Here is a 57,671-nt window from a genome sequence, read left to right as displayed (position 1 = left end):
CGAGGATCTCGGCAGCTATTTCGACGCCCATCCCGATTTCCTCAAGATCTGCATGGAGGCACTCTCATTTCAGGAGGCCAACGAGCGGGCGATCCAGATGTTCGGCGGCGATTACGCCGGACGCTCCATGGCCGACACCTGGCGGGAGCGGCCGGATACGTTCCGGCGGGCCATGGAATCCCGCTTTCGCGGCGAGACGAACTTCGAGGAGGAGACCAGGATGGTCACCTGGGACGACCGCGTCCTCGATGTCCTCTTCACGACGGCGCGCGTCGGTCCCGTCAATGATCTCGAACTGAGCCTGGTCGGCACGATCGACATTTCCCAGCGCGTTCGCGCCCAGGAGAGACTCCGGCAGGTACAGGCGGAGTTCGCGCATGCTGCGCGGATCTCGATGCTCGGCGAGCTCACCGCCTCGATCGCCCACGAGGTCAACCAGCCGCTGGCTGCCATCACGACCAATGCCGCGGCCGGCCTGCGCTGGCTGAACAGGCCCAATCCCGATCTGGCCGAGTTGCGCAAGGTGATCGAGAACACGGCCACGGATGCCAGACGCGCCGCGAGCATCGTGGCGCGCGTTCACGGGATGGCGACGCGAAAGGCGCCGGAGCGGATCCCGCTCTCGCTCGACGGCGTCGTTCGGGAGGCCATGCTGTTCCTCCGGCATGAGCTGGAGTCTCACGACGTCGCAATCCAGCACCGCCCCGGTCCGGCAACGCCGCTTGTGCTGGGCGACCGCACGCAGCTTCAGCAGGTGATCGTCAATTTGGCGATCAACGCCATGCAGGCCATGATCCAGGCCGGCACGGAGAGCTGCCGGATCGTCATCACCACCACTTCTCCCGATTCGGGCACAATATGCTGCTCCGTGGAGGACAACGGCCCGGGCATCGACACCGAGCATGTAGGCCGTCTCTTCGACAGCTTCTTCACGACCAAGGAGAGTGGCATGGGCATGGGCCTGCCGATCTGCCGCTCCATCGTCGAAGCACATGGCGGCCGGATCAATGCCGAGGGCAAAGGTGCCGAGGGCGGCGCACGGTTCTGGTTCACGCTGCCGATCTCCGGCTCGACGCATCCGGGCTGATCGGAAGCAAAGGCGGATCGACGCCGTCCGGCCTATTGCTCGGGCACAGCGCCGCTCGAGCGCACTAGGCGGATCGGGACACCCTTGAACGACGGTGTGAAGCTCATGGGATCGTGGGCATAGAGCGGCACCAGCGGATTGGTCTCGGGATAATAGGCCGCACAACAGCCGGCCGGAAACGAATGGCCGACGACCCGGAAGTTGCGCACGATGCGCTCGACGCCATCGGTCGATTCCGTGATGAGGTCCACGCGGTCGCCCTCGGCAAAGCCGCGCTTCTTCATCTCATATTCGTTGAGGAACACCACGTCGCGCTGCCCGAAGACGCCGCGATAGCGATCGGACATCGAATAGAGCGTCGTGTTGTACTGGTCGTGGCTGCGGATCGTGCTGAGCCACAGGAAATCGGGATCGCATTGCTCTGGATCCTCGCCGCAGCCCTCGAACACCAGGAAATTGGCCTTGCCCGATGGCGTCATCCAGATCCGCTCCCTCGCCGTCGAGGTGAGATGGAAGCCGCCGGGAACGCGGATCCGCGCGTTGTAGCCCTGGAAGATGGGGAACACCGCCTCGATGGCATCGCGAATGCGGTCGTAATCGGCAACGAACCCATCCCAGTCCACCACGGTGCGGTCGCCGAGCGTCGCCTTGGCGACCCCGGCAACGATCGCGACCTCGCTGAGCAGATGCTCCGACGCCGGCGTGTTGCGGCCGCCCGAAGCGTGAACCATGGACATGGAATCTTCCACCGAGATGGACTGCGGTCCCGTCGCCTGGACATCGATCTCGGTGCGGCCGAGACAGGGCAGGATCAGCGCGGCCCGGCCGTGAATCAGATGGCTGCGGTTCAGCTTGGTGGAGACATGGACAGTCAGGTCGAGCTTGCGCAGTGCGGCCTGCGTCGCCTGCCAGTCCGGAATGGCGGCGGCAAAATTGCCGCCCATGGCGAAAAAGACCTTCACCTCGCCGCGGATCATGGCCTCCAGGGCCGTCACGACGTTGTGTCCCGGCTCTGACGGCGGCTTGAAGCCGAAGTGGCGTTCGAGCCGCTCGAGAAAATCCGCCTTGGGGACTTCCGTGATCCCCACGGTGCGATCGCCCTGCACGTTGGAATGACCGCGAACCGGACAGACGCCGGCGCCCTCACGCCCGAGATTGCCGCGCAGAAGTGCGAGATTGGCGATCTGCTGCACGTTGTGCGCGCCGCGCTGATGCTGGGTGATGCCCATGCCATAGACGAGAATGGCGCGCTCCGACTTCATATAGGCGTTGGCGGCGTAGTCCATGTCTTCGCGCGTCAGGCCGGACTGGCGTTCGATGTCGGGCCATTGCGTCCGCTTGAGGTCATCGATCAGCGCTTCGATGCCTGTGGTGTGCCCACGAATGAAGTCCCAGTCCAGGGTCTCCGGCTGGTCGGCGCCGCGAGCCGCTTCGTCGGCCTCGACCAGGATCTTCATGATGCCCTTGAGGACGGCGACGTCACCGCCGACACGCACCTGGAATAACTTCGAGCTGATCTTCGTCGACGTCAGCGTGATCATCTCGACGGGGCTCTGCGGCGCCTGGAAACGCTCGAGCGCCCGTTCGCGGAACGGATTGAAGGAGATGATCGAGGCGCCGCGGCGCGAGGCATTGCGCAGGCTCGTCATCATCCGCGGGCTGTTGGTGCCCGGGTTCTGGCCGAAGATGAAGATGCAATCGGCCTTGTCGAAATCCTCCAGCAAAACCGTGCCCTTGCCGACGCCGAGCGATTGCGGCAGGCCGACGCTGGTCGCCTCGTGGCACATGTTGGAGCAGTCGGGAAAGTTGTTGGTGCCGTATTCACGAACGAACAGCTGGTAGAGGAAGGCGGCCTCGTTCGAGGTCCGTCCGGACGTATAGAAATCCGCCATGTTCGGATCCGGCAGCGCCTTCAGCTCGCGGCCGATCATGTCGAACGCATCGCTCCACGTGACCGGAACGTAGCGGTCGGATGCGGCATCATAGGCCATGGGATGGGTGAGCCGTCCGACCATTTCGAGATCGTAGTCGCTCCAGGTCGACAGCTCGGTGACGGTATGCTCGGCGAAGAACTCGGGCGTGCATCGCTTGGATGTCGTCTCCCAGGCGATCGCCTTGCCGCCGTTCTCGCAGAACTCGAATGACGAGGTATGCTTCGGATCGGGCCAGGCGCAGCCTGGACAATCAAAACCCTGCGGCTGGTTCATGCGGCTCAGTGTCGCCGCGCCCTTCACCGGCACCCGCTGCACCAGCAGAGCTTCGCTGAGCGCCTTAAGCGCCCCCCAGCCTCCGGCAGGCTCATGATAGGGACGAACCGATTTCCTGGTCATCGACGATATCTCTGAATGTGACGTTCCCCTCGCAGTTAAGGATCGTAGCCTCCCTGGCGTCTTTTCAAATCGGACTTCGAATTTCGCGATTGCACAGCTTTGGTCCCGCCGAGGCCGATAGTGCATTCCGGAAAAAACATCGTCGTTCGCGGAAGCTGGGCGGGCAGGGTGAAACTAGGCTGCGACGCTGGAGTCTCGCTGGAGGCTCAACATGCATTGAGGAGCGACCAACATGTTTTCACGACGAGAATTGCTGGCCATGTCGGCCGCGGGTGCTGCAATGGTCAGCTCGGGTGCGCAAGGCGCGACCTTCGGCAATCCGGACGAGCCGCCGCAAGGTGCGATCAATACCAAGAACGCCAGCAGCCTGAGCGATCCCGGACCGCAAAATCCGGCTCTTGCGAAGCAATTCCCCTCGGCGCAGACGCCGCCGGCGACCGATGTCGGCGGCCTGCCGATGAACTGGGCCTCGTTCAACAACGCACCCAGGCGCATCCAGAACGGCGGCTGGGCCCGCCAGGTCACGGTCGTCGACTTCGCGATCTCGAAGGAGATCTCCGGCGTCAACATGCGGCTGTCCGCCGGAGGCATCCGCGAGCTGCATTGGCATCAGGCAGCCGAATGGGCAATCATGACCTACGGCGGCTGCCGCATCACCGTGCTCGACGTCCAGGGGCGGCCGTATGTGGCCGATCTCAAGGCCGGCGACCTCTGGTACTTCCCGCCCGGCGCGCCCCACTCCCTGCAAGGGCTTGGTCCCGACGGCTGCGAGTTCGTGATCTGCTTCGACGATGGCCACGCCAACGAGTTCAATACGCTGCTGGTGACGGACTGGCTCGCCCACACGCCGCCGGAGGTGCTGAGCAAGAACTTCGGCGTGCCGGCCGAAACCTTCGGCAAGATTCCGCTGCACAATCTCTGGATCTTCCAGGGCACGGTCCCCGGCGATCTCGCAGCAGATCGTGCCGCCGTCGCAGACACGCCGAAGCACCGCCCTACCCCTTCGTCTACTCGCTGGGCAGCTCGGCTCCGCTCAAGGAGAGCGCAGCGGGAAGCATCCGGATCGCCGACAGCAGCAACTTCAAGGTGGCAACCACGGTTGCGGCGGCGCTGGTGACGATGCCTCCGGGCGCGGTCCGGGAGATGCACTGGCATCCGAACGCGGACGAATGGCAATACTACATCTCGGGCCAGGCGCGGATGACGGTGTTCGATACCGGACCCAACGCACGCACGACGGATTTCTCCGCGGGCGATATCGGCTACGTCCCGCGCAACCTCGGTCACTACGTCGAGAACGTCGGCGATACCGACGTGCAGTTCGTCGGTGTCTTCCGCGCCCCGCGCTACGAGGAAGTCTCGCTCTCCAACTGGCTGGCGCATACGCCGCCGAGGCTGGTCGCCCAGCACCTCAACATCGACGAGAAGCTGATCGCGCAATGGCCGGACACCAGTCCGGGCGTCATGCCAAAGACCTGAATGAAAAGGCGCCGGAACCGGCGCCTTTTTCTTTGCCTGTTGGAAGATGCCTGTCGCTCGGATCAAGCCGCCGCAATGGCGGCTTTGCACGTTGTCCTGCTTCTGACGGTCAATAGCGGACCGATTCCGAATCGAACTTGCCCTTGAAGACGCGGAAGCCGATCGCGACGTAGATCAGCATCAGCGGGAAGACGACGAGGCCCGCTCCCCAGAACATGAAGGCGAGGCTGGCATGAGGTGCAGCGGCTTCGTCGACGGTGATGGCGAAGGGAACCATGTAGGGCCAGAACGAGAGCGCCAGCGTCCCGAACGCCGACAAGAAGATCAGCGAGACCATGTGGAATGGCCAATAATCATCGTGCCGCAGAATGCTGGAGGCGAGCATGCAGGCAGCCCCCGCACCGATCGCCGGAAAGACGAACAGATAAGGCCGCTCGATCCAGCGGTGCAGGATCGGCAGGTGCTGCAACAGCGCGTGAGCGAAGACGAGGATCAGGAACAGCAGAACGCCGGTCGCCAAGACCGGAATCTGGCTCCGCGCCAGGTCGCGAACCGCGCCGTCGCGCTTGCGCACCAGCCAGCAGGCCCCAAGCAGCGCATAGCCGAGGCACAGGCCGATGCCGCATAGCACCGAGAACCCGCTCAACCAGCCGAATACGCCGCCGGCGTACTGGCCGTCGATGATCGGCAGCCCCTGCACGAGCGCGCCGACCATCACGCCTTGCATGAAGGTCGCGACCAGCGAGCCGCCGCCGAAGCCGAGATCCCAGATCCAGCGTGAGCGCTGCGACTTGGCGCGGAATTCGAACGCAACCCCGCGCAGGATCAGCCCCAGCAGCATGAAGATGACGGGGATGTAGAAAGCCGAGAGCACCGTCGCATACACGACCGGAAACGCACCCCACAGAACTACACCCGTCACTACGAGCCAGGTCTCGTTGCCATCCCAGAACGGCGCGATCGCGCCCAGCATGGCCTGCCGGCGTGCTTCGCTGTTCGGCAGCAGAAACAATATTCCGACGCCGAGATCGAAGCCGTCGAGCAGAAGGTAGATCAGGATGCTGATAGCCAGCAGAGCAACCCAGAACGTCACCATGGTCATTCTCCAGCCTGAGCGCAGTTGCCGCCCGGAAGCAGCGGCCGGTCAGCAAGCGACATCGGCCGGTTGGGCATGGCGGGCGCATGCACGACCTTATCGTCGAGCCCCGCCGGACCGGCGCGCAACAGCCGGTAGATGTAGTAGGTCCCGAACGAGAAGATGAAGGCGTAGACCGCGACGAACATGATCAGCGACGTCGTCGCCGCGGCCGCCGTCAGGAACGGCGTCACCGCGTCTGCGGTGCGCAGCACTCCGTAGACCGTCCACGGCTGGCGCCCCACTTCCGCGGTGTACCAGCCGGTGAGGATCGCGATCCAGGGCAGCGGAAAGCTCAGGAAAATGCCCCAGAGCAGCAGGCGGTTTCGCTCGAGGCGATGCTTGAAGCTGAGCCAGGTGCCAAGCCAAGCAACACCTAACATCAGGAGGCCGCAACCGACCATAATACGGAAGGCGAAGAACGGGATTGCCACCGGCGGCCGGTCCTGCGGCGGAAAGCTGGTCAGGCCGACCTCCTTCGAGCTCAGGCTCATGCTGCCGATGATGCTCCCGAGCACTGGAATCGAGATCGCATATTTGTTCGACTCGGTGCTGGAGTCGGGGATCGCAATCAGCACCTCCGAAGCAGGCTGCTCGTCGTGCCAGCGGGCCTCGATCGCGGCAAACTTGGCCGGCTGATAATCGTGGACGTAGTCGCCGACGAGATGCCCGATGAAGAGCTGCACGGGAAGCAGCACCGCCGCGAGCGCAAGACCCATGCGCAGCATCACATGCGCCTCGGCGCGATAGGTCCGCCGCAACAAGTACCACGCTCCCGTCGCCGCGACGCAGAACGCACCCGTCAGGTATGATGCGAGCAGCATGTGCGGAAACCTGACCCAGACCACCCTGTTGAAGATGATCTGCATCCAATCGTCGGGCACGAACTGCCCATTTTGCATGACGTAGCCGGTCGGCACCTGCATCCAGCTGTTGTTGACCATGATCCAGAACGCCGACAGCGTGGTGCCAAGCGCTACCATGGCGGTCGAGAACAGGTAGAACCAGGGCGGCACCCTGGTCCGCCCGAAAATGAGGATGCCGAAGAAGCTCGCCTCCAGCATGAAGGCCGTGAACGTCTCGTAGGCCAGAAGCGGTCCCTGGATCGGCCCGGACATCTTCGAGAGCACGCTCCAGTTCGTCCCGAACTGGAAGCCCATCACGACGCCCGACACCACGCCCATGCCGAAGGCGACGCCGAAGATCTTGAGCCAGAACTCGAACAGGGTCCGGTAGACCGGCTTGCCGCTATGGAGGTGCATCGCCTCCAGCACCGTGAGCCATGCGGCAAGCCCGATGGTGAAAGCCGGGAAGATGATGTGAAACGAGATGGTGAAGGCAAATTGCAGCCGCGACAGGAGAAGCGCCGTCGGGTCCATCGGAGTCCCCCTGTCTCAGGCTCGTTTCACGGCCAGCGGCGTGCGCTCGGCCGGATGCTGGATGTCGGCGATCTCGAGCACTGCCGCTGTGGCCGAGCGGATCTGGCGGCAGAACTCCGCATCATCGATCAGCGACGCGCCATAGGACGGGACGATCTTCTTCAGCTTCGGCAACCAGGCGCTTGCGGTCAGCTCTCCGGCGAAGCACTTCTCCAGCACGCTGATGGCGATGAACGCCGCGGTGGAGGCGCCCGGCGATGCCCCAAGCAGGGCCACCAGCGAGTGATCCTCGGCACCGACGAGCTCGGTGCCGAATTCGAGCAGTCCGCCCCGCTTGACGTCGGGCTTTATGATCTGGACGCGCTGGCCTGCGACCTGCAACCGCCAATCCTTCGGATCGGCCTTCGGGAAATATTCATCGAGCGCCGCAAGACGGTGATTCTCGGACTGCAACACCTGCCCGACCAGATATTCGGTGAGATCGAAATTGTCGCGCGCCACCGAGAGCAACGGCTCGACGTTGGCGGGACGGATGGATTCGAACAGGTCCAGCAGCGAGCCGTGCTTGAGGAACTTGCTCGAGAAACCCGCATAGGGCCCGAACAGCAGCGAGCGCCGGCCGCCGATCACGCGCGTGTCCAGATGCGGCACCGACATCGGCGGCGAGCCGACCGCGGCCTTGCCGTAGACCTTGGCGTGGTGGCGCTCGTTGATCGCGGGGTCGTCGCAACGCAGCCAGATCCCGCTGACGGGAAAGCCGCCATAGCCGCGTCCCTCCGGGATGCCTGATTTCTCCAGCAGTGGCAGCGCACCGCCGCCGGCGCCGATGAAGACGAACTTCGCGAGGACCGAGCGCGTCTCTCCGCTTTCGATGTCGCGCACCTCGATCCGCCAGCGGCCACCCTGCTCGCGCACGAGATTGGTGACGCAGCTCTTGTAGTGCACGGCGCAGCCGGGCTGGCTGACGAGGTGACCAACCAGCAGATGAGTCAGCGCGCCGTAGTCGACGTCGGTACCGGAAATGATGCGCGTTGCGGCAACCGGCTCATCGCCGCTGCGGCCGTCCATCACCAGCGGCGCCCATTCGGCGATCTGCCGGGGGTCCTCGGTATGCTCCATGCCCTCATAGCAATGATGGGAGGACATCGCCGCGAACCGCTTCCGCAGGAATGCGACATTCTCTGCGCCATGCACGAAGCTCATATGCGGCACCGGATGGATGAAGGCCCGCGGATCGGCGATCGCGCCCTTCTCGATCAGGTAGGACCAGAACTGCCGGGACAGGTCGAACTCGACATTGACCTCCAGCGCCTTGGAGATGTCGACGGAGCCGTCGGGGCGTTGCGGCGTGTAGTTCATCTCGCAATTTGCGGCGTGCCCGGTGCCCGCATTGTTCCAGGAGTCCGAGCTTTCCAGCGCGCAATCGTCCAGCATCTCGAGCATCTGGATCGTGAGCGACGGCTCCAGCTCCTTGAGCAGGACGCCGAGTGTGGAGCTCATAATGCCTGCACCGATGAGCACGACGTCGGTTTCGTGGTCGGAAGTCACTTGCATGGCGTTTCTCTTCGTTGGATGTTGTTGTTCGGATTGCCGGATCAGGCCCGCGCCGATTGCCGCGCCTTGGCGCGGAACGGCACCTCGGCTCCCGGTCGCAGCACCACATAGGCGCGGCGCCAGGACGAATCGTCCGTCAGTTTCCAGCTGTGCCCCGATCCCGCAGTGTCCTCGGCGAGCAGGATGTTGCCGGGATGGATCAGGAAGTGATGTCCGTCGCGCGTCTGGAAATCGAGCGTTCCGCTCAGCGTGATCACCAATTGGCGGATCGGCGCGGTGTGCCAGGAAAACGCGCCGCCCGATTCGGTCTCCTGGAAGGACACGCTGGTCGCATCGATCTTGCCGGTGAGAAAATCGCCGCGCTGGCCGGGCGCGAGCTCGATGACGCCTTCCTCGAAATGTGAATTGCCGTCCTCTCCGGTCCATAGACGTACACAACGGATCATCGTTTCTCTCCTTTCAGCCGGCCTTTGCGCCGATTGCGTGTGGCGCCTCGATCTCGGCCACATAGGGTGTGACCATCTTGGTGGGATCCACGATGCGGTCGAACTCCGGCTCGGTCACGAAACCGAGCTTGAGCGCCGCCGACTTCAGCGTGAGATCTTGGTCCATGGCGAAATGCGCGATCCTCGACGCCTTGTCGTAGCCGATCACCGGAGCCAGCGCGGTCACGAGCATCAGCGACCGCTCGACATACTCCTTGATCTTCTTGCAATTCGGCTCCGTGCCTTCGACCAGGAACTTGCGGAAATTCGTACAGCCGTCGGTGAGGATGGTGACGGACTGCGCGATGTTGTGGATGATCAGCGGCTTGTAGACGTTCATCTCGAGATAACCGCAGGCACCGCCGAACCCGACGGCAACGTCGTTCGCCATCACCTGCACGGCGATCATCGTCAGCGCTTCGGCCTGCGTTGGATTGACCTTACCCGGCATGATCGACGAGCCGGGCTCGTTCTCCGGTATCAGCAGCTCGGCAAAACCCGCACGCGGACCGCAGGACATCAGGCGGATGTCGTTGGCGATCTTGTAGAGCGATCCGGCGAGTGTACGAAGCGTGCCGGAGAGTTGCACCAGCGCATCATGTGCGCCCTGCACGGCGAACTTGTTGGGCGCGCTGATGAATGGCAGCTCTGTCAGCCGCGCGATCTCGGCAGCAGCGGCTTCGGCGAAGCCCGGTGCCGAATTGATTCCGGTGCCGACCGCCGTACCGCCGAGCGCGAGGCGGAGTACGCCCTTGAGCGCGTCGTCGATGCGCGCCAGATCGTCAGCGAGCATGCCGGCATAACCGGACCATTCCTGTCCCAACGTCAGCGGCGTCGCATCCTGCATGTGGGTCCGGCCGATCTTCACGATATCACCCCACTGGCTCGACTTCACCGCGATCGCGTCATGCAACGCCGCGACGGCGGGCACGAGGCGCTGGGTCACGTTCATCGCGGCCGCGATGTACATCGCCGACGGAAAGCTGTCGTTCGACGATTGCGACATGTTGACGTGATCGTTCGGATGAACGGGACGCTTGCTCCCGAGCGGCGTGCCGGCAAGCTGGCAACAGCGGTTCGAGATCACCTCGTTCACGTTCATGTTGAATTGCGTGCCGCTGCCCGTCATCCAGACGTGAAGCGGAAACATGTCGTGATGCTGGCCGGCGAGAATCTCATCGCAGACGTGGACGATCAGCTTGTGGAGCTTGCCGTCGAGACGGCCGCCGGCGCAATTGGCATTCGCCGCCGCTTTCTTCAGGATCGCATAGGACTGGATCATTTCGCGCGGCATCAGATCCTTGCCGATGCTGAAATGTTCGAGCGAGCGCTGCGTCTGTGCGCCCCAGAGCCTGTCCGCCGGCACCTCGACTTCACCAAGGCTGTCTGTCTCTTTGCGGAGGTCGTTCATCCTTGCCTCTCGTTGCAATTGACGTTGAAATTGCCTTCCAGCTCTGCCCAAGAGCCTACGGACCGTGCCGTTCACCTGCTTCCGCGAACGAACGTCCTTTTGTCGAATGGCATGGTGAACGCTTCCAGCGTTCAGCGCTCGACCCCGCATTGCATGTCGATGTCCTAGACAGGAACGGTTCAGCTTCGGCGTGGCCGGCGGCACAGCCAGAGCACGCTCATCGACGATGTGATCGGCAGCACGAGGCTCCACGCGCCCATCCACTTCGCTGCGCAACAGCCGAGGGCCGCTCCCATCAAAAACATCAGACAGAGCAGAAACATGATCCACGTGCCGCGCGCGGCGTCACGATTGGACGTTGCAACGGACTGGTCGATGGCACGGAGCATGTCGCCCGTGACGGTGACGGTGAGAATTTGCCAGCGCTCGACCTGCCTGAAACTGGCCGACCGCAGCGCGACGCCGAAAGAGATCGCTGGGATGGTGGCCATCTCCGGGATTCGATGGAGCAGCAGCATCGCAACCGTAAGGCAGACGATCTCTCCGACGAGGCAGCGTAGCGGCGCCCGGATGCGAATCGCCAGCGAAGCGCCGAGCAGAAACGCGACGATCGGAAGGAGATGGTGGACCGCCTGCCGCCACTGTCCCGACATGGCGTCGATGCCGAGGAAGGCGACATTGCCGGTCTGCGAACTTGCAAATACGCCGCCGAGCGAGAGCCAGGTAAAGGCGTCGAGAAAGCCCCCCGACAGGGTCAGGAGGAAGGCGACGAGCAACGATCGCTCCGGCGCATCGACGCCAGTCTTCGTCTCGGCGGCGGGCGCTGGAGATACGGCGTGCATCGCCATGTCATCCAGCCGCAGGTTCAGGCGAAGGCGCGCTGTGCGGCCTCTTCGGGCAGCAGAACGCGACGCACATGCGTGAATACGCCGTATCCGTCATCGCGGGCGATCGCGAGCAGCGTGATGCCCGCCTCCTCCGCGGTCCGGATGGCGAGCGCGGTCGGAGCGGACACGGCCACGAGGACCGGCGCGCCGATCATCGCCGCCTTCTGTACCATCTCGACCGATACGCGGCTGGTCAGCAGCACGGCGCCATCGCCCGCCGATCGTCCCTCGCGGGCCATCGCACCGGCGAGCTTGTCGAGCGCATTGTGCCGGCCGACATCCTCCCGCACCAAGCCGATGCCGGAGCGGGGATGCCAGAAGGCGGCCGCATGGACGGAACGCGTCTGCCGGTTCAGGACCTGGAGCGGAGACAACGCCTGCATGGCGCCAAGCAAGTCCCGCGCGTGAAAGGCGACACTCGGGCCCGCGACTTGCGACGGTGCACGGCACGCCTGTTCGAGGCTCTCGATGCCGCACAGCCCGCATCCGACGGGCCCGCTGATGGCGCGGCGCCGCGCCGCCAGGGACGCCGCGCGGTCGCCATCGAGCCACATCCGGACCTCAACACCCAGATCGTTCGGAACCAGCTCGATGCTCCTGATCTCGCTCGCGCGTTCGACGATAGCTTCGGTGAGGCTGAAGCCGATACCGAAATCCTCGAGATCGCCCGGGGTGCCCATCATTACCGCATGGGTCGATCCGTTATAGGTGAGCGCAATCGCGGTCTCTTCCGCGACCAGGCGCGAGCTCGACCGCGTCTCACCGTTGCGCCAGGCGATCTCCCGATACCGCTTAGCAGTCGAACCCGCCATCATGGCTCACACCGTTGCGAAATAGCCTTGGTCGTGACGAACTGAAGCAGCAGACGCTCGAACTTTATGCCGGCATCTGGCCGAGGCTCCGAGACGCTGCTCATCCTCCACCCGTTTCCCGGCCGAACGGCATATCTTGCGCTTACGAACTCGGACCGATACGGCCGGTCTCGTACAGGAACCAGATGCGCCGCTCGGTCTCGTCGATCCAGTTTTCCAGGAGGCTTGCGGTGGCGACATCGCCGTATTCATCGCAGAGCTCGTGAACCCGGCGCATCTCCCGCGTCAGCTGTTGGTTGTCGCTGCGCAGCTCAGCAAGCATGTCCTGCGGATCGACATAGTCGGCGTCATTGTCGAGAATGCGTTGCTCGCGGGCGATGTGCCCGATTGAGCGCAGGGTGGTGCCGCCGATCTTGCGGGCGCGTTCAGCGATCTCGTCGGTCATCGCGAAGATCTGCTCGGCCTGCTCGTCGAGCATCAGGTGGTAGTCGCGGAAGTGGCGGCCGGAGACGTGCCAGTGGAAGTTCTTGGTCTTCAGGTAGAGAGCGAAGACGTCGGCGAGCAGCGCTCTCAACGCGGCTGGAACGTCCCGGTTCGCATTCGTGCCGAGATCGGTCGGTGTCTGAAGGTCGGCTTTGGTCATGGTCGGCATCCTTGCTTGGAGGTTGAAAAATTCTTAGTCGCGGCGAGGCCCGAGGGATCGTTCGCCGGCCGTGGTTCTGTCCCGTACGCGCACAAGCGATATCGTTGCGAACACGCCGTCGCGCCGAACCAACGCGTGAAACAGCCCCGCCGCCAGATGCAGCAGCACGAGAGCGAAGAATGCGAAGCCCAGATAGACATGGGCGTTCCAGAGCAGCGTGTGCCCGCGGTCGCTCTGCGGCAGCAGCGCAGGGATTTCGACGCCGCCATAGAGAACGACCGGGTAGGACGCTGCCCAGAGCATGCCGAGGCCGAGCAACGGCATGATGATCATGAACCCATACAGCAGAAGATGCGACGATCTTGCACCCAACTTCATGGCTCTCGGAAGATCGTCCGGCAATGATGGTGCGCCGTAATACAGCCGCAGCGCCAGCCTGATCAGAACGAGAGCCAGCAAGGTGACGCCGAGCGTCTTGTGGATGAGGATCAGCGGCAGATATTTTGGTGCAACGGTCGAGACCATCCCTGCACCAATGAAAAGCATGGCGAGGATGCAGACCGCCATCAGCCAGTGCAGGAGCCGCTGGGCCAGCGTGAAACGGTGAGGAACGTCAGTCATGGCTTTGCGGCTCCGGTGCGCGGATAGTTCTTGGCCTCGGCAGCACGCAAATCATAGGATTTGCGATAGACCGATGAGCGCGCGGCCGGGAACGGATCGTCGGACACCCGGATTCCCTCGGGCAGGACGGTCGGATCGAAGTTGATGTCGCGGCATGGTCCATCTCGCTCCGGTTCGATCCGTTGCACGATCAGCGTTCCGACCTCCACCTTGCGGCGGGTTTCCGGCCAGGCTTTGCTCGGGTCTGCAGTCGGATCACCGGGATCGGCGACGGTCGTGACCATGGTCCATCGCAGCGGACCGGTTGTCCGAACACGCTCCGCGATCTCCGGCTCGAGATAATCCGGGCCGCGCTTTTCGAGGTCGGCCTGCGAAATCGGAACGGGTCTTGCCGCCGGCAGAAGCGACCAACGCACGGCGTGATCGCCACCCTTCGCGTCCGTGAAAATGAAGCTATTGAGACCATGATAAGGTTCTTCCGCATAGCTGCCGGTCCATGGCGCCGTCTTGGCCCAAGCCGCAAAATGGCCGAACTCCGGATTTGCCTGAATGAACGCCTTCATCGCGTCCGGATCCTTCTTGCCGGACGCGATCAGCAGATCGTGGAAGGCCTGGGGCGTGGAGACAGCAAAGAACGGCGGATTGATCATCGCCATCCGCCAGACTTCGCCATTTGCCGTGATCTGAAGACCGAGGCCGCGCACCCGCACGGTCGCATCCACCGCGTTCGGATTGGGGGTGCCGAGATTGAAGCGGCCCAGAGCCGCGTATTGCCCCCTTGCGAAGACCCTTGCCCGGGAGAGCTCCACGCCGTTTCCATTGGCCTCGAATGTGCCGGTGAAGCAGATTCCCTTGGCGTGGTTTCGCCGGTATCCGAGCGGCGGTCCGCCCGGCGGCGTCAGCGCCTCAATCATCCGTTCCGGCGTTAGGCGACCAGGCGAGAGCCATCCTGCAGTGTACGCGAACGCAGCTGCCCCACCGCCCATGATCGTCGCAATCAATACGAGCGACCCGAGGCTAGACCGCGGTAGTTTGCCTGGTAGATTCATTCAGTCTCCTTGCGAGCCGCAAATCGCCCGGCGATCAGAGCGGCACGGCCGCATTGTCGAGTAACCAGAAGGTGTTCTAGCGGGCCGCTGGGGCTCCGATCTTCTTAAACTCAACGCCAATTTCGCGAAGGCACGCCTCGTTCTACTCGGCTCTTCCTGCTTGCGCGGGTGAACTGGCGGCCTGCGCCCTCGTTCGGGCGTTCTGGAAATATTTCGTGCTTTGTGAAAATTGCCTGTAACGCTCGAAAGACCGGTCGTGCGCCTCGCCCTAAGTCGGATGTTCTTCGCGCAACGGTCGCAACGCTCGTCTGACGACGGTCACGTCGCAGCGGCGCGGCCATCTTCGCGAAGGCTGGAATAGGATTGAGGATGCAATGAACAAAGTGATCGTCGTCACGGGAGCCGCAAACAACATCGGACGAAGCTGCTGCGAGGAACTGGCGCAGGCGGGGCACACAGTCTACGTCTCGATGCGGGAAGCGGGCAACCAAGGCGCACATGGCCTCGGCAAGGCCGGCGCAAGGGCCGCTGAGCTTCGTACCATCGAGTTCGATGTCTCCTCGGAAGCCTCCGTGGACGCGGCCATCGAAGCCATCATCGCCGAACACGATCGCCTCGACGTGATCGTACACAATGCGAGACAGGTGCTCTACGGGCCGACGGAAGCCTTTACGGCGGAGCAACTCGCCGAGCTCTTCGATATCAACGTGCTGAGCGCGCAGCGCCTCAATCGGGCGGCATTGCCGCAGTTGCGCAAACAGGGCCAGGGCCTGCTGATATGGGTCACGTCGAGCTGCGCACGCGGCGGATCAGTGCCCTTCCTCGGCGCCTATGCGTCGTCGAAAGCCGCCATGGATGCGCTCGCAATCGGTTATGCCGGCGAACTCGCGCGATGGGGGATCGAGACGAGCATCGTCGTCCCCAGCGCTCTCGGACCGGGCCACTACGTTCGCTCCGGCCGGCCGACGGACACCGTTCGCGCCGAGGAATACGCCGATGGACCGACCGCCGATGTGACCGAGACAGCGCTCGCAGGACTGGCGCAACCCTCCCCGAGGGACCGTGCTCCACAAGACGTCGCGAAAGCCATCGCCGACGTCGTGAACATGCCGTTCGGGCAGCGGCCGTTGAGGGTTCATATCGGGCCCGATGACGATGGCGCGGCGGCCGTCGACGCCGTCGCCGACCGCGCGCGCGCTGAATTGCTGCGCCGGGTCGGACTGGAGGACGTGCTCTCGCCGGCGATTATCGGCTAGAACCGTACGCCGTTGAGTGACATATCGCCGCATCAATGGCTGAAAGTGCGAAAGCTCCCGAGAAGAACGTGACATCCGCCGTATGGCCATTCTTTACCCCGATATGACCCCGATGTTAATTTCGAGCCTGCCACGACGTCCATAAGTCCTGGTGGGCTCCCAAGTTCTGGAATGCGAGTCGTTTGTCGGGTTGAAATTCCTAGAATGGCCTCCCGCTGGCAAAGCAAAAATGGCACGGCCACTGCCGGCTCCTCTGTCCAAGAGGAGGCTGCTCGGGAGACTTTCGTCTTCGGCCCCTTTCGCCTCGACGCCGAGCAGCGGCGAATCGCAAGGAATGGCGAGCAGGTTCAGCTGTCGGCTCGGGCCTTCGACATCCTGCTCACGCTGATCCGGCATGCAGGAACGGTCGTCAGCAAGAGCGATCTGATGGCCAGAGCGTGGCCCCACTCCAGTGTCGACGAGAACAGCCTGCGTGTTCACATCGCAGCGCTTCGCAAGGCGCTCGGAGACGGTCATGCCGGCGACCGCTATCTGAGCACCGTCTCCGGGCAGGGCTATTGCTTCGTCGGGTCGATCTCTAAGCCCGACGAGACACAGCCGGAGCCGTCCGGTCTTCCTTATGCCCACAACCTGCCGGCGCATCCCCGGCACATGGTGGGACGCGAGCAAACCATCCGAGAGATATCCGAACGATTGAGAGCTCAGCGTTTCGTCACCGTGGTCGGGCCAGGTGGCATCGGCAAGACGACGGCGGCCGTTTCGGTCGGCTACGCCCTGCTCGCCGAGTTTGCAGGTCAGGTCCACTTCGTCAGCCTGGGCGAGAATTGCGATGCTGTCCTCGTGCCTGCCGTCACCGCAGCTTCGTTCGGGTTGCCGGCCCGATCGAACGATCCCTCGGCAGGACTTGCAAGTCTCCTGCGCGGGAGGCACATGCTGCTCATTCTGGATTGCTGCGAGCATGTCATCGACGCGGCGGCTGCGCTGGCTGAGCAACTCTTCCAGGAGGCGCCAGAGTTGCACATCCTCGCCACCAGCCGGGAGCTGTTGCGCGTCGAGGGCGAACATGCCCACCGCCTTCTGCCACTGGCAAGTCCTCCGGAGAAGGCCAGTCTGACCGCTGCAAGCGCGCTCGCCTATCCCGCAATCGAACTCTTCGTCGAGCGTGCGACGTCCGGAGGGAGCGAGTTCGCGCTGACGGATGCGAACGCTTGGGATGTCGGCAACCTCTGTCGCCGGCTCGACGGCATTCCGCTTGCAATCGAGCTCACCGCCGGCCATGTCGGCGCATATGGCGCCGGCGCCATGGTCCGGCTCCTCGACGAGCACTTCAATCTGCTCTGGGAGGGGCGGCGGACCGCCCTGCCTCGTCACCGCACGCTGCGTGCAACCATCGAATGGAGCTACAATCTCCTTTCCGAAGCGGAGCGCGAGGTTCTCGACCGGCTGTCCGTGTTCGTCGGAAGCTTCAGCTTGGACGCCGCGCAGGCGATCGTCGCGACCGCAAAGGACGATGACGCCATCCTGGCCATCATCGACAGCCTCGTCGCCAAGTCGATGCTTGCGTCGAGTGTCGACCCGCAATTGACCCGTTATCGGCTCCTGGACGCCACCCGGGTCTACGGCCAGGAGAGGCTCGCCGCCCAAAACGACGCCGATGAGATGGCGCGGCGCCATGCCGCCTACTTTCTCGCGCTGCTCGAGAACACGGATGGCGCGGCGAGAGACGGCTTCCCGGCCGCAACCGATCAGTTCGGTAACGTACGAAGCGCTCTGGCATGGTGCTTCTCGGATCGGGGCGACCGTGGCATCGGGATAGCGCTCACGGCCGCAGCTATTCCCCTGTTCTTCAAACTGTCGCTCCTGACCGAATGCGAGCATTGGGCCGCGCGCGCCATCGAGGCCCTCGATGAAACCGCCGAAAGCGCGAGGCGCAGCCTTGCACTCTACGCCGCACTCGGAACGGCCCGGACACTCACCGGGCAATTCGACGATCTGGCCATGACCTGCCTCAACCGCGCGCTTGCGCTGGCAGAGAAGATCGGCGACCTCTCCGGGCAGGTCCGGCTGATCGATCGGCTACATCTGCTCCAACTGCTCACCGGGAAATTCCACGACGCCTTGAAGACGGCCAGAAGAGGCGAGAGCATCGCACTGGAGAGCGGCGATCCCGGGGCCCTTTCCCGCATGCACTTGGCGCTTGGCATCTCCTGTCACTATCTCGGCGAACTTGCCGCCTCCCGTGCGTACATCGAGGCCGCGATGTCGCGTTTCGGCGCGACGAAGGACGTCGGTGGCGAGCCGACGCTCGACTATCCCGGCCGCGCACCAATCACTTTGGGCCGTATTCTATGGCTCCAGGGATATCCCGACCGAGCCGTGGAAATCGCGCGAAAGGCTGTTTCCGACGCGCTCACCATGGACCACCCCACCATGCTTTGCCGGGCGCTGGTCTGGGCGTTCGACGTGTTCTATTGGAATGAGGAGCTGGAAAGTTACGAAGATTCCATCGACAGGCTTCTGGCCGAGAGCCGTACGCACAAGCTCGCCACGCTCGAGATCGTCGCGGAAGCCATGAAAGGAATTGCGCTGCTGACGCGCGGGACGACCGGTCCGGGTCTCGCGATGCTGAAGGGCTCGGTCGAGAAGCTACAGAACCGCCGTTTCGGTGCGGTCGCAGGGTTGAGCGTGCCGCTTGCTGCGGCCCTGGTAGCGGCAAATCAAGGCGGGGCCGCGCTGGACACGATCAACCAGGCCATTGCCCAGGCAGGGCGTTGCGGCTTCCTGATGGAGATGCCCGACATGCTGCGGGTGAAGGCGGAGGCGCTGATCCGCAAGGCCACGCCCGACATGTTGCAGGCGGAGCAGAACCTCGCGCAATCGCTCGAATTGGCGCGCCAACAAGGCGCGCTCGGTTACGAACTGCGCACGGCAACCATGCTTGCGCGGCTACGACAGCGCCAAGGCCGCTACCGAGACGCAGAAGAACTTCTTGCACCCGTGTATGGCCGTTTCACCGAGGGATTTGGCACGCGCAGTCTCAAGACAGCCTCGGATCTGCTCACTGAGCTGCGCTTCTCCCGATCGGACAGGCTTGCGGGCTCTTGGTGAGGACGCCCGAGCTACTGGGGCGCCAGCTGCGCCATCATTGTCCTCGCGCGGCGCAGATCGGCGATCTCGAAACCCTCGGTGAACTTGCCGTACACGGGCTCGAGAATATCCCGCGCGTCGGCCGGCCGGCTCTGGCTTATCCGCAATTGTGCCAGACTGATCGCCGTTCGCAGCTCCCAGAATAGCGCTCCCTGACCGCGCGCCATCTCCGACGCCTTGTCAAAGGCCTGCTCGGCAGCTGCCGCGGAAAAATGCGCGCCGGCGTGCAGCAGCAATTCGCCCTTGATGCGCAAGAGCTCCGCCACATACCAGCGTTCGTCACGTGCTTCGCATCGCGCCAGCGCCTCGTCGACGGTCGCAAGTCCTTGCGAAATCTCACCGGCTTCTCCGAGACATGCTGCTAGCTCCCCGACGAGAAGCAGGAAGCGTGGCAGAAATCGGGCCTCGCCCGCCAGGCCGAGCGCCTTGCGTAGCAAGGACAGGCCGGCCTCGAGGTCGCCACCGCGCGCCATCACCATGCCCCTAAAGGCGCGCGCCCAGACGCTCCACAGCCGGATCGGATGACGTTCGGTATGCTCGATCAGCATGGTGCAATAGCGCTCCGCCAGGACGAGATCACCGGCGAGAAAGGCGACCGGGCAAGCGCCCTGTCCGAGCACGCTGCAAAACGTCAGGGCATGACCATTCGTACGACCTTCCTCGACGTTGCGATCGACCACGCTCAGCGCCTGATCCGCGAAGCCGAGCAGCCAGAGGATGCGCGCCTGGAAGTAATGTGCCGAAGCGCGCGGATCGAACCGGAAACGGATGACCTGCGGCTTTGCCGTCAGATCGGAAAGACGGGCCAAGGCCCGGTCGATGTGACGGTGCGCCAGCCGCTGATCACCGAGATAATGCATCGTGGTGGCGAGGAGCCGTTCTGCCATCACCTGATCGACCGAATTGCCCGATCCGGCCACGACATCCGCAAAACGGCGCGCAAGACCGAGTGCCTTGCGAAACTCGCCATTGTTGAACTGATCGATACAAAGGCCCCAGAGCGAGCGCAGCAGATAATCATTGTCGCCGAGCTGCTCGGCGAGCCCAAGAGTTTCGACCCAGGCAGGACCCGCTTCCCGGGCCCTTCCAATGCCATACATCAGCGACCAGGCGCGCGCAGCCGACAATTGCATGCGCAGCTGCCGCGCATTCGCCGCGCTCTCGTCGAGATGAGCCAGCGCCAGCTCGGTTCGCTCGCGGCATTCTGCAAGCAGAGACAACTGCACCCATAGCGGGATCGCCGCCGCGGTCAGCGCCACTCCGATCTGCGCGTCCCCCTCGGACGAGAAGGCCCAATCGAGGCTCGATCGCACGCTGTCGATATGGCGACCATAAAGCTTGAGCCACTCCGCCTGCGGCTTGGCTTCGCTATCGGCTTCAGCTCGCGCAAGGAAGCCGCAATAATATCGAGCGAGACGGCGCGCCGCGCCGTCAAGCTCTCCGCAAGCGCGCAGCTTGTCCAATGCGTAGGCGCGCGTGGTATCCAGCAGCCGATACTGAGGGTGATCACCGCCGATGTCGGCAAGAACGAGCGACTTGGCCACCAGACCGGCCAGCCGACCCGTCAACTCGCCAATGCCCTCGCCGGCCACCACGATCGCCGCTTCGAGCGAAAACTCTCCGGCGAAGACGCCGAGCTGCCGCAGGATGCGCGCCTCCATCTCCGGCAGCAGGTCGTAGCTCCAGTCGAGCGTCGCGCGAAGGGTTTGCTGCCTGGGTAGCGCCGTCCGACGGCCGGTCGTCAGGAACTTGAACCTGTCGTCCAGAAGCACGGCAATCTTCGCTGGACTCAACATCACCGCGCGCGCCGCCGCGAACTCGATCGCGAGCGGAATTCCGTCGAGCCGCCGGCAAATGGAGGCAACGGCTCCGAGATTTTCCTCATCCGGCGCAAAGTTCGAACCGAGCGCCCTCGCCCTCGTCATGAACAATTCCACGGCGGTGTAAGCAGATGCGCCGCCGTATCCCAGTCGGGATTCGGGCGGCACGTCCAGAGGAGGAACGCGATAGACGTGCTCGCCGTCGATGCGCAGCGCTTCGCGACTGGTCGCAACGATAGTGGTCCCGGGAGAGCGGCTGACGATCGCGTCGGCCAGTTGAGCCACCGCATCGACGACATGCTCGCAATTGTCGAGAATGAGCAACAGCTGCCGCACGCCGATCGCACGTGCGACCGCCTCCGGCGAGATGTCCTCGCCTTCGAGCTTGATTCCGAGCACGCTGGCGACGGCCGAGCAAACCAGCTTGGGATCGGGCAGCGAGGCAAGCTCGACCAGCAGCCGATCCGCAGCAAAGCCGGGCGGCGCCGTTCTGGCGGCTTCCAATGCAAGCGCCGTCTTGCCGATGCCGCCAGGCCCGACGAGGGTCACGACCCGATAGGCCGAAAGAAGCTCCCATAGATGTGCGATGGCGGTGGCCCGGCCGATTAGATCGAACGATGCATTCGGAATGTTGGTCGAGCGCAATTGTTGGGATGCTGAAGATTGTAGCGGCGCATCCGTCTGGCGGATCTGCCATGACCCCAGCAGGCGATATCCGCGTCCGACGTCGGTTGCGAGCATGTCGCGGTCCGCGCCAAAGGCTCTTCGGATCGCGGCGATGTGCACCCGAAGTGCGCTCTCCTCGACAAAAACGCCCCGCCAGACACGCTCGGCCAAATCGTTCTTGGTGACCAGATCGCCTTCGGCCCGAACCAATTCCGCAAGAATCTCAAAGGCGCGCCCGCCCAGAGGAACGACCTCACCCTGCGCGCGCAATTCGCGCCTGGCAAGATCGATCTCCCATTCCGAGCAGGTGTAAACGGGACGTTGGCCCGACTCAGCCATCATTGGCACGGCCCCGAATGGTTCATTGGACTTGCGTGCAGTCTATCACCATCCTTCCAGGAGACACAGTTTGCCAGCCGGAAGAGCGCCTGCCCCGGGTTCCTCTCGTACGCCTCACCCTTCAGCAGCCGCGGCAGATCGCTCCTTCCAGCATTTTCTCGAGGCGGGCGTCGTCCTTGTCGATGGTCGCGTCCGTGCCGAGCAGAGGCCGCTTCATCGCATGATCGCTCCCCTCCGACGAGGGAAGTGCAGTGCCGAGCGAGTTCGTCCCAGGCGTCGCGGCACTCGTACCGAGCGCGCCGCCGCGTGCCATCGACATATGCGATCCCATGCCGCCGCGGGCAGATGCTGCTCCCGACAGTCCGAGACAAGCTACGACGCAGAGGAAGGAGAGCAATCTCATGGCTTACACTCCGCATGTTGTATGACCTGCACTCTCAAGTGGGCGTTGCGATTGATTCGACCATGCACGATCGTGCGAACGATCATGACAAAAGTGACAGGATTCGATGTCGAGAACGCACCACCACTTCTCGGTAATCCGCGTGCATTCCTGTTTTCCCTGCTCGCCTTCTCGCAAGAGTGATGCGTTTCGGGCAGGGTTTTCCAGCCGGATTGCCTATATGACTCGGCAAAGACAATTTCGGAAACGTCACCGGCCGAGCAGCCATCATCGCCAAGCGACTCTCCGCATCTCACGAGCAATGGAGAATCGCCATGAACGTATTCAAGACCATGATCGCCGTCGCGCTGATCTCGACGGCAACGATATCCTCGGCCTCCGCGGCCTGGTCATTCGCCGACCAGGAGCCCGCCGCATTTGCATCAATGTATCCGGATCGCGACGTGCTCAACGGCGGCGCGCTGACGCCGGCAGGACGAATGGGCCTGGAGCGGCCCGGCGGCGCCGCGCCGGTGTTCGGAGCAGCGCACCCTTACGTCCGGCACTGGCATCGATGAGCGAGCGAAGAGCGGGCGGCCTGCGCACGCAGGTGATAACGCCCGCCCGAGAACGTGCACGGAGTGCGTCCGCGCCAAGCGGCGCACCCCACCGGTCTCGCACCTTGGCGACCGCGCAGAAACGACTGTTGACCGAGCCACCACCACGACTTCGTGCAAAGGCGAAAATGATCGTTCGATTGATACTGCTGATCCCGCACGCGCACGCACATGTCTGACGAGCGAGCCGAGGCGTTCCCGGCGTCGCTTTATCAAGGAGACATGAAATGACCACTCTGAAGCTCTTGTCGGCCGGACTGGCCGTTGCGGCCCTGATTGCATCCCCCGCGATGGCTCGCGAAGGCAGCGAAAACACACGTCGCGCGAATGTCGATTCCTATGCATCGGTCCAGCGCGTGCCGGTCACGTCAAAGCGCAGCTGCGTTCACGCCCCCGACGTTGGTGCGTACGCGACCGCTCCCTGGCGCCGGCCTCCGTGCGAGCCGACCTCCGGTTACTGAGCCAGTCGACCGGACGAACACTTGGCTGCAAGTCAAGCGACAGCGCTGAGACGAGGGTTCTCCTCTCAGCGCTTCGCGGATTCGATGTCGCCGGAAAGAAGGATGCGCGCCGTCATGCAGTGAGATTCTTCCAGTCGGCCCGAGAGCGCCGCGGCAATCGATCGTCGGCAACTCATCTCGCCAGTGGCTAGCCGAGGACATCTGCGCCGTCGATGGCGGTCCCGAGGACGGCGAAGGTCTTCTTGACAGGTCGACTGCCTGCCCTGTAGGAGACCGAGGCATAGTCATGCTTTCAAAATATTGCCAAGAGACGGTGTTTTTCGGAAAACCATGACTGTCTTGGCATCACGACGGTGAATCTGATCCGCGGATCCCTATGTCGTATTCGGCGGCCAATCGAACCTACGCTTTCGGAAACTGGCTTATCGATTGCCAGCGCAGGGAGCTGAGACACGACACCGTCGTGGTGCCGATCGGCAGCCGCGCGTTCGAGCTTCTCGAAAAGCTGGCGGATTCGGCCGGTCTCTTGGTGACCAAGGATGAATTGATCGGAAGCGTCTGGTCGGGCCAGATCGTCGAGGACAACACGCTCCAGGTCCATATCTTCGCGGTCCGCAAGGCGCTCGGCAGGGATCGCGATCTCCTCAAGACGGTTTCGGGCCGAGGATATACTCTCGCCGGAAGCTGGCGAAGCGGACGCCCGGATCACTCCGCAGCCGCAACGATATCCGCTCCGGCCGCCTCGTCTTTTTCGAGCAACCTGCCGAATGCGCGCGCACCTCTGATCGGTCGCGAGGATTCTCTGAGCGAGTTGATCGATATCCTCTCCGCCTACCGCGCCGTGACTCTCGTCGGCCCTGGAGGCATCGGAAAGACCAAGCTCGCCATCGAACTTGCGCGGCGCGTCGCATCGTCGTTCGACGATTCCGTCGCGCTGGTCGAGCTCGCGACCTTGCAGGATCCCGCGCTCGCGATCTCTGCAACGGCCCGGACCCTGAAGCTCGCTCTGAGCGACAAGTGCGTTTCGCCCGCGAGCATCGCCCAGGCCATCGGCTCGCGACGCCTGCTGCTCGTGCTCGACAATTGCGAGCATGTCATCGACGTGGCCGCGCAGATCGCCAGCGCCGTGCTGCGCTATTGTCCGAATGTTACCGTCCTTGCAACCAGCCGGGAAGGACTGCGTATCGACGGCGAATATGTTGCAGCCATACCGCCGCTGTCGGTTCCCGGACCGGACGTCCTGGATCCCGATTTGGTTCTTCGGGAAAGCGCGGTGCAGCTCTTCGTCACTCGGACGCGGGCATTGCGGGCAAGCTTCGTTCCCGACGCCAGCGATCTGCTGAAAATCGCCGCCGTCTGTCGGCGGCTCGACGGAATTCCGCTCGCGCTTGAGTTCGCCGCGGCCCGGGTCGCGAACCTCGGGGTGGATACCGTGTTGAGCCGCCTGGACCGGCGCTTCGAGCTCCTGAACAGCGGTCGTCGCGACCAGCTGCCGCGGCACCAGACCCTGCGAGCGACGCTGGACTGGAGCTACGATCTGTTGTTGCCCGAGGAGCAGAGGCTGCTTTGCCGGCTCGCTGTGCTTCCGGCCGGCTTCACGCTGGACGCGGCCATTGCCATGATGGACGATGACCTGTCACGGTCGGACGTCATCGAGACGTTGTTCAACCTCGTCGGCAAATCTCTGGTCTCGCTTGATCCATCGTTCGAGGGGCGATGGCGCCTGCTCGAGACCACGCGCGCTTATGCCTTGGAGAAGCTGGCGGAAGCAGGATTCCTAGCGCAAGTTTCGCGACGGCATGCGGGTTTCCTGAGGCAGCTCGTTGCGCCGCTCGGGGGCACCTCCCCAACCGCTGACGATGTGTCCCGCCTGGCCCAGGAGATCGAGAACGTGCATGCCGCGCTCGACTGGGCCTTCGCACCTGATGGCGATACCACGCTCGGAGTCGAGCTGACAGCCGGCTTCGTTCCGGTGTGGATGCATCTGCTGTCCTTCGTCGAGTGCTCGAGCCGGATCGAGCACGCCCTCGTCCATCTCGGCCCTGGGGTGACCTGCAATCCGAGGCTCAAGGCACAGCTCCACGTCGCATTGGGATTCGCGCTTCTCAACACGACCGGCTCTGCCGACCGCATGAAGGCGGCCCTCAATATTGGTCTCGTGCTCGCCGAAGAGCTGTCCGACCTTGAGCTTTCAGCTCAAGGCCGTGTGGACGCTGTGGAGCTACAATCTCAACTCGGGCCAGTATGACTCCGCCAAAGCGGTCGGCGAGCGATACCTCGAGATCGCGCTGCGCACAGGAAATCCCGCCAACGAGACCGTAGGTCGCCGCCTGATCGGCGCCGCCACCCATTTTTGCGGCGCGCAGGAGGATGCAAGGCGGGAGCTCACCCTGTCCCTAGATCACGAGGCCCATGGACTGAAGGACGGCCCGAACCAGATGTGGTTCCTGCTCAACCAGAGCGTTCTGGCCAAGGCCATGTTGGCCCGCGTCCTGCTGCTACAGGGAAAGGTCGCGCAGAGCAGAGCTCTTGCGGCCGAATGTCTAGAGGACGCGGAGCGGGAGAAAGACAAACTCGCGATCGCCTACGCATTGCGAAACGCCGTCTGCCCGATCGCTCTCATGACGCATGATCTCGCCGCTGCCGATCAGGCGATCTCGTCCCTCCTTGAACTCGTGACCCGCGAGGGAATAGCTTTCTGGAACAGCTGGACGTCGTGCCTGAAGGGGCAGCTGCTCGTCCTGCAAGGTCAGTACGACGATGGGATATCGTTGCTGCGAAGCGGACTGAAGGCGCGGGCCGAGAACGGATGGTTGATGCGCAATCCAGAATTTCTCGGATCGCTCGCCGAAGGCCTGCTCGCGAGTGGCGAAGCTGTGCAGGCGCTGGCTGTCGTTGAAGATGCCTTGAACATCGCCCGACAAGGCCGGCAATTGTGGTGCCTTGCGGATCTGCTGCGGATCAAGGGCGAAGTCCTGCTGGCTGATGCTCCGCTCGATCTTTCCCGGTCGGACCTGCTGTTCGCCGAAGGGCTCTCCGTTGCCAGAGAGCAACGGTGCCGCTTTTACGAGTTGAAGATCGCGGCCGCCTGGGCAAGGATCATGGCGGGATCGGATCGTCAGCAGACCGCGCTCGACCTCGTCGGCCCGATCAGCGCGCAATTCGATCGAGATGTCGATCTCCCCGCGCTCGCATTCGCGCGGGGCCTCGTTGCAAGCCCGGCGACGACACGTGGCGGCGACCGGCCTGCCTCCGGCACCTGCCACTAGCCCAAGCCTTCCTCTCCTAATCCAAGGACCATGCTTGATGATCTCTCGACGCTGGGCGGTGCTGGCGCGGCGGTGCTTTCGCCCGCCGTCATCCGCGCGCAGGGCATCAGAACCAATCAGGATCGGCGAGATCAACTCCTATAGCAGCGCGCCCGCGTTCGCCCTGCCCTATCGCCGCGGCTGGCAGCTGGCGGTCGAACAGCTGAATGCGCGCGGCGGCTGCGCCCGGCCATTTGAGGCACAGACCTCTCAGCATCCCGGCGGCAGGATCGGCGATACGCCCGGCGTCGGCGCTGCACCTGTCGCATTGGCCGGCAACACAGTCGCGGGCGAGGCCAGGTTCATCGAGACCCCTTCCATGCAGGCAGAGCTGTTAGGGCTGGGCACGACGGCGCTTGGATCAATGCCGGTGCCGCCGGCACCGCTGACGTCCGCCGTAATCGTTCCCGGTGTCGGGCTGGTCGGCACCTGCGGGATCGAGAGCGGCAGCGACGAAGCAGCGGTCACCAGTCCCCCCGGCGTTGAGCTGCATGCAACTGTCGCCCCCGTTCCTGCCGGCGAGGCTGCGGGAATGGTTCCGATCGGGCTTCCGGCCTGAGCCGTGATCGGCACTATCGGAGCGGCGCCACCCGACGTGGACAAACCTGGATTCGTTACGATCGGGGTCGCCGGCACCGGCATCGGGGACGCCGATGGCGCAGCGCAGATGACCACCGTCCCCGGCGTCGTCGGATCGGAGGCAAGCGGAACGGGCGCGAGGATCGTGTCGGGCGCGTTTACTTCGGTCGCTGCGGAAAACGGACCCGGACTGTTCAACGGCGAGGTCACGATCGCGCCGGGCACCGTCGGCAGGCTCATCGCCGTACTGCCGGTTGTGGCCACCTGCGCCCTGCCCGGAGCCCCGCCGAGCAGCAGAGCGAGCGCCATCGCGAAAGCAATCCGCATCATCGCCATTCCCTAACTCACTTCGACCTTGCGAACGGTGACCCTGCTACCCTCGGTCAGGTTCACCGCCGGATTGAGCACGACCTGATCACCGGGCTGGACTCCTTCACGCACTTCGACTCTTGTGCCGAAGTCCCGCGCGATCGAGACCTGCTGCAAATGCACGGTGCCGTTGCGCACGAGCGCGACGTGGAGGCCATTCTGGTCGAACACCAGCGCATCCGACGGGACGATCATCGACGGTGTCTTGCGCGGGATCGATAATTCGACAGTGCAGTAGATGCCGGGGCTGAGCAGACCATCCGGATTCGGCACGTCGATCTCGGTCAGCAGTGTCCGGCTTCCCGGCTGCAACGCGGTCGCGATCCGCGTGACCTTCCCCGGAAACGTCCGTCCCGGAATCTCGGGGACGCGGATATCGGCATCGACGCCGGGGGCCACCCCAAAGGCCTCGTCCTGCGGCACGAAGACCTGGGTTCGGATCACGGCGGAATGCATCAGTGTGAACATGAAGGTCGATCCGGCCTGCACCAGACTGCCATTGTCGACATTGCGCTGTGTGATCACACCGTCGAACGGCGCCACCACGCGCTGATAGGCCTTCTCTTGCTGAAGGACCCTAATCTGAGCCTCCTGCGCCGCGATGTTGGATTGGGCGACGCCGACGGCGGCCTGCTGCGCTCGCAGGGTGAGACGGTCGTTGTCGCCCTGCTGCGCCGTCAACCAACCCTGCTTGACGAGATTGCTGTCCCGCGCATTGGTGACGTCGGCGAGCTCACGGCTTGCTTGCGCCTGCTGGAGCGCCGCCTGGTTCTGGGCGAGAGTCGCCTGCGCCTGCGCGATCTGCTGGTCCAGCTCCGGAGCGGTGATGTCGGCGAGGAGATCGCCCTTCTTCACATGGGTGCCGATATCCACGTAACGCTTCTCGATATAGCCGCTGGTCCGCGCGAAGATATTTGCCGCCTCGAAAGCCGTCGTCGTCGCCGGCAGGCTGACCTTCATGATGTCGCCGCTAGGCTGGACCGTCGCCACCCGAACATCCGGCACGGCGGTTCTGGCCTGCTCTGCCACTGCGGCGACCTCGCGCGCGGCCTGATAGTGCCGCCAGCCGCCAATGCCGAGACCGCCCACGAGGATCAGAACGATGCCGCCTCCGAGCACCGCACCACCGTAGCGGCGGCCCGATTTCGGCTCCTTGCCGGGGAGCTCCACGATCCGCAGGCTCTCCGCACCCGGACGGCCTCCCGCCTTGTCGTCATTGGTCCGCATGCGAACATCACTCATTGCGGTTGCTCCTCGAATACGCCGTGGTGAGGCTTGCCATCGTTACGCTTGCGCAACATGGCGAACAGATAAGGCACGACGAGCAATGTCGTCGGGGTCGCGAACAGCAGCCCGCCAATGACGGCCCGTGCAAGGGCTGCATTCTGCTCCTCACCGGGGCCTCCGATCGCCATCGGGATCATGCCGACGATCATCGCTGCGGCGGTCATTAGGACGGGACGGATCCTGGTGCGGCCGGCGCTCAACGCTGCCTGGAATGCGGAGTGTCCCTTCAACTGCTCGTCGCGCGCGAACGTCACCAGCAGGATGGAATTTGCGGAGGCCACGCCGACCGCCATGATCGCTCCCATCAGCGAGGGCACGTTCAGCGTCGTTCCCGTGATGAACAGCATCGTCACTATGCCGCAGAACGTTGCCGGCAGCGCGAGGATGACGACGAAGGGATCGCCGAAGTTCTGGTAGTTCACCACCATCAGCAGGTACACCAGGATGGCTGCGAACAGCAGTCCGATCCCGAGATCGCGGAACGACTGATGCATGCTCTGGATCTGCCCCAGAACCTGAATCGAATTGCCCGGCTGGAGCTGCTTCTGCAGCGTGGACGTGACCTTGTTGATGTCGGCCGCGACGCTGCCGAGGTCACGTCCCTGCACGCTCGCATAAACGTCGAACACCGGCTGGACATTGGCCTGGTTCGAATTGGTGGGAACGGTGCCGCGCTTGAAGGTCGCGACATTGCTGAGCAGGCCCGGCACCGTCTGCCCACTTGCCGCAACCGATGCCGACACCGGCGTATTCCCCAGTGCATTCAGCGAATTGGCCCTGTACTCCGGTGTCTGCACGGCGAGGTAATAGGGAATGCCCGACGTCGGATCGGTCCAGAAATTCGGCGAGACCTGCGCGGACGAGCTGAGGCTGACATTGATGTTGGTCGCGACTGCGCTGGCATTTAGGCCCAGTTGTGCCGCCCGGGTCCGGTCGATGTCGGCATAGAAGGCGGGAGCATCGACCTCCTGCTGGAGATGGGCATCGACGATGCCGGGGATCGTGGACAGGCTCTTCTGAAGCTCCTTCGCTACGGCCAGATTGTTGGCACCGTATCCGACCGTGCGGACGTCTATCTGCGCGGGCAGTCCGAAGTTCAGGATCTGCGTGACGATGTCGGCTGCCTGGAAATAGAAGGTGTCTTCTGGGAATGCCGATGGCAGCACCTGGCGCAGCTTCCTGACGTAATCCGCCGTCGGCCTGTGTCCGTCCTTCAATGACACGAGGATGGTGCCGTCATTGCCTCCGATCGTCGAGCCGTCCGTGAAGGCGAGGTTGTAGGCGCGTGCCGGAAGCCCGATATTGTCGACGATCAGCGCCCGGTCCCGCTCCGGAATGACCTCGCGAATCCTGTCCTCGACCGCCTGGAAGATCGCCTCCGTCTTCTCGATGCGGGTGCCCGCGGGCGCGCGAACGTGAAGCTGGATCTGGCCGCCATCGATCAGAGGATAGAAGTCGCGGCCGACATAGGCGAACATGACGGCCCCGAGCGCCAACACCAGCACGGCGACGACGGGCACGATGGCGCGACGTTGCAGCAAGGTCAGCAGGAGCACGGAATAGCCATTGCGCAGCCGTTCGAAACCGCGCTCGAACGCCGCCGAGGCGCGCGCGAAGATGCCCGACGGGCTTTCGCCCTCGCCGTGGCGCCGCTCGCCTTTCAAGAGCAGGCCGATGGTGATCGGCGTGAGCGTCCGCGACAGCCCATAGGAGGCCAGCATTGCGAACACAACGGCGAGGCCGAGCGGCGTGAAGAGGTATTTCGCCGGTCCCTCCAGGAACACGACCGAGGTGAACACGCAGCTGATCGCGAGCGTGGAGACCAGTGTGGGCACCGCGATCTCGGCGGCGCCGTGCAGCGTCGCCTCCGGCAACGGCATGCCCTCTTCGGTCCAAAGCCGATGCGTGTTCTCGATCGTCACCGTGGAATCGTCGACCAGGATGCCGACCGCGAGCGCAAGTCCGCCGAGTGTCATCGTGTTCAGGGTCTCGCCGAGGAAATTGAGGACGACCAGCGAGGACAGCATCGCCAGCGGGATCGAGATCAGGACGACGAGCGTTGAGCGCCACGACCCCAGGAACATCAGGATCATCAGCGCCGTGAGCCCGGCAGCGATCGCGCCCTCCCGCAGCACGCCGTTAACCGAATGGGTGACGAACACCGACTGATCGAACAGCTCGTTGATCTTGAGTCCCGCAGGCGCTGAGGCGCGGATCGATGCCAGGGCGTTCTTCACGCCATTGACGACCGCGAGCGTCGAGGCATTGCCGTTCTTGATCACGCTGAGCAGGACGGAGCGGTGGCCGTCCTCACGCACGATGTTCTGCTGCACCTGGGAGCCGTCACGGACCTGGGCGACGTCCTTCAGGAAGATCGTCGCCCCATTCGCGAACTTGACGGGGATCATGTTGAGATCCTCGATCGAGGCCGGCGTCGCATTGGTCCGAACGGTGTACTGGGTGTCGCCGATCTTCGCCGTGCCGGTCGGCAGCGTCAGATTTTGGGTGTTGACCGCATTGACGATGTCGAGCGGCGTCAGCCCGCGCGACAGCAGTTTGTTCGGATCGATGTCGACCATGATCTGACGGTACTTTCCGCCGGCGGGCGTCGGCAGCGTCACGCCGGGAACGGGCGCCAGTTGCTGGCGTACCCGATAGATGCCGAAATCATAGAGCTGCTGCTCGTTCAGGCTGCTGGATTCGAGACTGAGCTGGAGCACCGGCACGCTCGATGCGTTGAACTGCACGATGATCGGCGGCTGAATGCCGGGCGGCATCAGGGCGCGGATGGCGTTGGTCGCCGACACGATCTGCGAGATCGCGAGATCGAGGTTGACATCGGGCTGGAAGTAAATCTTCTGGACCGACAGACCGTTGAGAGTTTGCGCCTCGATGTTCTTGATGCCGCTGACATTGGCGCTGATCGAATATTGGCTATAGGTGCTGACGCGCTGCTCCATCTCCGGCGTCGACAGGCCGGTATAGCTCCAGATCACCGTGACCACGGGGATGCGGATCTCCGGGAAGACGTCCGTCGGCATCGACCGGATCGCGATGCCGCCGAGAAACAGGATCAGCGCCGCAAGCACGTAGAATGTGTGCGGAAACCGCAGCGCGAAGCGAACAATTCCCATGATGGTCTGCCTGGAACGGGTGGTGCGGGATGGGAGGACAGATGAGGGCGGGCGGATATCCGTTCAAATGAAAACGCGTTCAGGGGATCGTTGCCGGGACATTCGCCCCCCTCGCGCGCCCACGGCGCGCCGCAAGCGGCAATACTTCACCGGCGCGGGCCGCGTCGCGCGCGGCGAGGATGACGGCGCGCCTGACCTTGGCGAAGGCGCGGATCTCGATCTGCCTGACGCGTTCGCTGGAGATCGACAGCTCGACGCCGAGCTGATCGAGCGTGACCGGGTGGTCTGTCAGCCGCCTCGCTTCCAGGACGTGGCGCTCGCGTGCCGTGAGGCCGCCCAGCGCGGCACGCAGGGCGCTGCTGCGGCGCTCGGACTGCTCGCGATCGGCCAGGATCGTCTCCGCGTCGACGGCGTCATCGACCAGCAGCGTTTCCCACTCGGCGCCATCCTCCTCGCCCCCGACGCGTGCGTTCAGCGACATGTCGCCGTTCAGGCGCGCGTCCATCTCCATCACCTCGCAGGCAGTCACCTCGAGCTTCTCGGCGATGACAGCGGCGACATCAGGCGTGAGCCTTGCCATCGCACCACCCATGGCCTTCCGCATCTCACCACGCAGCCGGAAGAACAGCTTCTTCTGCGCCGCCGTCGTGCCGATCTTGACCAGGGACCAGGAGCGCAGGATGTAGGCATGAATGGAGGCCTTGATCCACGGCACCGCGTAGGTGGAGAACCGCGCGCCGCGGTCGGGCTCGAAGCGTGAGGCGGCGATGACGAGACCGAGATTGGCTTCGGCGATCAAATCGACCAGCGGCAAGCCGTATCCCTTGTAGCCGCGCGCCACCTTGGCCGCGATCCGCAGATGACTGGTGACGAGCGCATTCGCCGCGCCCTCGTCCCGCGTCTCCTGCCATCGGCGCGCGAGCTGCTGCTCCTCGCCCGGCTCGAGAAATTCGTAGCGCTTGATGGCCACCGCATACGCACTGAGGAACGGGACCGGCGCAGCGCTGGCATTTCTCGCGATCTCAAGACTGGTCTGCATCTAACACTCCCACATTTCGAAACGGCTGACAGGTTTTAGGAGGCTTGCGGACGCGCAGGCCACTAAACTGGGCGTCACACCTCTGAATTCGGTTTCAGACATCCGGCATGTCCCGGCATCGAGAGCATCGCGCGTGGCCATCACATCCACTTCGCGCTTGCCTGATCCAACATCCGAGATCGGCATGCGGCGAGCTGCGCTTTCCCTTGCAGTGCAGGCCAGAATCTCGACCCGACCCCCGGGCGCCGGACCGATGATCAGCCGAAAACCATGCAGCTTGACGATGGCGGCCACCAGGCTCAGCCCGAGCCCGACGCCCGGCGTGTTCCGTATCTTGTCGGAGCGGTAGAACCGCCGAAGCACCGCTTCGCGCTCCTGCTCGTTGATGCCGGGCCCGGTGTCGCTCACGCCAACGAGCGCCGTCCTGTCGTCCGATTTGAGCTCGAGCTTCACCCGACCGCCTGCCGGCGTGAACTTGACGGCGTTGTCCACGAGATTGGCGATCGCCTCGAACAGCAGGTCCCGGTCGCCCCACACCTGCACGCCCCGATCGATGACGACGCCGAGCGCGATGCCTTTGTCCTCGGCGATGGGCTCGTAGACGTCGCACACTTCGCGCAGGATCTCGTCCAGTGCGACGTTGCCGAAGCCGGCTGTGCGACGGTTGTTCTCGATCTCGGTCAGGCGCAGCAGGGCGGTGACGATCGCGAGCGACTGGTCGATGCCGGCGATCGCCTTGTCCGTGACTTCCTGAAGCTGCGCCAGCGTGGTCGCATGGGTTCGGCCGCGCTCCAGCGCCAGCCTTGCCCGCGTCAGCGGCGTCCTGAGATCGTGGGCGATGTCGTTGCCGACGCCGGCAAGCGCGTTGATCATCGTCTCCATCTCGTCGAGCATGCCATTGACGATCCTGGCGAGCCGCGCGAACGGATCATCCGCATTGCCCTCCGGAAGTCGCTCGCGCAGCTCCCCGGCCACGATTCGCTGGACCCGCTGGTTCACTTCCTCGACTCGTTTCTGGGCGCGGACGCTCAGCCAGGCGCCGGCGAGCACGCAGAGGCAGAAGGCGGGCAGCACGCCGAGCGCAAGCGCCTGCCCCACTACGCTCGATATCTCGCGCGTCTCATCGACGTGCCGTCCCAGCACCAGGACATCGCCATCATCGAGACGCCTGCCGACAGTTCTCACGATGGGGCTGCGGCCCGCCGCTGTCTCCAGCGGATCGAGCCGAACGCCTTGCACTGTTCCGTCGAGATCGAACCCGCTTGGCACGCGGTCGATGTTGCCGGCAAGGCGCGCACCGCGGGCGCTGAACAGCCCGGCATAGTGCACATGCCGAGAATCCTGCTCAAGTTGATCGGCAACCGCGCGGGCGCGGCGATCCCGCGGCAGACCGGCCATGAAGTGGATCTGCGTAGTAATCATGCGATCGGAACGTGCGATCAGATAGTCGTCCAGCTCCCGGTAGACGAACGCGAACAATCCGACGACGAACAGCGCGAGGGTGGCGGCGACCGCCAGAGCCCACAGGAACGTGTTCGAACGGATGAATTGCATCTGACGCATATCGGCCGCTACTGGCGCCCGCGCAGGATGAAGCCGGAGCCGCGAACGTTATGGATCAGCTGTACATCGCCGGGAGCATCGACCTTGTGCCGGAGCCGGCCCATGTGCACGTCGATCAGGTTGGTGGTCGCGGGAACGAATTTGTAGTTCCAGACCTCTTCGAGCAGCATTGCGCGCGTCAGCAATTGATCGCTCCGGCGCATCATGTATTCGAGCAGGCGGAATTCACGCGGCAGCAGGTCGATCTCGCGTTCGCCGCGCCGGGCAGTTCGCTCGATCAGGTCGAGCTCCAGCGGGCCCGCCACGAGGACGGTTTCGCGGTTCTCCGTCGGGCGGCGCAGCAAGGCCTCGATCCGCGCGACCAGCTCGACGATCGCGAACGGCTTGGTGAGATAGTCGTCGCCTCCCATGCGCAGGCCCCGCACGCGGTCGTCGACCGCCCCGAGCGCGCTCAGGACCAGCACGGGCGTCCTGATCTGGTCATTGCGCAGCGCCTCGACGACGGTCAGCCCATCCATGCCCGGCAGCATGCGGTCGACGATCATGGCATCGGGATGCGAGGTCCGTGCGTGGTCGAGACCTTCGATGCCGTTCGGCGCCCACTGCACCTCGAAACTGCGCTCGGCAAGCTCGGCGACGATCGCCTCCGCAGTTTCAATGTCGTCCTCGATCAGGAGAATCCGTGTCATGAGCTTGGTCCCACCTTCTGCGCGGCGGTTCGGCCTGCGGCGGGACGGCGTGGGCCCGGCGGCTTGCGACGTCATGGTCACCGTCCCGTTCCGAGCGCACGGCGGCGCGCCCGCCTGCGATCGGCTACGCGCTGCATGACCAGATGGTGCTGCGGCGACAGCAGCAGCACTGAATTGATTTTCAGGAATCCGGCCGCCTTTGCCACCAAGAGCGTCAGCAGGACGACAACGCGTCGTGCCATCGTCGTGATCATCTTCGCCTCCATTCGGGCTGCGCTATGATGGAGATATGCCCGCAATCCGCGCGCCGTTACTCTCGCAAGGCAACGAAGGTTGCCTATTCGCACGATCGTGGTCGCGCTGGCGCAGCGGCTCACAGGCCGTTGAACACCGGTGAGCAATTCGTGCATTTGGATCGGCGCCGGTCGTGCACATCTCCTGAAGGAGCCGGCTTGATCGGCCTGCTGTCATCAAAGGAGAAGCCGAATGATCACTTCCAAGCTCTTGCCGATGGGGCTGATTGCAGCCGCCTTGATTGGAGGACCCGTCATGGCGCGCGAACACCATGCCCCCATGCGGCAGCCCGTGATGCAATCCGATACGGTCGCATCGAACGTACCGATCTATCAGGACAGCCGCGGCTGCGTGCCAGCACCGCGCGTCGGCGCGTTTGCGACCGCGCCCTGGACCGGCAACAATGTGCCGTGCGAGCCCGGCACCGGCGCGTTCTGATCGCTGCACATCACATCGCACGAAGGAGCGGGATGAATTGTTCAGCCCGCTCCTTTCGGCGCGCCGCGACGATGCGCACCAGGATCGCCTTTCCGGCTGGCGGCCTCATTCCTGAAGCCGAATTTAGTGGGATTGCCGCGCACCGTTCTTACCTCTCGTGCATCACGAGCCCAGTCATCAGGTGCCATCTCATCCGGAGCATTGGCTAGCACGACGCGAACGCGGACTGCGATGATGGCGGGCGGCTTGGCACGAAAGGAGTGTCCCATGAAACGAGCAATCATGATCTTGGCAACGGCGGTGCTGGCCTCGACTCTGGCCGTCGGCACGGCCGCAGCGCATGGCGGTGGTGGCGGCGGAGGTCACGGCGGTTTTGGCGGTGGCGGCCACGGCTTCGGCGGCGGCGGCTTCGGCGGCGGCGCGCATTTCGGCGGGATCGGACATGCCGGAGGCTTTGGCGGAGGACGATTTGGCGGCGAGCATTTTGGGATCGGCCACGTCGCCTCCGGCGGCGCAGGCTTCCGCCAGCATGCGTTTCATCACTTCGGCCGTTATCGGCCCGGCTATGGATACTACGGCTACTATCCGGATTGCTACGATTGGTACGAGCTGCACCCCGGCGTGCCGTTGCCGCTGAGCTGCAGCTAGTCTGCACGCGCGGTGTTCGGCCTCGACCGCATGTCATGATTCAGGCCCACGTAGCGCCTCGTTCTCGCACCGGCGACACGTGGACCCTTCGCGAGATCTGCCGTCAGCTTTCCACTGTGTGATTTCGGTCACAACAGAATCATCCGCCCTCGCCTACAATGATCAAGCATGGCCGCAAACAAGGTAACGGCGGTACGCACGAGGCTGGGAAGGCGATCAACAGCTACGAACTTTTCGAAGCCGCCAGGGTGAAGAACCCGGCGGCTTTTTTTCTGTGGTGACGCGACGACCGGCCGGAGCGTTGCCTTGCTGCCAGGGCACCGAGAGCGCCAGCAGCAATCGCCACTATGAGGGTGACGGGCCCTTCCTCGGTTCGCGCTCTTCTTCGACCTGCCGTTCCGCTTCGAGCCAGAATTCCAGATCGCGGTCGGCCGGCCGGCCGGCCTGCTCCCACAGTTCGTAGGCGCGTGCCCGCACCTTGCCGCGCCGCATCATGCGGCGGAGCTTCTGCTTCATCTCCTCGGCGAAGCTCCTGAACCCGCGGGACGTGGTTTCGTCCTTGACGAGCGCGGCCGCTCGCGTGGCTAGCTCGATCTGGTGCTCTATCTTTTTCTGCTCGTCCACTGCCGACGCTGCCGTGGGAGGGAATGTTGTCAGAGCCATGCTGGTCAGACACTGAATGCCTTTCCAGCAAATCCCGTTCCCTCAAGCACCCAAGGCCGCTGATTTTTTTCGGAGAACCGAGATCTGCTCTAAGCCACCTCGTATCCGATCCGACAGGGCTGACGGCTTTCACAGACCCATCCCAAGCCGAAGCAGAATGGGCAGGCCTTGTCGGTCACAACGTATCCGGCGTCCGCAATGTATTCGACTCGTCCTCGTTGCGCAGCTCCTGCTCGGCGGCGCGCCAAAATTCTTCGTCGCGACCTTCGGGCTTGCCCGCCTGCTCCCAGAGCTTGTGCGCACGTTCTCTGATCTCTTGCTCGGTCGGCTCGGGCATGTCGTCTCCTGCTGATGAAGCACGGCCCCACCCTGGGGGGTATGGGGGGCTTGGAGGCGGGGCCGTGCAGACCAGCGATCGGCGGCGACGCTGGCCCGCGGAGTCAAGCCGCGATGGATGCGAGAGTTCCTATTCGTGCGAGAGCCGCGCCACGCGGCGCCAGCTCCATCAACTCGACTGATGAGCGTTGTGCACGTCGGTGGTAACGGAGGAAGGCGGACGGCAGAGCCAGGGATTCTCACGTCACACAACAAGCAACCTTCGAGAAGCCGCCCAAGGCGGAGCTTCGCTGGCGCGCAACGGCAACACTGGATGCGGCTAGAGATCAGGACTTGTCGTGCGCGTACTTCTCCAGCAGCAGCCGATTATATTCTTCCCGCATGGCCTTCCGCGAGATGTGGCCCTTTCGGTCCTTGGCAATCTTCAGAAGGTCGGGATCAGTCGGTGCCCGTGATTTCCGCCCAAATCTCGCAAAGAGCCGGGTCGCCGGCGCCGACGCCGTTCCAAACAATCGGTCAAACCATCCCATCGTGTCCTCCCGGACAAAACGAAGATGAACGACAGTATCATCAGGAATTTGGAGGTCAAACGGACAGCGCAACTGCACTTTTCGAAAGGCGTATCACAAAACAAGGCCGCCGTGCGGAGTGAAAACCGAGCACTGGAAAAGCTGAGGGGGTCGTTCGTTCCGATTCGGGGGCTCAGACTAGTGCGCCGGTCTCTCCCCGTGTGCAAAAAATCGGGGGGCACGGTGCATTTGTGTGCACTTTCAGACGGTGGGTTCCTTTGGTGGAACGCTAAAAGCACTCACTCACTAATCGAGTGGAAGCGGATGCGTTCTGAAGAATCCAACAGTGACGGCGCGCCTGAAAACGAGCTGCTGCGGTCACTTGCCCCCAAGGACTTCAGAAGTCTCAGACCCTATATGGATGAGATCGACGGGTATTCCGGCCAAGCTCTCTGCTATCCAGGCGATGCCGTCGAGAATATCTATTTTCCTTGCGGACCCACGCTGGTTTCCTTCGCCGTTGCGACCGATGATGATCGCGAGATTGAAGTTCTGCTGGTTGGACGGGAGGGAGCCGCAGGCGGCGTGATCAGTCACGGCCTCCTGCCGGCCTACTCTCGCTTGGCAGTGAAAATGGCTGGGCCATTGGTCCGGCTCTCAGCCCGCAAGCTTTATGAGGCGCAACAAGAATCGAGTGGGCTGAATCAACTGCTCGCCAGATATGCCGATTGCTTTGTGGCGCAAACTTTCCAATCAATTGCCTGCAACGCGGCGCATTCCATCGAGCAACGGGCAGCGAAGTGGATCATCGATCTCGTGGAGCACACGGGTGCTGGCACTGTTCCACTCACGCATGAGCAGTTTGCAGGGATACTCGGAGTAGGGCGAAGCTACGCCAGCCGCGTCCTTCATGACTTCAAAGCTGCCGGCGTGATCGAGACCGCCCGCGGCAGTATCACCGTTCGCGACCTCAAAGCTCTTCATCGCAGTTCTTGCTCATGCAACTCGTCGGTCAAAAAGCATTTTGCCGAGGTTCTCCGAGCGGAAAGAAACGGCGGGAAGTGACCCTTGTGATTGCTTGATCTCAGCGGTAGCGCTTCGTCATTACCCTGAGGATATATACGGGCGTGTCCTCGCTGACCACGCGCAGTGTCCAGTTCTCACCCGGTCGCAACCCATTCTCCACGTCCCGTACCAACCGGAGCGCAGCAGCCCAGGCGGCTTCATCGTCCTCCAGGAACTCGCCCGTCTCGTCCGTGTGTGGACGATTCCCCTCAAAATGAAAGTAGTACCTGCGCATTCGCCGCCAATGCACTACGCCGGTGGATGTTCCACGTGGCATTCTGCCTTCGCTCGGAAGGCTCCAATCTCAGGGGAACATTCTCCGCAAAGTTCGGAAAGTACGTCCATGCCGCCAGCTTCTCTCCTGGAGCTGAAGCGCTCACTCGCTAAAGTCCGATCACGCGCCCATCGCTCATGTAGCCATGGGTTACGACGCTGAGCGAACTGACGAGCAGCTTCTCATTGACGCGGGGATGGAGCAGCCCCGGTAGCTCGTCAGGTGGTCATAGGTTTGAATCCTATCATCGCCATCAGAGCCGAGCCGCTACTGTAAGACGCACCGCGAGGGGTTCTGCTGGGTGAACATGACGATCGGCGACGCCTTCGATAGGTTCACCCGGCAGTCGCGACACGTAGTAATATTCGATCTGGTTCGTGTGCGCATTGAAGAGGTTGAGCACGTCGAGCTGCACGCGTAGCCCGTTGTCGAATCGATATCCCGCGCGCGCGTTGAAAATGAGCGACGACAGCGACCGAACACTGTCGTCCTCGACAAGCGGTCGTGGTCCGAAATAGCGAGCTTTCAAAGCGCCGAACCAGCCGGTCTCGTTGCCGAAGGTAATGGCAGCGCTTCCTACCCATGCCGGCGCGCCGGGTATGCGGTCGCCCACAGGGTCAATGTTGGTAAAGCGCGCGCGGGTGTAGGCGAGATCGAGATCGACCGACAGCCAAGGCAGCGGCTTGTATTGGTTCACCCACTCGACACCGACCCGGCGGCTCGGCCGGCTCGGCTCGGTCGTACCAGCGTCGCCGACGAATAGAAGCTCGGAATCGAAATCGAGAACGAATAGTGCGACCGAGCTGGTGAGGCCGTTGATGGGTCTGGTGCGAACGCCGACTTCCGCACCGCGTGACCGCACCAGCAACGGCACACGATCGAGCGGCGTCACTTTGTCATTGGGATCAACCGTGATGGTCGCGCCCCTGATATCGTTGCTGTGCAAGCCGTACCCGGCATTGCCGTAGAGTTCAGTCTTGAACCACGGGCCAAGCACGATGCCGGCCTTGGGGCTCACCATCGAAGCCTGCGCATTCCCTGAATTTTCCGGCGTGTCACTCAGCACACGCCCCGCGAACAAATCTTCCCGGATGCCGACCGTCGTGCGCAGCCAGTCGGTCCAACGCGTCGTGCTGTCGGTCCATATGCCGACGTTGCCCTCCTGCACCCGATCCTCGCGCACGGTCGAAAGCCAATTTCGCTGCTCGGTCTTGAACAGGCCCACCTGGATGTCGTCGTAGCGGGTCTGCACACCCACGCGGGTCTGAGTCTCAAGGCTGCCAAACCGCCAGTCAAAAGCGTGTCGTGCATCGAAGCCGCCGACCGATCGGCGATCGAGTTGGTTGAACTGGTCGCCATTGACGGGATTGTCGAGAAAGTACGTGAAGTTGTTGTAGAGCTGCAGGTCTGAACGAATAGCGTAGGCGCTGACGTTGGTCTGGCCGTACGCGCTTGAATGGGCAAAATTGGCGGACAAGCTGAACCGACTGGAGACGCCCCCATCAGTCGGATCGATCGTCCCCCAGCGATTAATCAAGCCTTGATCGATGGCCCTCTGCGCGACCTGATCGGTGGAATTCCAGGCGTTGGCATAGGCCATGCCGCTCAGAGTGAAGCCATCGGTCACGGTGCCCTGACTATAGCGCAGCAGACCATTGATCTTGCGCACATCGTCCGGAACATCCCATGGACCGTTATACTTTGTACCTTCGATGGCCGAGAGCAGAGTGCCGTCGCCGACGGTCGCGGATCCCGCCGTCACGGCACGGCGGTACCCGAAGCTGCCAAGGCTCACTTCGGCGATGTTTCTGGGCAGTTTATTGACATAGTCGATTCCGACAGCTCCGGCCGAGCCGAAATCGCCAACATCTGCGAAGTATGGCCCCTTGCGTACGTTCACCGACTGGATCAGCTCCGGAATCAGGAAGTTGATATCGGCATAGCCTTGCCCATGGCCATGGGTCGGCATGTTGACGGGCATGCCGTCCACGGTAATGGCCAGATCCGTCCCGTGGTCGAGATTGAAGCCGCGTAGAAAATATTGGTTGGCTTTGCCTTCTCCGGAATGCTGCGTGACAATCAAGCCAGGAACGATCTCCAGGGCTTCGCCGGGCCGGGTGAACGGTACTGCATTTACTTCAGCCCCCGCGAAGCGGATCGCGCTGGCAGCCGTCGGTCGCAAAGCATTCGGGCCATCAGATGAAGATGCTGGCATGACGCCACCGGACTCTCCGATCGAGAGCTCTTGTGTGGGGCGGGCTACAGACCTGTTGCGCATCTCCCGGTTTGGCAACGGCTTTTGCCGCGCGACCCGCTTGGGGCCTGCGGTTGGACCGGTGACGGTGACCGGGGGCAGCTGACCGACCTGCCGCGCTGAAACCTGCTGCGCCTCGGCAGGAATCGCGATCATGGCGGACGACGCAGTCGCGGAAAATATCCGCAAAAAAGCTTTGCGCACCCGGGACGCCCCCACTCACTTCCAACAGCAGTTCACTTGGCTGCAGCCATTCCGATCCCGCTCCGCAGGCTACCAGCGCAAGTATGACGTTTCAATCGGTTTATCATACTATCCGCCCTCGCGAGGGCCGCGTGGTCCTTGGGCAAGGTCAGACTTGTTGCTTTGAGGCACCTTGGCGCTCGTTTGGCTCGGTTCACTCGCCACTGCAGACGCTCGCGACCTTTGCATTAGCGCCGTTGATGCAAATCCCACCCCTGCAGACGCGGACAAAGACGGCGGCAAGATCGCGATCCATTGTCCATTGTGCTTAGGTCATCATGGGTGCGAAACAGGGATAGCCGGCTCCTTTTGGCAGCAAAGGAGTTGCCGAGTCGATTGCGAGCAAACTCGTGTTTGCTCAAAGCCGCGCCGCTAACCGCGGCAGTCAAGTCATCCGAACCCAGACGCCGTTGGCCGCGGATGACTTCACCGCAGCATCGATCAACTTCACACCTGCAAGCCCATCCTCGACCGTCGGAAAGACGACATCGGGATGCGGCTTTTCGCCGGCCGTTGCCGCACGGATGGCGCGCGCCGCCTCGGCATAGATTGTTGCGAAACCTTCAAGGTAGCCCTCGGGATGTCCCGATGGAATGCGGGTGACCCGACTCGCCTCGCGCGATGCTCCGGCGCCGCCGCGGGTCAGGAGCTGCCTGGGCCTGCCGTACGGTGTGAACCAAAGTTGATTTGGATTCTCTTGCGCCCATTCGAGACCCCCTTTGCTCCCGTAGACACGCAGCGTGAGCCCGTTCTCATTGCCGACGGCAACTTGGCTCGCCCACAGCATGCCCCTGGCGCCGCCCTTCCACTTGAGGAGGATCTGGACATCATCATCGAGGCGCCGCCCCTCGACAAACGTCGACAATTGAGCGAGCAGCTCGTCGAGCTCGAGCCCGGTGACGAAGCAGGCAAGATTGTAGGCATGGGTGCCGATGTCACCGATGCACCCACCGACTCCGGACCGGGACGGGTCCGTACGCCATGCCGCCTGCTTCTGGCCGGTGGCTTCCACCCGCTCCGTAAGCCAATCCTGCAGATACTCGACCTTGACGAGACGGATCTCGCCGAGATCACCATTTGCCACCATGGCGCGCGCTTGCCGGACCATGGGATAGCCGGTGTAGTTGTGCGTGCGACGAAGATCCTGCCGGTCTTCCTGACCAGCGCCACCAGTTCCAGCCTCGGCGACCGTTGACGTCAGCGGCTTGTCGCAGATGACGTGGACGCCAGCTTCGAGAAACGCCTTGGCGACCGGGCCGTGCATGTGATTGGGCGTCACGATCGAAACCGCCTCGATGCCATCTGCTCTCGCAGCTTCAGCCCGCGCCATCTCCTCGAAAGAGCCATAGGCACGGTCGTCAGCAATGCCGAGGTCCTTTGCGGAGGCTTTCGCTCGATCCGGATCCGACGCGAGCGCGCCGGCCACCAGTTCGAACTGGTCGTCGATGCGAGCGGCAATGCGATGGATGGCCCCGATGAAAGCACCTTGGCCGCCGCCGACCATCCCGAGACGGATACGACGATAGCCGCCAGTTCCATTGCCTGCTTCGATAGCCATGTTGCACCCTCTCTTCAGGTGATGCCGAGCATCTTGCGGTTGGCAGCATCGTCAGCGCCGGTGCCTGCGAAGTCGTCGAAGGCTCTCTCAGTAACCCGGATGATATGGTCTCGGATGAACTCGGCACCCTCGCGCGCGCCTTGCTCGGGATGTTTCAGGGCACACTCCCACTCGAGCACCGCCCAGCTGTCGTAGTCGTATTGCGTGAGCTTCGAGAAAATGGCGCCGAAATCGACCTGACCATCGCCGGGCGACCGGAAGCGCCCGGCACGGTCAACCCAGCTCTGGAATCCCCCATAGACGCCCTGGCGGCCAGTCGGGTTGAATTCGGCGTCCTTGACGTGAAATGCCTTGATGCGCTGGTGGTAGATGTCGATGTAGTCGAGATAATCGAGCTGTTGCAGGACGAAGTGCGAGGGATCGTAGAGCAGGTTCGCGCGCTTGTGGTCATTCACCCGCGCGAGGAACATCTCGTAGGAGACACCGTCGTGAAGGTCTTCGCCAGGATGGATCTCATAGGCGAGATCGACACCGTGCTCGTCGGCATAGTCGAGGATGGGCCGCCAGCGCCTGGCGAGTTCGTCGAAGGCCGTCTCGATCAGGCCAGCGGGACGCTGCGGCCAAGGGTAGACATAGGGCCAGGCAAGCGCGCCGGAGAAAGTCGCCTGGGCAGTAAGCCCGAGTCGCCTGGACGCAAGAATGGCGCGCTTGACCTGATCGACCGCCCATTCCGTGCGGGCCTTGGCGTTGCCGCGCACTTCCGGCACGGCGAAGCCGTCGAATGCCGCGTCATAGGCGGGATGAACGGCGACGAGCTGGCCTTGGAGATGCGTCGAAAGTTCGGTGATGGCAAGGCCGTGGCGGGCCGCGACACCCGTCACCTCGTCGGCATAGGCTTGAGACTCCGAAGCCTTTTTCAGATCGAAGAGCCGGCCATCCCAACTCGGAATCTGAATGCCCTTGTAGCCCAAGGAGGCGGCCCAGCCGCACATCGTGTCGAGCGAGTTGAACGGCGCCGCGTCGGCAGCGAACTGAGCGAGGAATATCGCAGGACCTTTGATCATCTTCATCGATTGTTTCCTTCCCCTTGGACGTTCTTTTGGGGCGAATGCCTGATGGCGTGAGCGACAATCAATTCGGGCGCGCTCGGCTGAGCGATAGTCCGCAACTGAACACGTTGCTCCCACTTCCCAACGCTCTGGACCCATCATCCGGATCGCTTTTCTTGGTGCGAGGATGCCGGCCATCAAGGGAGAGCGCAATACCGGACTATGCGCGCCGGGGCTATCGCATTTGGGAGTTTTCCCTGCGGCCATCCTTCGAGACGCCCGCTTGGGCGGGCTCCTCAGGATGAGGACGGAGTTCGCGGCGGCAGTTTCAACGAGCGCTGACGTTAGATGAGCCTCATCCTGAGGAGGCGCGTAAGCGCCGTCTCGAAAGACCAGGCGTGGGCGCAAGCCGCCGCCACAAGTCATATGCGATAGCCCTGGACTGCGCACGGGGAGGCTCTAGAGCGAGATCGGCAGTGTCAGCGAAAGCAATCGTACGGACGCGGCTCCGCATTCTCGCGGCTGAATTCGCCCGAGCTTTGCTTGATCGCTCCACCCTCTTTAATCAAGAGGGCGCAGGGAAGGCCGGGTGCTGACACAGCACCCGCGGTCCGCTGCGCGAAAGCACACGCAGGAAGAACCGCACAGCAGCATACAGGTGGTGCCGATCACTCGGCCTTCCCTGCGCGATGGTCGGACGGCTTATGCCGTGCTCTCCCGGGAGCCGAGTTCCTTCTGGCCTCCCTCGCGCCTCGCGGAATTCACCGGCACCGCGCCGGTTGACGCTGATGCCGCCTCCGCAAGAGCTTGACCGTAGCAACGACGGCCAGGACCACACGGTTTTGCCGTACGCACGGCCCGCCATTTCGCCGCAGTTTTCCCCGCTCCGTCGACAGAGCCGGAAACTTGCAAACGAGACAAAGCCTAGCAGCGCCGTTCGTCCGCACGATGCCCTGGGCTCACGGAGAGCAATCCGCCCTGCCCTAGCTGTCGCGCCCGACGCTGCCGCGTCCACCGCAAGCCCGGCTCGCGAACAAGACGACCTCATGATCGCCCCTCAAGATGAGCCGGGATGGGTGAGATGTACGACAAAACCGAATTTCGGTAAAGTGGAATATTTTTGTGCGGAGGGGTTGACAGGGTGACGGCTGGCAAACGTCTGCCCGACAGGCGGCCACGACGATCTAACGCCGGCTTGTTCACTCGGGGGCGAGTCTATTAAGCTAACCTCAAAGGTCGAGTCTCTTTTGGATCAGATATTTGAGTTGCTAGGTCATTAGGCTAATGGAGAAGAGTTCGAACCGATCGTCGCCCTTCGTTGTATGGTCGGCCGAAAAGTACAAGGCTGTTGGCCACTGCATCTATTGCGGTTCAGCTGCCAATTTGTCTGATGAGCACATCGTTCCTCTCGGCTTGCAACCCAAAGGGGGTGACTGGTTCTTGCCGAAGGCCAGCTGCGCTGAGTGCGCTGATGTCACAAAGCGATTTGAGGGATTGTGCCTGCAAGGCACCCTTGGTCCACTGCGCGCAAAGCTGAATTAGAGCTGGCCCCGCAAATTCGGACAGTAGCTTGAGTGGATTTTCTGCCTGACAGCGGCGAGGATTCTTGCTGCGAATCAGGAGCGAAGATGACGAAGAAGAGCCGCCGGACGCATTCTCCGGCATTCAAGGCGAAGGTTGCTTTGGCTGCGGTCAAAGGAGACAAGACACTGGCGGAGCTGGCGCAACTGTTTGATGTTCATCCGAACCAGATCACGATCTGGAAAAACCAGCTCCTGGAAGGCGCCGCCGGCGTGTTTGGGCATGACAAGACATCGGCCGAGACGCCGGTCGATTTGAAGGCGTTGCATGCCAAGATCGGCGAGCTGGCGTTGGAAAACGATTTTTTGTCCGGCGCGCTCACCAAGGCGGGCCTGCTGAGCGCAAAGCGATGATCGACCGCGGTCATGATCTTTCTATCGTGCGCCAGGCGAAGGTCCTGAAGCTGGCTCGCAGCACGGTCTACTATGAACCTCGGCCAGTTTCGGCCGAGGACCTTGCCTTGATGCGTCGGCTCGATGAGCTGCATCTCGATTATCCCTTCGCGGGAGCGCGTATGCTGCGATCGTTGCTGCGGCGGGAGGGGGTATACGCCGGTCGCCGCCACATCGCGACGCTGATGAAGCGCATGGGGATCGAGGCGGTCTATCGTCGCCCGAACACGAGCAAGCCGGCTCCGGGTCACAAGATCTACCCGTACCTGTTGCGCGGATTGAAGATCGAGCGGCCCGACCATGCGTGGGCAATGGACATCACCTACATTCCGATGCGGCGTGGCTTCGTCTATCTCGCGGCGGTCGTCGATGTGTTCAGCCGACGGGTCCTGGCCCATCGCGTCTCGATCACAATGGAGGCGGCCTTCTGCGTCGAAGCGGTCCAGGAGGCGTTGGCGAAGCACGGCAGGCCCGCGATTTTCAACACGGACCAGGGCAGCCAGTTCACCAGCCTCGAGTTCACCGATGTGCTGCTGGACGCGAAGATCGCCATCAGCATGGATGGCAAGGGCGCCTGGCGCGACAACGTGTTTGTCGAGCGGCTCTGGCGCACGGTCAAATACGAAGAAGTTTATCTCCGCGCCTACGACAGCGTGTCCGAGGCGCGAGCGTCAATTGCCAAGTATCTGGCCTTCTACAATCAGGGACGCCCTCACTCGAGCCTTGACGGGCGCACGCCCGACGAGGCTTACTTCGGCACGCAAGCTATGGTGATGGCCGCATGACCGTCGCCGACGATTTTGTCGTCGCTCTGGTCGGGCTACGCCCTCCCGACGCAACGACAAAATCGTAAAGCCCCGCGTTCAGCATAACCCGGCAGGAATCCACTTAAATCCAGCGGGGCGCTGTCCAAACAACCGGGGCCAGCTCTATTTGAGGAGCCGCCGCAAACCTAAGACCACCGTTAAGCTCACCACGAACTATCGCAACGACGGCCATTTAGAGACGCGAATAGTACCGCTCGACGAATTTCCAATGGTCTGCTTAGGTTTCGACTTTGAACCTGCCGGCCTACTTCGTCACGCTCAGCCAACGAATAAATTTGGTGGGCGCCACGTTGTCGGGTATCAAATAGGACAACTGGAGGAGCATCTTCAGGAGGGTGTGGCTTTGAAACTCGGCCGAGTTGGACCACTCGAATACGCAAGGATGCTTGCAAAGATCGCTCATAGTTATGCGATTGCCCGATTCGGTGAAGTTTCGTTCGTCCCCTGCTTGCCCGATATCATCCTAGGAAAGAGTGATTACGCACCGCATTTCGTAGGCGGGGACAAGAGTGGCGTCCCTCTGGCCGATCAGCCAAACGTTCTACATCACGTTTACGGCCAGACTTGCGATCTAAACGGCGAGCCCCATCTATTGGTCGCAGTACGGCTATTCGCTTTCATGGGCATGCCGAGATACTTAATCGTCGTAGGCAAAATAACTGACGGCGATTTGAAGCAACTGCGACGTCCTATTTGAATCTCGCAAGGGCGCTCTACGCATCCTGCGTGCAGCGCCCGCCTAGATTTCGTCGGGCCACTTAGCACGAACTGCGGGTAACAACTTGTCAGTCAGACTTCGGCGACCGTGACAAATGAGCTTGTCAGCCTTTCCTGCAAGCTTAGTTTCGTAGAAAGCGACGCCAAGCAGGTGAAAGTTGACCGGCTCGATCTCACCTTCGTATCTTCTCGGGGAAGTACACACGGAAGCATCCACCTCCACTCATTCCGCCATAAGACTGGGGAGCTTCGAAATCTGCATCCGACTCAGGGATGAGTTCCAAGCGATCGAAGCCTTCGCGCCCATCGTCGATAACCGTCGCACGACCCACAATTGCAAGCGACCGCTGGACGATGAGTTTTCGATCGTGCCGCATGTTTACCTTCTGTCCCATAGCCTCAACGCCCCCTACGACGACATCGACGACTTTGCTGCCTTCCGGCGTCTCAGTTCGTACCCGTTGTTCGTCCTTTTCGAAGCTAAGGAACGCGCCATGCAGCTCGATTGACACGGCCTTGCCCTTTCTGATGCGGATGAAAGCAAGGTCTGGCCCATACTCATCCTCATCGCGATTCTTGAAAGTGACCGCATCCATGAGACGTACTTCCTCCCATATGGAATGCATCTCAGTACTGCGCGGCGGATACAGATAGATACCGACTATCTCAAGTTCGCGAACTACTTGCCACACGTGGGCTGCGGTCAAGATGCCATACGTGTTGCCAATTCTCAAAAGTGTGCCTGATCCGCGGAGTTCCACCCGATCGGAAGAGAACAACTCCAGGAATCCCATGGAGTAACGTGACAGATTCAGTTGCACTCACGCCTCCCGTCCCTACTTGGTGGCCCATCAGCAATCCGGCTGCCTTGAGGCTTGCCCGAGTCGTTAGCCGTCGCGGCACACAGGACTGCTGCAGGCGATATGAGACCCATCAAGAACTTTTCGACACCGGCGCTTGATGGGCCGAGAGTGCTTAAGCTAATCTACGCGCTAGAACGTTTGCGGCATTGAATCATGGCTGGCGAAAGCGTTAAACAAGTATAACACGGCTCCACTTTGCGGATGGATGCAGAACTCGTAGGATGGGTAGAGCGAAGCGAAACCCATCAAAGCCTTGTCGAACAGAAGCATGATGGGTTCGCAAGTGCTCTACCCATCCTACGGCCTTTCAGCCAGCGCAAGCTCGCTCGATTGCAGTCACATAGGATCTCCAATCGAACGCAAAGGGGCCGACCTTCGATAGCTTTGTTTCGCTGTCATCTCCATTTTCATGCGCGAAGTCGGACCAACTCACGACGCCATCGCTTCGCGATATGAGTGCGGTAATAGCTCCGCACGCGAGGTCTCCACATTCAGGACAAACATACAGAGCCACGCGGCTACTCCCGCCGATCGGAACGGCTCGGGCTCTCGTTGAGGGACCGAAAGGCAACCGGACAAATCGAAGTTGGAGGCACCGGTGATAGTAAAGAGAGATTGCCTGTTGACGACAAAATCGAAGGTGTATCGCTCCTTCTTCGCGGAGCTTCCGCCACCGCTTCGGTGAAGCACTACGAGTTCAAGCTGGTCAGACATTCCCCAACACTCTGCGCCTAGTTGATCTATGCAGGAAGAGCGACCCGGGCAGCAGAGCGATACGACCCGCACAATGCAACCCGTCAGCGTCGGGTCGAGCACACTCGAACTTCTGGAGAAATGTCAGCGATTTAGGTGAGTTTGGTAGCGGGAGAGGGACTCGAACCCCCGACCCCAGGATTATGATTCCCGTGCTCTAACCAGCTGAGCTACCCCGCCACAGGGTCGCGAACGGCGGAACGCCGATCTCGCGAACGCGCGGCATATAAGGAAGGGGGCGGCGGGAAGTCAAGCAAAGTGGCCGCCTTTTTCCGCGGTTACAAAGCCCATGGCAGGACGAGCCGCCTTTGCGAATACGGCCTCTTTTCAATGAGTTCGTCATGGCCGGGCTTGTCCCGGCCATCCACGCCTCGATTTGCGGGCGCAAGAACGTGGATGCCCGGGACAAGCCCGGGCATGACGAACTGTGAAGCGGAACGGCTCTTATTTCGGCCGCACGTTGGGATCGCCGCCGGGGCTGCCGGGGGGTGGGATGACCGGGGTGTTGCCGCCGGTGCTTGGCGCGGGGGCGTGCATGTCGGGATCGACGCCCGCGGGCGGGCAGAGCACGCCGTCGGTCTTGGCGAGCTTGTCGCCGAGCGGTTCCCGGGACTGGCCGGTGGTGGTGCCGTCGGGGGTGGTGGCCAGCCGATCGGATGGGGCACATCCGGCGGCACGTTGCGGGGATGGCGGCGCGGTCGCTTGCGGCGGCGTCGCCGGGGCGGGCGGGGCCTGCGCGATCGCACTGCCGGAGGCGGCGATCAGGAGGCTTACCAGGATGATGTTCGATGTCGTGCGCATGGGAGGAAAACGCGCCGGCCTCGGCACGTGTTCCCGCGGTACGATCACGATTTGCGGTAGCGGATCAGCGAGAAATGGCCCATCGGCGGCATGGGGCGGCGCTCGGTGAGGGTGATGCCGCCGTGCTTGGCAGCCCAGCCTTCGAGGCGGGCCCACGGGAATTCCGGGCGCCAGCCGAGGCGGCGAGCGATGGGGGCGAAGGCGAGCTCGGAGAGCTTGCGAAGACCCTTTTCCGCGCCGATGTGGTTGACCAGGATCAGCTCGCCGCCGGGCTTGAGCACGCGCACGAACTCGTCGAGCGTGCCTTCGGGATCGGGCACGGCGGTGATGACATATTGCGCGACCACCGCGTCGAACGCGTTGTCGGGGAAGGCGAGGTTCTTCGCATCCATCACCGAGAGCACTTCGACATTGGAGAGGCGCAGGGCCCGCACGCGCGCCTGCGCCTTGCGCAGCATCGGCTCGGAGATGTCGACGCCGCAGATTTTCGTGGTGCGCGCATATTCGGATAGCGAAAGACCTGTGCCCACGCCGACGTCGAGGACGCGGCCGCCGATGCGGTCGGCCTCGGCGATGGTCGATTGCCGGCCGGCGTCGAACACCTTGCCGAAAACGAGATCATAAACCGGCGCCCAGCGGCCATAGGCCTTCTCGACCCCGGCCCGCGAGATGTCTGCTGCCATGCCCCCTGCCCTTACTTCACCTCTCCCCAACCGGAGAGGTAAACCCAGCCCATCCACCGGTGCTCGATTTCATCATGACTCAGCCGCGCACGGCTTCCGCGAGCGGGCGCGGGGTGGCGGTGCCGGCCTTCGCGGCGGCGCTCTGGATGAAGCCGCCACCGAGCACGCGGGCCTGGCCCGAGGGCGCGTCGTAGAACACGCAGGCTTGTCCGGGCGAGACGCCCTCTTCGCCCGCGACCAGCTCGACCTCGTATTGTCCGTTGCCGCCGCGCAGCCAGGCTGCTTGCGGGCTGCGGGTCGAGCGCACGCGCACGAACATCTCGAGGCCGGAGCCAATGGCGCGGTCGATGTCGCCAACGCCGATCCAGTTGACGTCGCGCAGGACGATGCGGTGCATCTTCAGCGCATCGCGCGGGCCGACCACGACGCGGCGCGCGGCGGCATCAAGGCGCACCACGAACAGCGGCGCACTGGCCGCGATGCCGAGGCCGCGGCGCTGGCCGACGGTGAAATTGGCGATGCCGTTGTGCTGGCCGAGCACGCGTCCGTCGAGATCGACGATCTCGCCGGGGTCCATCGCGTTCGGCCTCAGCCGCGTGATGATGTCGGTATAGCGCCCCGTCGGCACGAAGCAGATGTCCTGGCTGTCGTGCTTGTCGGCAACCGCGAGCCCAAAACGACGCGCGAGCTCGCGCGTCTCGGGCTTGGTCATGTCGCCGAGCGGGAAGCGCAGGAAGTCGAGCTGTGACTGCGTGGTCGCGAACAGGAAGTAGCTCTGGTCGCGGTCGCCGTCGGCGGCGCAGACAAGCGCGCGCGAGCCGTCGTCGCGGCGGCGCGACGCGACGTAGTGGCCGGTGGCGAGCGCATGCGCGCCGAGCTCACGCGCGGTCTTCAAGAGGTCGCGGAATTTGACGCTGCGGTTGCACTCGATGCAGGGCACCGGCGTTTCGCCGAGCGCGTAAGAGTCGGCGAAATTGTCGATGACGGACTCGCGAAAGCGGTCCTCATAGTCGAGCACATAGTGGGGAATGCCGAGCTTGGTCGCGACGTCGCGCGCGTCGTGGATGTCCTGGCCGGCGCAGCAGGCGCCCTTGCGGTGGGTCGCCGCGCCATGGTCGTAGAGCTGAAGCGTGATGCCGACGACGTCGTAGCCTTCAGCCTTGAGCAGCGCAGCCGTCGTCGAGGAATCGACGCCGCCCGACATGGCGACGACGACCCTGGTGTCCTCAGGACGGCCTTCGAGATCCAGACTGTTGAGCATGGGCCTTGTGAACTGTGCCTTGTGAGCAGCGCCTTGGCGTTCTGACGGCGGCGTGCGACGCATCCGCGATTTGCGTGCTTCCTTCGGGACATCGGCAATCCCTTGGGAATGCTGGTTCCCCTAGGAGGCACAAGGCCCTGTCGAAAGCGGCTGAGAGTGACCTCATTAATATAGGCGGCATTCCGGTGAAGCAATCACACGGGCGCCTGCTTAGGGCAATTCTTGCCGGGGCGGCAGAAATGCCGGGGTCGCAGCGGCATCGCCGTAGCGGCATAAATTCTACAAGACATTGATTTCATTATTTAAATTTGCCACTCGAGAGGCTGGCCCGCTCCTTGCTCCCCTCTATGCCGAAATGTTTCCATGAGGTCGCCTGTGGTCGGTCGGACGTCAGATATCGTGGCAAGCGTGCAGGTCCCAAGCGCGCAGCAAAAGCCTGTCCGCTCGCAGGCTCCGAAAGAGAGTTCCGCCGCCGACTCCTTCAGCTCACTGGTCGACAGCAACACCCAGGCGATCGACAACAACACGCAGGCGCAGGACACCGCACCGCGCCGGAGCGAGTCCGCCTCCTCGTCCGCCCCTGATAGAGCGCGCGACACCGCGTCCAGGGATGAGCCCCCGCAGAGCCGGGCAAGCGATGAGTCCGATAGGTCCGCGCCCGCCAAGAACGACGACGACAATATGGCGAGCGACACCACGGCCGATCCGGCCAAGGACGCCGGCAAGACCAAGGACAAGGATAAGGTCGAGGCCTCCGACACCAAATCGACCGACAAATCGGACGAGACGAAGGTTGACAAGACCGACACCATCGACGGCACCGACGCCGCGACCGCCGCCGTCGATGTGGCTGCCGCCGCGCCGGCCGATGCGGGCCAGACCGCAATTCCCGATCCCAACGCGATCATCGTCGCCGCGCCCCTCATGCCGACCGATCCGAACGCGGCCGCAAACCAGGCCGCCGCCAGCGCCGCTTCGCCGCTGACCATCGCCGCCGCGGGACTCGCCGCCAGCGCCTCCACCGCGGCGCAGATTGCCGGCACCAAGACCGACACCGCCACGGCCGGCGACAAGAGCGCCAAGACCGCGGGCGCGGTGGTCGATGCCGAGACCACGACGACGCTCGGCGAGACCGCGACCGGCACCGCTGAGGCGACCGCGACCGATGCGAAGGCCAATGGCGGCCTGATCGCCGCCGTCAACCAGGGCACGCCGAAGACCTCGTTTAGGGATGCGGCCACGGCGCAGTCCCAGGCCGACGTCTCCAATATCGGCCAGGAGGCCGGCAAGACCGACACCGCTGCTGCGACGCCAACGCCGGCAACCGCAGCCGGTGCCAACGCTGCGCATGCCCAGGCAGCCAAGCCTCAAGGCGACGCCGGGCTGGCCGAAGCCAAGTCCGGCGCCGCCGATCGCAGCGCCGATGCCGCGCCGACAACCGCCAATACCCACGCTCATGCAACGGCGCAGGCGAGCCTGCCCGCGACCGACACCAGCGCGCAGGCCGCCTCGGCCGTGCAGGCGCCGCTGACCAATACGACCTCGGCCGCCACCGCCTCGACCGCAACACTGACCGCGACCGCGGCGACCCACACGGCCGTGCCCATCAGCGGCATCCCGATCGAGATCGCCGCCGCGATCCGCTCCGGCAAGTCGCGCTTCGACATCAGCCTCGATCCGGCCGAGCTCGGCAAGATCGATGTCCGCATCAATATCGACCGCAACGGCCAGGTCACTTCGCATCTCACCGTCGAGAAGCCGGAAACGCTGCAGATGCTGCGGCAGGACGCGCCGCAATTGCAGCGCGCGCTCGACGATGCCGGCTTCAAGACCGGCAGCAACGGCCTGTCCTTCAGCCTGCGCGACCAGAATTCGTCGGGCCAGAACTCCGGCCAGAACCAGGACAATGGCGGCAATGCCCGTCGCCTGGTCATCAGTGAGGACGAAACCATTGCAGCAGCGCCCGTCGGACGCGGCTACGGCCGCATGCTCGGATCGAGCAGCGGCGTCGACATCAGAGTGTAAGGAGTATTGGACATGGCTACCACGAACGCCGCGACCTCCTCGCCCGTCGTCTCCGGAACGACCGACCTCCCGAAATCCTCCTCGTCGAACTCGCTGAGCTCGACCACGGGATCGACGCTCGCCGGCAATTTCCAGACCTTCCTGACGCTGTTGACGACGCAGCTGCAGAACCAGAACCCGCTGGATCCGCTCGACACCAACCAGTTCACCCAGCAGCTGGTGCAGTTCGCCGGCGTCGAGCAGCAGCTCAAGACCAACGATGCGCTGGCCCAGCTCGTTACCCTGCAGCAGACCACGCAGGCGACCCAGGCGCTGGGCTTCGTCGGCAAGACCGCCTTGGTCGACGGCTCGACCGCGACGATGAAGAACTCCTCGGCGACCTGGCATCTCAACGTTCCCACCGACTCGACCGTCGACATCACCGTCGCCAATGCCAGCGGCCAGACCGTGTTCACCGGCAAATATACCGCCGCCGCCGGCACCGACATCCCCTTCACCTGGAACGGGCAGGGCAACGACGGCACGCAATGGCCCGACGGCAAGTACACGATCTCGGCCACCGGTAAGGACATCGCGAACAACAATGTCGGCATCGCCGCCCAGGTGCAGGGCGTTGTGTCGTCGGTCGACCTGACCCAGTCGCCGCCGCTGCTCACCATCGACGGCGCCAGCTACACCCTGAGCCAGGTCAAGAGCATCATCGCGACCAGCAATTGAGGGACGTTCGTCCGCCAAACATTCGGTGTCATCCCGGCCTAGTGCGCAATTGCGCACTAGGCCGGGACGACGGCTGGTAGAGCCCTCGCCGGCCTCGTTCGTTAGCAAAGTATTTACGAAGACCCCCGCTTGGCCTGCTGAAATCGCGTTTTCAGCGCCCCGGGCCGCCCGTGTTCCCGCCAGTTTCAACGAGAATTGTATTGAAGCCTTAGGCTTAGCGGATTTTTAAGCCGCAGGGGTTACGGTTACGGCGTGAGTTCAGTGGTTGAGAGTTTGTGAGTACGCCATGACAGAACCCCATCGCCCGAGGGTAAAATACGTCATCGGGCCGGACGGCAGTCCGTTGACGATCGCGGATCTGCCTGCACCCGGCACCAAACGCTGGGTCATCCGCCGCAAGGCAGAAGTCGTCGCCGCTGTGCGCGGTGGACTTCTCTCCCTCGAGGAGGCCTGCAGCCGTTATACCCTGACGGTCGACGAATTCCTCTCCTGGCAGTTTTCCATCGACCAGCACGGTCTAGCGGGTCTTCGCACCACCCGCATTCAGCAATATCGCCAGTAAGCGATCCGGAAATCTGCGGCTTTTGACGAAAATCGGCCCCGCCCTGCGAGGCCGATTTTTTCATGGCGTTAACTTTTGTCCGACCTCTTAACCTTCGTTAACCATATCGAAACCATCACCTAGGCAATAATTGCCCACTCGGCCTTTCCGGTGAAAGCGGCCGAATCTGTTGGGGCGGTTGCTTGCAAGGTCTTGCGGACTTTCTGAAAAGTATCGGCGCCGCCCGGTTCGGGGCCATGATCGCGGTCACTGCCGCGCTCATCGGCTTCTTCGCGTTCGTGATCATGCGCGTCACCACGCCGCAGATGACGACGCTGTTCACCGACCTCAGCGTCGAGGACTCCTCCAGCATCATCAAGGATCTGGAGCGCCAGGGCATCCAGTTCGAGATCCGCAATGAGGGCTCCATCATCATGGTGCCCAAGGACAAGGTCACGCGGCTGCGGATGAAGCTCGCCGAGGGCGGCCTGCCCAAGGGTGGCGGCGTCGGCTACGAGGTGTTCGATAAGTCGGACGCGCTCGGCACCACCTCCTTCGTCCAGAACATCAATCATTTGCGCGCGCTGGAGGGTGAGCTCGCCCGCACCATCCGCGCCATCGACCGCATCCAGAACGCCCGCGTCCATCTGGTGCTGCCCGAGCGGCCACTGTTTGCGCGCGAGGCGCCGGAGCCGTCGGCTTCGATCGTGGTCCGCGTCCGCGGCTCGCTCGAGGCCCAGCAGATCCGCGCCATCCGCCATCTCGTCGCCTCCGCCGTCAACGGGCTGAAGCCGCAGCGGGTCTCGATCGTCGACGAGGCCGGCCAACTCCTGGCCGACGGCGCCCAGGCCGATCCGGAGCAGGCGCTCGGCGACGAACGCCGCATCGCCTTCGAGAAACGGATGCGCAAGCAGGTCGAGGACATCGTCTCCTCCGTGGTCGGCTCGGGCCGTGCCCGCGTCCAGCTCTCCGCCGATTTCGACTTCAACAAGGTCACCCAGACCTCGGACAAGTTCGATCCCGAAGGCCGCGTGCTGCGCTCGAGCCAGACCCGCGAAGAGCAGAGCATGACCGCCGACAACACCGGCCAGGTCACCGTCAACAACGAGCTGCCCGGCAACCAGCAGAACAACGGCGTCGCGGCCAAGGACCAGAGCAAGAAGACCGAAGAGACCAACAATTACGAGATTTCCCGCACCACCAAGACCGAGGTGACCGAGGCTGGCCGGGTCAACCGCATCTCGGTCGCGGTGCTGGTCGACGGCATCTATTCAAAGAACGACAAGGGCGAGCTCGCCTATCAGGATCGCACCAAGGAGCAGCTCGACCGCATCGCCGCGCTGGTGCGCTCGGCGATCGGCTTCGACCAGAAGCGTGGCGACCAGGTCGAGGTCGTCAACCTGCGCTTCGCCGACGCGCCCTCCACCGCCCCGATCGGCGAACCCTCGGGCTTCCTTGGCATGCTTCAGTTCACCAAGGATGACCTCATGTACTTCGTCGAGCTCGGCGTGATGATGCTGCTGGGTCTCGTCGTGCTGTTCCTGGTGATCCGTCCGCTGGTCAAGCGCATCCTCGCCTCCGACGAAGTCGCCGCCGCCATTTCGGGCGTGCTGACCGGCCCCACCGCTTCGGAAGAGCCAGCGCCGGCCAC

Annotated in this window: 44 protein-coding genes, 1 tRNA gene and 3 pseudogenes (2 of these 48 cut by a window edge); 18 read left to right on the top strand and 30 right to left on the bottom strand. The window is 63.1% G+C overall.

The genetic code is table 11. The features are described from left to right. Positions 1-1,087: the 3' portion of a sensor histidine kinase gene (locus LPJ38_RS12880; RefSeq protein WP_231088626.1), read on the top strand. It extends 314 nt beyond the left edge of the window; 1,087 of the gene's 1,401 nt are visible here — the last part of the coding sequence; the start codon falls outside the window, past its left edge; its stop codon occupies positions 1,085-1,087. Between the two features lie 32 nt (positions 1,088-1,119). Here LPJ38_RS12880 and LPJ38_RS12875 read toward each other — a convergent pair whose 3' ends face one another. Further along, the gene (locus LPJ38_RS12875) at positions 1,120-3,417 is read right to left on the bottom strand and encodes an FdhF/YdeP family oxidoreductase (RefSeq protein ID WP_145641611.1); all 2,298 of its coding nucleotides are present in this window, start codon (positions 3,415-3,417) and stop codon (positions 1,120-1,122) included. A 232-nt stretch (positions 3,418-3,649) separates the two neighbouring features. On the opposite strand from LPJ38_RS12875, the pseudogene LPJ38_RS12870 reads away from it, so the two are divergent. Beyond that, positions 3,650-4,896, top strand: a pseudogene (locus LPJ38_RS12870) (oxalate decarboxylase family bicupin). Between the two features lie 109 nt (positions 4,897-5,005). On the opposite strand, the gene cydB reads toward LPJ38_RS12870, so the two are convergent. From cydB to LPJ38_RS12820, 10 genes are all read right to left on the bottom strand, one after another. Beyond that, positions 5,006-5,992 carry a cytochrome d ubiquinol oxidase subunit II gene (gene cydB, locus LPJ38_RS12865; protein WP_145641613.1) on the bottom strand — a complete coding sequence of 329 codons (987 nt, stop codon included), beginning with the start codon at positions 5,990-5,992 and terminating at the stop codon, positions 5,006-5,008. A gap of 2 nt (positions 5,993-5,994) precedes the next feature. Further along, positions 5,995-7,410 (bottom strand): cytochrome ubiquinol oxidase subunit I, encoded by a 1,416-nt coding sequence (locus LPJ38_RS12860; protein WP_145641615.1) that lies wholly within the window; start codon positions 7,408-7,410, stop codon positions 5,995-5,997. A gap of 15 nt (positions 7,411-7,425) precedes the next feature. After that, the gene (gene mqo / locus LPJ38_RS12855; RefSeq protein ID WP_145641617.1) at positions 7,426-8,964 is read right to left on the bottom strand and encodes a malate dehydrogenase (quinone); all 1,539 of its coding nucleotides are present in this window, start codon (positions 8,962-8,964) and stop codon (positions 7,426-7,428) included. Positions 8,965-9,005: 41 nt separating this feature from the next. Then, positions 9,006-9,410, bottom strand: coding sequence for a cupin domain-containing protein (locus tag LPJ38_RS12850; protein WP_145641619.1), 405 nt, complete (start codon positions 9,408-9,410; stop codon positions 9,006-9,008). A gap of 13 nt (positions 9,411-9,423) precedes the next feature. Next, a complete protein-coding gene (gene fumC, locus LPJ38_RS12845) occupies positions 9,424-10,860 on the bottom strand; it encodes a class II fumarate hydratase (protein ID WP_145641621.1) in 1,437 nt (478 codons plus the stop codon). Between the two features lie 179 nt (positions 10,861-11,039). Further along, positions 11,040-11,702 (bottom strand): YoaK family protein, encoded by a 663-nt coding sequence (locus LPJ38_RS12840; protein WP_231088625.1) that lies wholly within the window; start codon positions 11,700-11,702, stop codon positions 11,040-11,042. A 23-nt stretch (positions 11,703-11,725) separates the two neighbouring features. Then, positions 11,726-12,562: a formate dehydrogenase accessory sulfurtransferase FdhD gene (fdhD, locus tag LPJ38_RS12835; protein WP_145641626.1), complete on the bottom strand. Its 837-nt coding sequence runs from the start codon at positions 12,560-12,562 to the stop codon at positions 11,726-11,728. A 139-nt stretch (positions 12,563-12,701) separates the two neighbouring features. After that, positions 12,702-13,202 (bottom strand): Dps family protein, encoded by a 501-nt coding sequence (locus tag LPJ38_RS12830; RefSeq protein WP_167520749.1) that lies wholly within the window; start codon positions 13,200-13,202, stop codon positions 12,702-12,704. A gap of 33 nt (positions 13,203-13,235) precedes the next feature. Beyond that, positions 13,236-13,823 (bottom strand): cytochrome b, encoded by a 588-nt coding sequence (locus tag LPJ38_RS12825; RefSeq protein ID WP_145641630.1) that lies wholly within the window; start codon positions 13,821-13,823, stop codon positions 13,236-13,238. Continuing rightward, complete coding sequence (locus LPJ38_RS12820) at positions 13,820-14,872, bottom strand: catalase family peroxidase (RefSeq protein ID WP_145641633.1); 1,053 nt, start codon at positions 14,870-14,872, stop codon at positions 13,820-13,822. The genes LPJ38_RS12825 and LPJ38_RS12820 overlap by 4 nt, the downstream gene beginning before the upstream one ends. Before the next feature lie 374 nt (positions 14,873-15,246). Here LPJ38_RS12820 and LPJ38_RS12815 point away from each other — a divergent pair, with 374 nt between their 5' ends. Both LPJ38_RS12815 and LPJ38_RS12810 read left to right on the top strand, forming a co-directional pair. Further along, entirely contained in the window at positions 15,247-16,128 is an 882-nt protein-coding gene (locus tag LPJ38_RS12815; RefSeq protein ID WP_145641635.1) for an SDR family NAD(P)-dependent oxidoreductase, read from the top strand. 204 nt (positions 16,129-16,332) lie between these two features. Beyond that, positions 16,333-19,236, top strand: a complete 2,904-nt coding sequence (locus tag LPJ38_RS12810; RefSeq protein WP_145641637.1) for an ATP-binding protein — start codon at positions 16,333-16,335, stop codon at positions 19,234-19,236. An 11-nt stretch (positions 19,237-19,247) separates the two neighbouring features. Here LPJ38_RS12810 and LPJ38_RS12805 read toward each other — a convergent pair whose 3' ends face one another. Continuing rightward, positions 19,248-22,103 carry an ATP-binding protein gene (locus LPJ38_RS12805; protein WP_145641638.1) on the bottom strand — a complete coding sequence of 952 codons (2,856 nt, stop codon included), beginning with the start codon at positions 22,101-22,103 and terminating at the stop codon, positions 19,248-19,250. 118 nt (positions 22,104-22,221) lie between these two features. Then, on the bottom strand, positions 22,222-22,503 hold the full coding sequence (locus LPJ38_RS12800) for a hypothetical protein (protein WP_145641641.1): 282 nt from the start codon (positions 22,501-22,503) through the stop codon (positions 22,222-22,224). 314 nt (positions 22,504-22,817) lie between these two features. Here LPJ38_RS12800 and LPJ38_RS12795 point away from each other — a divergent pair, with 314 nt between their 5' ends. The 6 genes and pseudogenes from LPJ38_RS12795 (at position 22,818) to LPJ38_RS12770 (ending at position 27,790) form a co-directional block, all read left to right on the top strand. After that, positions 22,818-23,060 carry a hypothetical protein gene (locus LPJ38_RS12795; protein WP_145641643.1) on the top strand — a complete coding sequence of 81 codons (243 nt, stop codon included), beginning with the start codon at positions 22,818-22,820 and terminating at the stop codon, positions 23,058-23,060. An 876-nt stretch (positions 23,061-23,936) separates the two neighbouring features. Beyond that, a pseudogene (locus LPJ38_RS12790) lies at positions 23,937-24,176 on the top strand (winged helix-turn-helix domain-containing protein); the annotation flags it as partial. Between the two features lie 195 nt (positions 24,177-24,371). Then, complete coding sequence (locus LPJ38_RS12785) at positions 24,372-25,808, top strand: ATP-binding protein (protein ID WP_231088722.1); 1,437 nt, start codon at positions 24,372-24,374, stop codon at positions 25,806-25,808. A gap of 190 nt (positions 25,809-25,998) precedes the next feature. Next, positions 25,999-26,829, top strand: a complete 831-nt coding sequence (locus LPJ38_RS12780; RefSeq protein ID WP_231088624.1) for a hypothetical protein — start codon at positions 25,999-26,001, stop codon at positions 26,827-26,829. Between the two features lie 37 nt (positions 26,830-26,866). Then, complete coding sequence (locus LPJ38_RS12775; protein WP_231088623.1) at positions 26,867-27,427, top strand: hypothetical protein; 561 nt, start codon at positions 26,867-26,869, stop codon at positions 27,425-27,427. A 3-nt stretch (positions 27,428-27,430) separates the two neighbouring features. After that, positions 27,431-27,790 (top strand): hypothetical protein, encoded by a 360-nt coding sequence (locus LPJ38_RS12770; RefSeq protein ID WP_231088622.1) that lies wholly within the window; start codon positions 27,431-27,433, stop codon positions 27,788-27,790. Here LPJ38_RS12770 and LPJ38_RS12765 read toward each other — a convergent pair. The 6 genes from LPJ38_RS12765 to LPJ38_RS12740 form a co-directional block, all read right to left on the bottom strand. Beyond that, positions 27,787-29,058 (bottom strand): efflux RND transporter periplasmic adaptor subunit, encoded by a 1,272-nt coding sequence (locus LPJ38_RS12765; protein WP_145641647.1) that lies wholly within the window; start codon positions 29,056-29,058, stop codon positions 27,787-27,789. The two genes, LPJ38_RS12770 and LPJ38_RS12765, sit on opposite strands and share 4 nt — an antisense overlap. After that, a complete protein-coding gene (locus LPJ38_RS12760) occupies positions 29,055-32,237 on the bottom strand; it encodes an efflux RND transporter permease subunit (RefSeq protein ID WP_145641649.1) in 3,183 nt (1,060 codons plus the stop codon). The genes LPJ38_RS12765 and LPJ38_RS12760 overlap by 4 nt, the downstream gene beginning before the upstream one ends. 79 nt (positions 32,238-32,316) lie before the next feature. Then, complete coding sequence (gene rpoH, locus LPJ38_RS12755; RefSeq protein ID WP_145641651.1) at positions 32,317-33,276, bottom strand: RNA polymerase sigma factor RpoH; 960 nt, start codon at positions 33,274-33,276, stop codon at positions 32,317-32,319. Next, positions 33,277-34,830: a sensor histidine kinase gene (locus tag LPJ38_RS12750; RefSeq protein WP_231088621.1), complete on the bottom strand. Its 1,554-nt coding sequence runs from the start codon at positions 34,828-34,830 to the stop codon at positions 33,277-33,279. Positions 34,831-34,847: 17 nt separating this feature from the next. Further along, the gene (locus LPJ38_RS12745) at positions 34,848-35,528 is read right to left on the bottom strand and encodes a response regulator transcription factor (RefSeq protein ID WP_145641653.1); all 681 of its coding nucleotides are present in this window, start codon (positions 35,526-35,528) and stop codon (positions 34,848-34,850) included. A 77-nt stretch (positions 35,529-35,605) separates the two neighbouring features. Further along, positions 35,606-35,782, bottom strand: coding sequence for a hypothetical protein (locus LPJ38_RS12740; protein WP_158644802.1), 177 nt, complete (start codon positions 35,780-35,782; stop codon positions 35,606-35,608). Positions 35,783-36,014: 232 nt separating this feature from the next. On the opposite strand from LPJ38_RS12740, the gene LPJ38_RS12735 reads away from it, so the two are divergent. Both LPJ38_RS12735 and LPJ38_RS12730 read left to right on the top strand, forming a co-directional pair. Further along, a complete protein-coding gene (locus LPJ38_RS12735; protein ID WP_145641655.1) occupies positions 36,015-36,260 on the top strand; it encodes a hypothetical protein in 246 nt (81 codons plus the stop codon). A 267-nt stretch (positions 36,261-36,527) separates the two neighbouring features. Then, positions 36,528-36,908 (top strand): hypothetical protein, encoded by a 381-nt coding sequence (locus tag LPJ38_RS12730; protein ID WP_145641657.1) that lies wholly within the window; start codon positions 36,528-36,530, stop codon positions 36,906-36,908. Positions 36,909-37,253: 345 nt separating this feature from the next. On the opposite strand, the gene LPJ38_RS12725 is transcribed toward LPJ38_RS12730, so the two are convergent. After that, positions 37,254-37,532, bottom strand: coding sequence for a DUF2934 domain-containing protein (locus tag LPJ38_RS12725; RefSeq protein WP_231088620.1), 279 nt, complete (start codon positions 37,530-37,532; stop codon positions 37,254-37,256). Between the two features lie 214 nt (positions 37,533-37,746). Beyond that, positions 37,747-37,908 (bottom strand): DUF2934 domain-containing protein, encoded by a 162-nt coding sequence (locus LPJ38_RS12720; RefSeq protein WP_008560730.1) that lies wholly within the window; start codon positions 37,906-37,908, stop codon positions 37,747-37,749. A 553-nt stretch (positions 37,909-38,461) separates the two neighbouring features. Here LPJ38_RS12720 and LPJ38_RS12715 point away from each other — a divergent pair. Then, positions 38,462-39,481 (top strand): Crp/Fnr family transcriptional regulator, encoded by a 1,020-nt coding sequence (locus tag LPJ38_RS12715; RefSeq protein ID WP_308971739.1) that lies wholly within the window; start codon positions 38,462-38,464, stop codon positions 39,479-39,481. 19 nt (positions 39,482-39,500) lie between these two features. On the opposite strand, the gene LPJ38_RS38285 is transcribed toward LPJ38_RS12715, so the two are convergent. The 4 genes and pseudogenes from LPJ38_RS38285 to LPJ38_RS12700 all read right to left on the bottom strand — a co-directional run bounded on the left by LPJ38_RS38285 (position 39,501) and on the right by LPJ38_RS12700 (position 44,880). Further along, entirely contained in the window at positions 39,501-39,716 is a 216-nt protein-coding gene (locus tag LPJ38_RS38285; RefSeq protein WP_145641660.1) for a DUF6894 family protein, read from the bottom strand. A 292-nt stretch (positions 39,717-40,008) separates the two neighbouring features. Next, positions 40,009-42,165, bottom strand: a complete 2,157-nt coding sequence (locus LPJ38_RS12710; protein WP_145641663.1) for a TonB-dependent receptor — start codon at positions 42,163-42,165, stop codon at positions 40,009-40,011. Between the two features lie 472 nt (positions 42,166-42,637). Further along, positions 42,638-43,810: pseudogene (locus tag LPJ38_RS12705) on the bottom strand (Gfo/Idh/MocA family protein). A 14-nt stretch (positions 43,811-43,824) separates the two neighbouring features. Further along, entirely contained in the window at positions 43,825-44,880 is a 1,056-nt protein-coding gene (locus tag LPJ38_RS12700) for a sugar phosphate isomerase/epimerase family protein (RefSeq protein ID WP_145641675.1), read from the bottom strand. Between the two features lie 1,607 nt (positions 44,881-46,487). On the opposite strand from LPJ38_RS12700, the gene LPJ38_RS12695 reads away from it, so the two are divergent. Further along, positions 46,488-47,617 (top strand): IS3-like element ISRj2 family transposase gene (locus LPJ38_RS12695; RefSeq protein ID WP_109866565.1). Its coding sequence is split into 2 segments (ribosomal slippage): positions 46,488-46,740 and positions 46,740-47,617, totalling 1,131 coding nucleotides; the frame shifts between segments, so codons are not numbered across the junction. Positions 47,618-48,549: 932 nt separating this feature from the next. On the opposite strand, the gene LPJ38_RS12690 is transcribed toward LPJ38_RS12695, so the two are convergent. The 5 genes from LPJ38_RS12690 to mnmA form a co-directional block, all read right to left on the bottom strand. Then, the gene (locus LPJ38_RS12690) at positions 48,550-49,197 is read right to left on the bottom strand and encodes a hypothetical protein (RefSeq protein WP_145642462.1); all 648 of its coding nucleotides are present in this window, start codon (positions 49,195-49,197) and stop codon (positions 48,550-48,552) included. A gap of 898 nt (positions 49,198-50,095) precedes the next feature. After that, positions 50,096-50,172: transfer RNA gene (locus LPJ38_RS12685), tRNA-Met, on the bottom strand. 264 nt (positions 50,173-50,436) lie between these two features. Further along, positions 50,437-50,793, bottom strand: a complete 357-nt coding sequence (locus LPJ38_RS12680) for a hypothetical protein (RefSeq protein WP_145642460.1) — start codon at positions 50,791-50,793, stop codon at positions 50,437-50,439. A 44-nt stretch (positions 50,794-50,837) separates the two neighbouring features. Continuing rightward, complete coding sequence (locus LPJ38_RS12675) at positions 50,838-51,476, bottom strand: class I SAM-dependent methyltransferase (protein WP_145642458.1); 639 nt, start codon at positions 51,474-51,476, stop codon at positions 50,838-50,840. 79 nt (positions 51,477-51,555) lie between these two features. After that, entirely contained in the window at positions 51,556-52,737 is a 1,182-nt protein-coding gene (mnmA, locus tag LPJ38_RS12670; RefSeq protein ID WP_145642456.1) for a tRNA 2-thiouridine(34) synthase MnmA, read from the bottom strand. 375 nt (positions 52,738-53,112) lie between these two features. Here mnmA and LPJ38_RS12665 point away from each other — a divergent pair, with 375 nt between their 5' ends. The 4 genes from LPJ38_RS12665 to fliF form a co-directional block, all read left to right on the top strand. After that, a complete protein-coding gene (locus LPJ38_RS12665; protein ID WP_145642468.1) occupies positions 53,113-54,762 on the top strand; it encodes a flagellar hook-length control protein FliK in 1,650 nt (549 codons plus the stop codon). 12 nt (positions 54,763-54,774) lie between these two features. Then, complete coding sequence (locus tag LPJ38_RS12660) at positions 54,775-55,479, top strand: flagellar hook assembly protein FlgD (protein WP_145642453.1); 705 nt, start codon at positions 54,775-54,777, stop codon at positions 55,477-55,479. Between the two features lie 286 nt (positions 55,480-55,765). Then, a complete protein-coding gene (sciP, locus tag LPJ38_RS12655) occupies positions 55,766-56,041 on the top strand; it encodes a CtrA inhibitor SciP (RefSeq protein ID WP_002714638.1) in 276 nt (91 codons plus the stop codon). A gap of 182 nt (positions 56,042-56,223) precedes the next feature. Further along, positions 56,224-57,671, top strand: the 5' portion of a protein-coding gene (gene fliF / locus LPJ38_RS12650; RefSeq protein WP_145642450.1) for a flagellar basal-body MS-ring/collar protein FliF. Its footprint extends 166 nt past the window's final position; 1,448 of the gene's 1,614 nt are visible here — the first part of the coding sequence; it begins with the start codon at positions 56,224-56,226; its stop codon lies beyond the right edge, outside the window.

It is taken from the genome of Bradyrhizobium daqingense, assembly GCF_021044685.1.
GTDB lineage: Bacteria > Pseudomonadota > Alphaproteobacteria > Rhizobiales > Xanthobacteraceae > Bradyrhizobium > Bradyrhizobium daqingense.
Note: the sequence above shows the minus strand (reverse complement) of the source record. Positions and strands in the feature narration are given on the sequence as shown.

Bases quoted from the DNA above. Each gene is read 5' to 3' on its own strand.
- LPJ38_RS12875 (WP_145641611.1), bottom strand. From the start codon at position 3,417: ATGACCAGGAAATCGGTTCGTCCCTATCATGAGCCTGCCGGAGGCTGG.
- cydB (WP_145641613.1), bottom strand. From the start codon at position 5,992: ATGGTGACGTTCTGGGTTGCTCTGCTGGCTATCAGCATCCTGATCTAC.
- LPJ38_RS12860 (WP_145641615.1), bottom strand. From the start codon at position 7,410: ATGGACCCGACGGCGCTTCTCCTGTCGCGGCTGCAATTTGCCTTCACC.
- mqo (WP_145641617.1), bottom strand. From the start codon at position 8,964: ATGCAAGTGACTTCCGACCACGAAACCGACGTCGTGCTCATCGGTGCA.
- LPJ38_RS12850 (WP_145641619.1), bottom strand. From the start codon at position 9,410: ATGATCCGTTGTGTACGTCTATGGACCGGAGAGGACGGCAATTCACAT.
- fumC (WP_145641621.1), bottom strand. From the start codon at position 10,860: ATGAACGACCTCCGCAAAGAGACAGACAGCCTTGGTGAAGTCGAGGTG.
- LPJ38_RS12840 (WP_231088625.1), bottom strand. From the start codon at position 11,702: ATGCACGCCGTATCTCCAGCGCCCGCCGCCGAGACGAAGACTGGCGTC.
- fdhD (WP_145641626.1), bottom strand. From the start codon at position 12,562: ATGATGGCGGGTTCGACTGCTAAGCGGTATCGGGAGATCGCCTGGCGC.
- LPJ38_RS12830 (WP_167520749.1), bottom strand. From the start codon at position 13,202: ATGACCAAAGCCGACCTTCAGACACCGACCGATCTCGGCACGAATGCG.
- LPJ38_RS12825 (WP_145641630.1), bottom strand. From the start codon at position 13,823: ATGACTGACGTTCCTCACCGTTTCACGCTGGCCCAGCGGCTCCTGCAC.
- LPJ38_RS12820 (WP_145641633.1), bottom strand. From the start codon at position 14,872: ATGAATCTACCAGGCAAACTACCGCGGTCTAGCCTCGGGTCGCTCGTA.
- LPJ38_RS12815 (WP_145641635.1), top strand. From the start codon at position 15,247: ATGAACAAAGTGATCGTCGTCACGGGAGCCGCAAACAACATCGGACGA.
- LPJ38_RS12810 (WP_145641637.1), top strand. From the start codon at position 16,333: ATGGCCTCCCGCTGGCAAAGCAAAAATGGCACGGCCACTGCCGGCTCC.
- LPJ38_RS12805 (WP_145641638.1), bottom strand. From the start codon at position 22,103: ATGATGGCTGAGTCGGGCCAACGTCCCGTTTACACCTGCTCGGAATGG.
- LPJ38_RS12800 (WP_145641641.1), bottom strand. From the start codon at position 22,503: ATGAGATTGCTCTCCTTCCTCTGCGTCGTAGCTTGTCTCGGACTGTCG.
- LPJ38_RS12795 (WP_145641643.1), top strand. From the start codon at position 22,818: ATGAACGTATTCAAGACCATGATCGCCGTCGCGCTGATCTCGACGGCA.
- LPJ38_RS12780 (WP_231088624.1), top strand. From the start codon at position 25,999: ATGTGGTTCCTGCTCAACCAGAGCGTTCTGGCCAAGGCCATGTTGGCC.
- LPJ38_RS12775 (WP_231088623.1), top strand. From the start codon at position 26,867: ATGATCTCTCGACGCTGGGCGGTGCTGGCGCGGCGGTGCTTTCGCCCG.
- LPJ38_RS12765 (WP_145641647.1), bottom strand. From the start codon at position 29,058: ATGAGTGATGTTCGCATGCGGACCAATGACGACAAGGCGGGAGGCCGT.
- LPJ38_RS12760 (WP_145641649.1), bottom strand. From the start codon at position 32,237: ATGGGAATTGTTCGCTTCGCGCTGCGGTTTCCGCACACATTCTACGTG.
- rpoH (WP_145641651.1), bottom strand. From the start codon at position 33,276: ATGCAGACCAGTCTTGAGATCGCGAGAAATGCCAGCGCTGCGCCGGTC.
- LPJ38_RS12750 (WP_231088621.1), bottom strand. From the start codon at position 34,830: ATGCAATTCATCCGTTCGAACACGTTCCTGTGGGCTCTGGCGGTCGCC.
- LPJ38_RS12745 (WP_145641653.1), bottom strand. From the start codon at position 35,528: ATGACACGGATTCTCCTGATCGAGGACGACATTGAAACTGCGGAGGCG.
- LPJ38_RS12740 (WP_158644802.1), bottom strand. From the start codon at position 35,782: ATGATCACGACGATGGCACGACGCGTTGTCGTCCTGCTGACGCTCTTG.
- LPJ38_RS12735 (WP_145641655.1), top strand. From the start codon at position 36,015: ATGATCACTTCCAAGCTCTTGCCGATGGGGCTGATTGCAGCCGCCTTG.
- LPJ38_RS12730 (WP_145641657.1), top strand. From the start codon at position 36,528: ATGAAACGAGCAATCATGATCTTGGCAACGGCGGTGCTGGCCTCGACT.
- LPJ38_RS12720 (WP_008560730.1), bottom strand. From the start codon at position 37,908: ATGCCCGAGCCGACCGAGCAAGAGATCAGAGAACGTGCGCACAAGCTC.
- LPJ38_RS12715 (WP_308971739.1), top strand. From the start codon at position 38,462: ATGAACGACAGTATCATCAGGAATTTGGAGGTCAAACGGACAGCGCAA.
- LPJ38_RS38285 (WP_145641660.1), bottom strand. From the start codon at position 39,716: ATGCGCAGGTACTACTTTCATTTTGAGGGGAATCGTCCACACACGGAC.
- LPJ38_RS12710 (WP_145641663.1), bottom strand. From the start codon at position 42,165: ATGATCGCGATTCCTGCCGAGGCGCAGCAGGTTTCAGCGCGGCAGGTC.
- LPJ38_RS12700 (WP_145641675.1), bottom strand. From the start codon at position 44,880: ATGAAGATGATCAAAGGTCCTGCGATATTCCTCGCTCAGTTCGCTGCC.
- LPJ38_RS12680 (WP_145642460.1), bottom strand. From the start codon at position 50,793: ATGCGCACGACATCGAACATCATCCTGGTAAGCCTCCTGATCGCCGCC.
- LPJ38_RS12675 (WP_145642458.1), bottom strand. From the start codon at position 51,476: ATGGCAGCAGACATCTCGCGGGCCGGGGTCGAGAAGGCCTATGGCCGC.
- mnmA (WP_145642456.1), bottom strand. From the start codon at position 52,737: ATGCTCAACAGTCTGGATCTCGAAGGCCGTCCTGAGGACACCAGGGTC.
- LPJ38_RS12660 (WP_145642453.1), top strand. From the start codon at position 54,775: ATGGCTACCACGAACGCCGCGACCTCCTCGCCCGTCGTCTCCGGAACG.
- sciP (WP_002714638.1), top strand. From the start codon at position 55,766: ATGACAGAACCCCATCGCCCGAGGGTAAAATACGTCATCGGGCCGGAC.